Annotated in this window: 41 protein-coding genes, 4 pseudogenes and 1 other annotated feature; of the genes and pseudogenes, 29 read left to right on the top strand and 16 right to left on the bottom strand. The window is 55.0% G+C overall.

Going from position 1 to position 42,935, the window contains the following annotated elements; translation table 11 throughout:
* Positions 1–57 precede the first annotated feature (57 nt).
* The 4 genes from VGP75_RS16965 to VGP75_RS16950 form a co-directional block, all read right to left on the bottom strand.
* Positions 58–477 (bottom strand): hypothetical protein, encoded by a 420-nt coding sequence (locus VGP75_RS16965; protein WP_327544779.1) that lies wholly within the window; start codon positions 475–477, stop codon positions 58–60.
* 50 nt (positions 478–527) lie between these two features.
* Positions 528–1,838, bottom strand: coding sequence for a type II toxin-antitoxin system HipA family toxin (locus VGP75_RS16960; protein ID WP_327544778.1), 1,311 nt, complete (start codon positions 1,836–1,838; stop codon positions 528–530).
* Positions 1,838–2,089, bottom strand: coding sequence for a type II toxin-antitoxin system RelB family anti-toxin (gene relB, locus VGP75_RS16955; RefSeq protein ID WP_009813557.1), 252 nt, complete (start codon positions 2,087–2,089; stop codon positions 1,838–1,840). The genes VGP75_RS16960 and relB overlap by 1 nt, the downstream gene beginning before the upstream one ends.
* A 141-nt stretch (positions 2,090–2,230) precedes the next feature.
* A complete protein-coding gene (locus VGP75_RS16950; RefSeq protein ID WP_327544777.1) occupies positions 2,231–2,491 on the bottom strand; it encodes a glycine cleavage system protein H in 261 nt (86 codons plus the stop codon).
* Positions 2,492–3,194: 703 nt separating this feature from the next.
* Between VGP75_RS16950 and tnpA the strand changes: the two genes are divergently transcribed.
* From tnpA to istB, 5 genes are all read left to right on the top strand, one after another.
* Entirely contained in the window at positions 3,195–3,620 is a 426-nt protein-coding gene (tnpA, locus tag VGP75_RS16945; protein ID WP_327544776.1) for an IS66-like element accessory protein TnpA, read from the top strand.
* The gene (gene tnpB, locus VGP75_RS16940; RefSeq protein WP_327544775.1) at positions 3,617–3,967 is read left to right on the top strand and encodes an IS66 family insertion sequence element accessory protein TnpB; all 351 of its coding nucleotides are present in this window, start codon (positions 3,617–3,619) and stop codon (positions 3,965–3,967) included. Before tnpA ends, tnpB begins: the two co-directional genes overlap by 4 nt.
* A gap of 59 nt (positions 3,968–4,026) precedes the next feature.
* Positions 4,027–5,673, top strand: coding sequence for an IS66 family transposase (gene tnpC / locus VGP75_RS16935; RefSeq protein WP_327544774.1), 1,647 nt, complete (start codon positions 4,027–4,029; stop codon positions 5,671–5,673).
* On the top strand, positions 5,628–6,272 hold the full coding sequence (locus VGP75_RS16930) for a plasmid pRiA4b ORF-3 family protein (RefSeq protein WP_327544773.1): 645 nt from the start codon (positions 5,628–5,630) through the stop codon (positions 6,270–6,272). Before tnpC ends, VGP75_RS16930 begins: the two co-directional genes overlap by 46 nt.
* A gap of 121 nt (positions 6,273–6,393) precedes the next feature.
* Positions 6,394–7,137, top strand: coding sequence for an IS21-like element helper ATPase IstB (gene istB / locus VGP75_RS16925; RefSeq protein WP_414727819.1), 744 nt, complete (start codon positions 6,394–6,396; stop codon positions 7,135–7,137).
* Between the two features lie 422 nt (positions 7,138–7,559).
* On the opposite strand, the gene VGP75_RS16920 is transcribed toward istB, so the two are convergent.
* The 8 genes from VGP75_RS16920 to VGP75_RS16885 all read right to left on the bottom strand — a co-directional run bounded on the left by VGP75_RS16920 (position 7,560) and on the right by VGP75_RS16885 (position 16,872).
* Positions 7,560–8,456, bottom strand: a complete 897-nt coding sequence (locus VGP75_RS16920; protein ID WP_327544772.1) for a LysR substrate-binding domain-containing protein — start codon at positions 8,454–8,456, stop codon at positions 7,560–7,562.
* A 29-nt stretch (positions 8,457–8,485) separates the two neighbouring features.
* The gene (locus VGP75_RS16915; protein WP_327544771.1) at positions 8,486–9,298 is read right to left on the bottom strand and encodes an alpha/beta hydrolase; all 813 of its coding nucleotides are present in this window, start codon (positions 9,296–9,298) and stop codon (positions 8,486–8,488) included.
* A complete protein-coding gene (locus VGP75_RS16910) occupies positions 9,298–10,404 on the bottom strand; it encodes a zinc-binding dehydrogenase (protein ID WP_327544770.1) in 1,107 nt (368 codons plus the stop codon). Before VGP75_RS16910 ends, VGP75_RS16915 begins: the two co-directional genes overlap by 1 nt.
* 27 nt (positions 10,405–10,431) lie before the next feature.
* A complete protein-coding gene (locus tag VGP75_RS16905; RefSeq protein WP_327544769.1) occupies positions 10,432–11,919 on the bottom strand; it encodes a sugar ABC transporter ATP-binding protein in 1,488 nt (495 codons plus the stop codon).
* A gap of 2 nt (positions 11,920–11,921) precedes the next feature.
* Positions 11,922–13,472 (bottom strand): xylulokinase, encoded by a 1,551-nt coding sequence (locus VGP75_RS16900; RefSeq protein ID WP_327544768.1) that lies wholly within the window; start codon positions 13,470–13,472, stop codon positions 11,922–11,924.
* Positions 13,473–13,498: 26 nt separating this feature from the next.
* Positions 13,499–14,515, bottom strand: a complete 1,017-nt coding sequence (locus VGP75_RS16895) for an ABC transporter permease (RefSeq protein WP_327544767.1) — start codon at positions 14,513–14,515, stop codon at positions 13,499–13,501.
* Positions 14,512–15,471: an ABC transporter permease gene (locus VGP75_RS16890; protein WP_327544766.1), complete on the bottom strand. Its 960-nt coding sequence runs from the start codon at positions 15,469–15,471 to the stop codon at positions 14,512–14,514. Before VGP75_RS16890 ends, VGP75_RS16895 begins: the two co-directional genes overlap by 4 nt.
* A 99-nt stretch (positions 15,472–15,570) precedes the next feature.
* Positions 15,571–16,872: a sugar ABC transporter substrate-binding protein gene (locus tag VGP75_RS16885; protein WP_327544765.1), complete on the bottom strand. Its 1,302-nt coding sequence runs from the start codon at positions 16,870–16,872 to the stop codon at positions 15,571–15,573.
* 358 nt (positions 16,873–17,230) lie between these two features.
* On the opposite strand from VGP75_RS16885, the gene VGP75_RS16880 reads away from it, so the two are divergent.
* The 5 genes and pseudogenes from VGP75_RS16880 to VGP75_RS16860 form a co-directional block, all read left to right on the top strand.
* Positions 17,231–18,181, top strand: a complete 951-nt coding sequence (locus VGP75_RS16880; protein ID WP_327544764.1) for a fatty acid desaturase — start codon at positions 17,231–17,233, stop codon at positions 18,179–18,181.
* 33 nt (positions 18,182–18,214) lie between these two features.
* Positions 18,215–19,441: an NAD(P)/FAD-dependent oxidoreductase gene (locus VGP75_RS16875; RefSeq protein ID WP_327544763.1), complete on the top strand. Its 1,227-nt coding sequence runs from the start codon at positions 18,215–18,217 to the stop codon at positions 19,439–19,441.
* A gap of 42 nt (positions 19,442–19,483) precedes the next feature.
* Positions 19,484–19,798: a nitrite reductase small subunit NirD gene (gene nirD, locus VGP75_RS16870; RefSeq protein ID WP_327544762.1), complete on the top strand. Its 315-nt coding sequence runs from the start codon at positions 19,484–19,486 to the stop codon at positions 19,796–19,798.
* 116 nt (positions 19,799–19,914) lie between these two features.
* Positions 19,915–20,052 carry a hypothetical protein gene (locus tag VGP75_RS16865; RefSeq protein WP_327544782.1) on the top strand — a complete coding sequence of 46 codons (138 nt, stop codon included), beginning with the start codon at positions 19,915–19,917 and terminating at the stop codon, positions 20,050–20,052.
* A gap of 66 nt (positions 20,053–20,118) precedes the next feature.
* Positions 20,119–20,381 (top strand): annotated as a pseudogene (locus VGP75_RS16860) (IS110 family transposase); the annotation flags it as partial.
* A gap of 30 nt (positions 20,382–20,411) precedes the next feature.
* Here the strand turns inward: VGP75_RS16860 and VGP75_RS16855 are convergent.
* Positions 20,412–20,705, bottom strand: a pseudogene (locus tag VGP75_RS16855) (transposase domain-containing protein); the annotation flags it as partial.
* A gap of 207 nt (positions 20,706–20,912) precedes the next feature.
* Here VGP75_RS16855 and VGP75_RS16850 point away from each other — a divergent pair.
* The 12 genes and pseudogenes from VGP75_RS16850 (at position 20,913) to VGP75_RS16795 (ending at position 31,800) form a co-directional block, all read left to right on the top strand.
* Positions 20,913–21,140 carry a hypothetical protein gene (locus tag VGP75_RS16850; RefSeq protein ID WP_327544761.1) on the top strand — a complete coding sequence of 76 codons (228 nt, stop codon included), beginning with the start codon at positions 20,913–20,915 and terminating at the stop codon, positions 21,138–21,140.
* Positions 21,032–21,850, top strand: a complete 819-nt coding sequence (locus VGP75_RS16845; protein ID WP_327544781.1) for an IS110 family RNA-guided transposase — start codon at positions 21,032–21,034, stop codon at positions 21,848–21,850. Before VGP75_RS16850 ends, VGP75_RS16845 begins: the two co-directional genes overlap by 109 nt.
* Positions 21,840–21,957 (top strand) — a sequence feature (AL1L pseudoknot). (Overlaps the previous gene by 11 nt.)
* Positions 21,865–22,782, top strand: a pseudogene (locus tag VGP75_RS16840) (IS3 family transposase); the annotation flags it as partial. It overlaps the preceding feature by 93 nt.
* A gap of 71 nt (positions 22,783–22,853) precedes the next feature.
* Positions 22,854–23,228 (top strand): annotated as a pseudogene (locus VGP75_RS16835) (integrase core domain-containing protein); the annotation flags it as partial.
* Between the two features lie 81 nt (positions 23,229–23,309).
* Positions 23,310–24,011 carry a TetR/AcrR family transcriptional regulator gene (locus VGP75_RS16830; protein ID WP_327544760.1) on the top strand — a complete coding sequence of 234 codons (702 nt, stop codon included), beginning with the start codon at positions 23,310–23,312 and terminating at the stop codon, positions 24,009–24,011.
* 94 nt (positions 24,012–24,105) lie between these two features.
* The gene (locus VGP75_RS16825) at positions 24,106–24,855 is read left to right on the top strand and encodes a maleate cis-trans isomerase family protein (RefSeq protein ID WP_526025525.1); all 750 of its coding nucleotides are present in this window, start codon (positions 24,106–24,108) and stop codon (positions 24,853–24,855) included.
* Positions 24,856–24,866: 11 nt separating this feature from the next.
* Positions 24,867–25,655: an alpha/beta fold hydrolase gene (locus VGP75_RS16820; protein WP_087210621.1), complete on the top strand. Its 789-nt coding sequence runs from the start codon at positions 24,867–24,869 to the stop codon at positions 25,653–25,655.
* Positions 25,656–25,672: 17 nt separating this feature from the next.
* Positions 25,673–26,704, top strand: a complete 1,032-nt coding sequence (locus VGP75_RS16815) for a 2,5-dihydroxypyridine 5,6-dioxygenase NicX family protein (RefSeq protein WP_327544759.1) — start codon at positions 25,673–25,675, stop codon at positions 26,702–26,704.
* A gap of 16 nt (positions 26,705–26,720) precedes the next feature.
* On the top strand, positions 26,721–27,341 hold the full coding sequence (locus VGP75_RS16810; protein ID WP_327544758.1) for an isochorismatase family protein: 621 nt from the start codon (positions 26,721–26,723) through the stop codon (positions 27,339–27,341).
* Between the two features lie 118 nt (positions 27,342–27,459).
* A complete protein-coding gene (locus tag VGP75_RS16805; protein ID WP_327544757.1) occupies positions 27,460–28,440 on the top strand; it encodes an amidohydrolase family protein in 981 nt (326 codons plus the stop codon).
* 1 nt (position 28,441) lies between these two features.
* Positions 28,442–31,246: an FAD-dependent oxidoreductase gene (locus VGP75_RS16800; RefSeq protein ID WP_327544756.1), complete on the top strand. Its 2,805-nt coding sequence runs from the start codon at positions 28,442–28,444 to the stop codon at positions 31,244–31,246.
* Positions 31,243–31,800 carry an aromatic-ring-hydroxylating dioxygenase subunit beta gene (locus VGP75_RS16795; RefSeq protein WP_327544755.1) on the top strand — a complete coding sequence of 186 codons (558 nt, stop codon included), beginning with the start codon at positions 31,243–31,245 and terminating at the stop codon, positions 31,798–31,800. Before VGP75_RS16800 ends, VGP75_RS16795 begins: the two co-directional genes overlap by 4 nt.
* A 98-nt stretch (positions 31,801–31,898) precedes the next feature.
* On the opposite strand, the gene VGP75_RS16790 is transcribed toward VGP75_RS16795, so the two are convergent.
* From VGP75_RS16790 to VGP75_RS16780, 3 genes are read right to left on the bottom strand one after another with little or no spacing between them, the layout of a single operon-like run.
* On the bottom strand, positions 31,899–33,074 hold the full coding sequence (locus VGP75_RS16790) for a 2Fe-2S iron-sulfur cluster-binding protein (protein ID WP_327544754.1): 1,176 nt from the start codon (positions 33,072–33,074) through the stop codon (positions 31,899–31,901).
* Positions 33,071–33,895 carry an FAD binding domain-containing protein gene (locus tag VGP75_RS16785; protein ID WP_327544753.1) on the bottom strand — a complete coding sequence of 275 codons (825 nt, stop codon included), beginning with the start codon at positions 33,893–33,895 and terminating at the stop codon, positions 33,071–33,073. The genes VGP75_RS16790 and VGP75_RS16785 overlap by 4 nt, the downstream gene beginning before the upstream one ends.
* Positions 33,892–36,246 carry a xanthine dehydrogenase family protein molybdopterin-binding subunit gene (locus VGP75_RS16780; RefSeq protein WP_087210596.1) on the bottom strand — a complete coding sequence of 785 codons (2,355 nt, stop codon included), beginning with the start codon at positions 36,244–36,246 and terminating at the stop codon, positions 33,892–33,894. The genes VGP75_RS16785 and VGP75_RS16780 overlap by 4 nt, the downstream gene beginning before the upstream one ends.
* Before the next feature lie 125 nt (positions 36,247–36,371).
* Here VGP75_RS16780 and VGP75_RS16775 point away from each other — a divergent pair, with 125 nt between their 5' ends.
* The 7 genes from VGP75_RS16775 (at position 36,372) to VGP75_RS16745 (ending at position 42,548) form a co-directional block, all read left to right on the top strand.
* Positions 36,372–36,890, top strand: coding sequence for a MarR family winged helix-turn-helix transcriptional regulator (locus VGP75_RS16775; protein WP_327544752.1), 519 nt, complete (start codon positions 36,372–36,374; stop codon positions 36,888–36,890).
* Between the two features lie 305 nt (positions 36,891–37,195).
* Entirely contained in the window at positions 37,196–38,059 is an 864-nt protein-coding gene (locus VGP75_RS16770) for a branched-chain amino acid ABC transporter permease (protein WP_327544751.1), read from the top strand.
* Positions 38,056–38,979, top strand: a complete 924-nt coding sequence (locus tag VGP75_RS16765; protein WP_110280941.1) for a branched-chain amino acid ABC transporter permease — start codon at positions 38,056–38,058, stop codon at positions 38,977–38,979. Before VGP75_RS16770 ends, VGP75_RS16765 begins: the two co-directional genes overlap by 4 nt.
* Entirely contained in the window at positions 38,976–39,749 is a 774-nt protein-coding gene (locus tag VGP75_RS16760; protein ID WP_087213424.1) for an ABC transporter ATP-binding protein, read from the top strand. The genes VGP75_RS16765 and VGP75_RS16760 overlap by 4 nt, the downstream gene beginning before the upstream one ends.
* The gene (locus VGP75_RS16755) at positions 39,739–40,443 is read left to right on the top strand and encodes an ABC transporter ATP-binding protein (protein WP_327544750.1); all 705 of its coding nucleotides are present in this window, start codon (positions 39,739–39,741) and stop codon (positions 40,441–40,443) included. Before VGP75_RS16760 ends, VGP75_RS16755 begins: the two co-directional genes overlap by 11 nt.
* Positions 40,444–40,483: 40 nt before the next feature.
* Positions 40,484–41,695, top strand: coding sequence for an ABC transporter substrate-binding protein (locus VGP75_RS16750; RefSeq protein ID WP_327544749.1), 1,212 nt, complete (start codon positions 40,484–40,486; stop codon positions 41,693–41,695).
* A gap of 253 nt (positions 41,696–41,948) precedes the next feature.
* On the top strand, positions 41,949–42,548 hold the full coding sequence (locus VGP75_RS16745; protein WP_087210573.1) for a short chain dehydrogenase: 600 nt from the start codon (positions 41,949–41,951) through the stop codon (positions 42,546–42,548).
* Positions 42,549–42,935 lie beyond the last annotated feature (387 nt).

The raw sequence follows: 42,935 nt of genomic DNA, 5'->3' as shown, positions 1-42,935 counted from the left end.
AGCGCGACAATCTGGATGAGATTTCGTATTGCCTCATCCGAGGATGTTCCCGAAGCATCATGCTGTTGCCTCACTCATTTGTTCCCGAGAACTCTTGCCCGTGGTGGTGTCAGGTTCGGTGGGTTCCAGATGACCTCTGACGCGCGCAGCCTCCAAATTGCGCAGCGCGTCAGAGGTCATCGGCGGTTGCACATCGTCATTGGTGCCAAACACCAATGTTCTGGCCATGTCTGCCCGCCAGATTTTAAGGCGGCGCTGCACCGTGCGGATTAACGCGTCAGGATAGTCATTCGGATGAGCTGCCTGAAGCCTGACCAAGAGCTCGCGCCCGGTTTGTATCAGCGGGCGGAGCACTTCGGATTCAAAATAGCTCAGACTGAGCACATATGTTGTGAATAGCGCATGCTTCCATTGTCCTGCCTCAAGGATACTTCGAATGCTTGGTGAACTATCTTCTGCTTTTCCGCTTTTACTCAAGTCCACCTCACCCTGTGTACAGAGATGATGCGCATTCTAGGTATCTTCATTTATTCGCTGACCGCCAGCCGCGTTACACGCTGGTCAAATCCGCGCTTGACGGATTCGAACAAGCCCATCGGGAAACCGGCGGGCATTTCTGCCAAGGCCTTCGCAAAGGCTTCTTCAGTTACTGTTTCAATGTCCTTGAAAATCCGCGCAATTTGTTCGCGCGAAAAACCTGCTGCCAAGCCTGTTTCCACAAAGTGGCGACCGAGAATGTCAGAGACCTTATAGTGGCGACTTTTGCCAAGGCGCATTGCGAGCTTCATGTCCTTGATCTGAAGCTGACCAGCATCAAGCGTCGGCTGCACCGTCAGGACATCATACAGCGGGGTCATGGTAAAACGCCCAGCTGGTGTTAGAGCGATACTGAAGTTCTTTGCATGACCATCCGTCGCCCCAATCAACCAGAACAAGATGTTGGCTTTGAAGAAATTGGCGCGGTCGCGAAGCGGCTCATCGCTTCCTTGGAGCAGATCGCAGATTTCAACGATACCAGGACCGCCTTCATTCTGATACTTGCGTGTCGGCGAAATGGACAATGCCTGACAGCAATCCTCCTGGGGCAGGCGGATCAGCCTTCCGTCGCGGGCGCGCAGGCGATCAAAGCGCTCGATGACCAGCACCTTCGTATCTGCAAAAGTCGTAATCTCGGTTTGAGCGACTGGAATACCGAACGCGGCCATCAGGCGAAGACAGAAATGCTCGTTCTCAATGCTATCGGTCAGGTCCATGCCGTTGGGCAATTTTCCAATCGCAGGCTTGAAGATATGCGTCGTCGGAGTCGTGCCTGTTGGCTCAATCCATTTGCCCTCGTGATAGAGTAGCGCAGTCTTTTCCTGCGCACCGGCAACCGAAATTCGGAAGTCGGTCTCACGGCGGATACCAAGCGGGGTGCGCTTGAGGTCTTTGAGCATTGCCGCGATCTGCTCGTCACTCAAAGGCTCGCCGATCAGTTCGTCGGACGCTTCTGGCTCTTCACCTTCTGGCAAGAATTGCAAAGCGCCTACGCAGTCCCGGCCAATCTTTGCAAGTAGACTGTAAGCATCCAGACCATCTGCGCCTATGCGCTCAGCCACGCGTCTGCGAATATCATCATTGTCGGGTAGCAGATTGTCGAAGACGGCGATGACGGGCGGTCCCACATAGCGCTCTGACCTTAGTGGTAGCGAGCGTGAAACGGGCAGGGTGTTTTCCCAAGCCAACCATTCCGGGGCATAGGTGAAGGCAAACGCCCCGTCTGGTTCACGGAAGAACTGTCCGACCTTTCGGCGGTTCATGAAGACATCAAGCGGCGCGTATGTTCGCTTGCGCCCCATCAGAAAATATCCTCAAGGTCGCCGGGTTTCATCTTGCTGCGCGGGACAATCTGAATTTCCAAGTCAAGCGCCGCGAGCAGGTCGAATATTGTATCCAGCTTAGCACCGCTTGCGCTGGTCTCGATGGTCGAGATGGTCCGCTGCCAGATGCCTGAGCGGCTGGCGAGTTCGGCCTGCGTAAGTTTCTTGGCCTTGCGAGCGTTGCGTAGTGCGTTGCCAACGTCCTTTGGGCTTCGGGCGATTTGATCCATATTGATGATCCTTTCATCATCATTATGATCTAGGGATCATTAAATGTCAATATGTCGTAAGGATCATATTTCCTATTTATGATGTGGAGAACATAAATATTGATTATGATCTATGCATCATAAGTCGCTGGATCACATCTCTCATGGCTTCAGGACCACGAGCCAATCTGAAATCTTCGGATTGCCCGTGACACTGTCAATGTATCCATCTACCGGCGAATAAAACTCGGCAGCGGTCAGGTTGCCTTCCACCACGAACAAGCGATCCCCTTCCTTAACCCGGTCTCCGATCTTCAGTGACTGGAAATGCAGAAGGTCAGGGGATGAGGTCGATCCGCGGCGGAAGCCGCGCCCTGTCTCTGTTTCAGTACCGCCGAAATCTAGGAAGAAGCCGGAACTCATAAGCGCGGAATGAATTCCGGAAACTGGGCTGCTGGGCCAGCGGGGGCGCTACAGACGCCTTATTCGGGCAGTGCGCGGCATGGATTTCGAAGAGTTTGCCCCCAGATTCGGCTAGCCGCACGACGGCGATGCTGCATGCATGGGACTTGGGGGTAAACGGACCGTTCCGTCGTTGCGAGGGCCGGTCCATGGGGCTGTCAGAGGGCGATCTTGTGATTATAATCGCGCTGGTTTACGTCAACACCACGTCAACCACTCAACGTCTTTTTGCCTACATCTCAAACCGTCTCAACGCACCCAATGTCGGTGGAAGTCGGTCAACAGATTGAATGAAAACAAAGGCTTATCGGATAAGTGGCTGATTTTAAATAATAAAGAAAAATCATAGGGTTACGACTCATAACCTGAAGGTCGTAGGTTCAAATCCTACTCCCGTAACCAAATTATACAAATAAAACAAAATCTTAAGTCTGTGGTAGCTTAATACCATCGGCCTTCTGCTCGTTTACGTCAACGCCACGTCAACACCACAACAGAAAAACAGCATTCGCAGGCAGTCGCGTGTATTGGCGGTTAGTCGCAGGCAAAGGCCAAGTCATTGCGTTATCGATGGCATGAGCTGCTGATGGTGCTTAATTGTAAGCGTAAACCTACGGGGAAGGCCGTCTTTCTGGTTTGAGGTTCGGGGCGTAGACCCGACGTTATGACCGACCATAGATTCAGACCCGCCGTAGAGATCCTATCTGTAACCGATACCGGGCGCCGCCGGCGCTGGACGGAAGCGGAGAAAGTTCGCATTGTTGAAGAAAGCTTTGGGGCACCTGGCCGGGTGGCCGAAACTGCCCGACGGCATGATCTGGGGCGGTCATTGTTGGTGCGCTGGCGCCGGCAATATCGTGATGGTGAATTTGCCGTTGGTTCCGAGCCGCCCCGGTTTGCAGCGTTGACCATTCCGGAACAGGAAGTCTGTGGAATAGCATCGGAACGGGCCACGCCAGAAGTTGCTGTCGCGCCTGCATCATCTGGCTTGGTTGAAATTACTCTTGTGAACGGCTGGCGCCTGTCTGTTGCCGCCACTCTTGAACCGGGGCTGCTGATGCGCCTCGTGCAAGCGCTGGACCCGTCATGATCGCGTTTCCGGCTGGCACGAAGGTGTGGATTGCAGGTGGAGTGACTGACATGCGGCGTGGGATAAACACCTTGGCATTGTCGGTGCAGCAAGGTCTCGGGCGTGACCCGCATGCGGGTGAAATCTTCTGCTTCCGGGGGCGTAAAGGCGACTTGGTCAAGCTTTTGTGGCATGATGGGGTCGGTATGTCTCTGTATTTGAAACGCCTCGAGGCGGGCAAGTTCATCTGGCCTGTGAGCCAGGACGGGACGGCTGTGGCGATATCAGTTGCACAGCTCGGCTATCTTCTGGAAGGGATCGACTGGAGAAATCCACGCTGGACACAGAGGCCTAAGACGGCTGGATAATTTGTAGAGAAACGCCTGTTTTTATTGGTCTTTCGTTGTGTTCATGGTAGACATTTGCCATGTCCAATGCAGCCCTGCAAATCGCCGAATTGAGCACCGCACTTGCCGCGCAGACCGCCCGTGCGCAAGCTGCAGAGGCCGAATTGGCGCAAGCCCGCGCCTTGGCATCCTGCACGGAAGCGATGATCCAGGAGTTGAAGCTGGAGATCGCCAAGCCGCGCCGTGACAAATACGGCATCTCTTCCGAACGTCGCGCGCGACTGATTGATCAGCTGGAATTGCAGCTTGAGGAATTGGAAGCCGCCGCCACCGAGGATGCGCTGGCGGCTGAACAAGTAGCAGCACAAGACAAAACCAGTACCGTCCGCGCCTTCACGCGGCGCAAGCCAGTGCGCAAGCCCTTTCCCGACCACCTGCCGCGCGAACGTGTGGTGATTGAGGCGCCAACCAACTGCACCTGCTGTGGTTCAGACCGCATCGTCAAAATGGGTGAGGATGTTACCGACACGCTGGAAGTCATCCCGCGTCAGTGGAAGGTGATCCAAACGGTCCGCGAGAAGTTCACTTGCAGGGACTGCGAGAAGATCAGTCAGCCACCCGCTCCATTCCACGCGATCCCGCGTGGATGGGCAGGGCCGCAGCTGATCGCGATGATTGCTTTCGACAAATACGGGCAGCACCAGCCGCTGAACAGACAATCCGAGCGAATTGCACGAGAAGGTATCGACCTCAGCCTTTCCACTCTGGCTGATCTGATTGGTCACGCCTGTGTGGCGCTGGCCCCGATCCATGCGCTGATCGAGCGCCACGTGCTGGAAGGTGCGCGCCTGCATGGCGATGATACGACGGTGCCGCTTCTGGCACGTGGCGGCACCAAGACTGCGCGGCTGTGGACTTATGTGCGCGATGACCGACCGTGGGATGGCGGCACGCCGCCTGCGGCTTTCTTCAAATTCTCGCCTGATCGTCAGATGATCCACCCCAACAAGCATCTCACTGGATGGCAGGGTGTGCTGCAATCGGATGTCTATGGCGGTTACAATGATCTCTATCTGGCCGACCGCAGCCCGGGTCCGGTGCGCGCAGCACTTTGTTGGAGCCATGCTAGACGCAAGTTCTTCGAACTTGCAGATATCAAGGCCACAGCCCGCAAGGGTAAGAAGGTGGCAGAAGAGCTCTCACCCATTGCGTTCGACGCCGTGACGCGGATTGATGCCATCTTTGCCATCGAGCGCGAGATCACTGGCCTGTCAGCGGCAGCGCGTCATGAAGTCCGCCGGCAACGGGTCGTGCCGCTGGTCAATGATCTGCATGACTGGATGCTCGCGGAGAAGACCCGGATGTCAAAGCACAACCCTGTCGCCAAGGCGATGAATTACATGCTCGTCGGCGAGGGCCGCTGGGAAGCCTTTACTGCATTCCTTGACGATGGGCGCCTATGCATGACGAACAATGCCGCCGAGCGGGCCCTCAGAGGCATCGCATTGGGCAGAAAGTCGTGGCTTTTTGCAGGATCCGAACGCGGTGGCGACAGGGCTGCCTTCATGTATACCCTCATCGTCTCGGCAAAGATGAGTGACATCGACCCACAGGCTTGGCTGGCCGATGTGCTCGCCAGCCTGCCGGATACCCCGATCTCGCGCGTGCATGAATTGCTGCCATGGCACTGGAAGACCGCAACGGAATTGAAGAGGATTGCCGCATGACGCTGGTCGCGCGCCTCAAGGTGACATTATCTGACGTCGAGCCTCAGGTATTGCGGCGCTTCGATGTGCCACTGAAGATCAAACTCAACCGTCTGCACGACGTGATCCAAGCCGCCATGGGCTGGACCGACAGCCACCTCTATGAGTTCCGGGCCGGCGGCGTTGGCTGGGGTGTCCCATATCCTGAATATGATTACGACGGCCCGCTGCCGGCCAGCAAATCCAGCCTGCTTGATGTGCTCGAGGATGTCGGCACCAAGACCATCCATTACATCTACGACTTCGGCGACAACTGGCACCATGTGATCAAGGTCGAGAAAATCGACGATGCCATCCCGGGTGCCAATTACCCGCGCCTTATAAGAGCTATCGGTGCTTGTCCCCCTGAAGATGTGGGTGGGTTCCCCGGCTACGCCGACTTCGTTGACGCCATGGCAGACCCCAAGCACGAAGAGCACGACCGGATGCTGGAATGGTATGGGGGGAAGTTCGATCCCGATGAGGCTGAATTCGGTCGCATCCTCGACAACTTCGAACGCCTCGCCAAAAAGTGGGCTCCAAAGCCGCGCAAACCAAAAGCAGTTCCAAAACCTACCTGATCAATAAGGCACGCCAGCGGCCTTCGGCGGATGCTTACTTGTAAGCGGCGGCCCCGCCCCATTGATTTGGCCTGTTCCTGACGCGTGAGGTGCCTGCGAGAAGGTCTGCGTTAGCAGATGGATGTTGCGCATGGCGGACGGTGGCGATGGATTTATGGGGGTGCAGGATCTGCATGAGCAAGGATCGCCCGCATTTGAAGCTGCCATGCCGATCCCGTCGCAACTGCTCAAGGCCGAAATGGCCGAGCGCGAGGTGCGCTCTATCGCCTATTACATGAAAGCGGCCCGCTTTCCGGCTTACAACGACCTCTCTGGCTTCGACTTTGTCGCCAGCGAGATCCGCGAAGCCTTGGTCCGACAACCCCATGGTTGCGAGTTCATGGACGTGGCCGACAATGTTGTACTGATCGGAGGCCCCGGGACAGGCAAATCGCATGTTGCAACTGCCCTCGGCATTCAGGCCAATGAGCATCACCGTAAACGCATGCGCTTCTTCTCGAACGTCGAACTGGTCAACGCACTGGAACAGGAAAAAGCCCAAGGCAAAGCAGGGAAGATCGCCGAGACGCTGGTCAAGACCGATTTGGTGATCCTAGATGAACTGGGATATCTGCCGTTCAGCGCCTCTGGCGGTGCGTTGCTCTTCCATCTTCTGAGCAAGCTGTATGAACGCACAAGTGTCATCAGCACCACCAACCTTAGCTTCAGTGAATGGGCCAGCGTCAAAATGACCACAGCACTGCTCGATCGACTTACCCATCGCTGCCACATCCTCGAGACCGGCAATGACAGCTACTGCTTCAAGGCCAGCTCCGAAACAACGAAGAAAAAGCGGAAGGAGGCAACAGCATTAACGCCATCATAATCAGCAGATCATAACGATTGTGTGGGTCAGATCTCGATGACAATACCGGGTCAGTTCTCATTGACAATCAACAGGCGATCAAGGCCGGAACCGAGATCGAAAAGGTTTTCCCCCGCTTAATCACCGTGTTGACCGAGACCTCGGGTGAGGGCGTGACGTTGAAGGTCCACTTCTCAAAGCAGGAGGGCGCCCCTGTCCCATTGTCCTCCGGCCAATAGCGAACAAGACCTCGCTCCTTTACCTCAGACGACGGCGACTGTCGCGCCGTGTCCCAAGATAGACGCCGTTTTTCGGCCCGCAGAAATTTCTTTGACCAGCAGTTATACAAGCTCTCGGCGATCCATTCACGGCGCCACAGCACCGATAATCTTTTCATGCCGCACAGACCTGACAATCTGATGATTGCACAAATTAGCGCTATTTCACTCTACCACGGCATTCTTTACGAGATCCATGAACAGTTTGACACCGCGCACCGACTTTCTTTCTTTCAAACAAATGGCGTAGCTTTCTGTCACGGGAGGATTATCGGCAATCCTGACATAGTGAAGATCTCTATCCGGCACCATTTCGTCAATACTGGTGATCCCTACGCCAAAACCGGCGCGCACCGCTTCGCGCAGGGCATCGCGGGACAGTTCCATCACGACATTTGGCCGGATCGCCGCCGCCTGAAGGGTCTCTTCGAATTTGCGCCGTGTCATCGACCCGGTCTCGCGCATGATAATGCGCTGACCATCACATTCGTTTATATTTATACTGACGCGCTGCGCCCAGGCGTGATCGGAATTGATCAAAAGCACGACCTCATGGCTGCCCAGTTTGATTTGCTCCAGCCGCGGGTCTGAAATACGCGAGCCGGTGATGGCGACATCGACTTCGTAATTCAGCAGTTTTTCATAGATCTGTTCCGAATTGCCGCTTTCGAGGAAAATCTGGATCAGAGGGTAGTCCTTGTACAATTGTCCCAGAATATCCATGACGAAAAATGGCCCCACAGTCCCGATGCGCAGCTTGCCCGCAACCGAGGTGCTATGTGACAAAAGCAATTCAACGGCTTGTTCTTCAAGGGAAAAAATTTGCCGTGCAAGTTCATACAAACGCTCGCCCTCGGAGGTCATGGTGATGCTGCGCGGCGTCCGGTTGAATAGCTGGATCCCGAAGGTTTCTTCCAATCCCTTCACCTGCGTTGTGACAGTGGGCTGGCCAATATTAAGAAGATTTGCCGCTTTGGTGACACTTTTTTCCCGTGCGACCGCGTAAAATGACCTCAACTGGCTAAAATTCACAAAGTTGATTTTCTTGCCGACGGTCGACATGCCAGGCTCCCTCAGGTTGGTGGATGGTGTCAGCTGGACTGCAGCAGCGCAGTTAGAATGGAATTGTCTTCGGTGAATTCACTCAGAATAGTGTAGTGGTTTTTGCTGGAAATTCTTGCCCTTTCGACGCGCCCGCCTGTTTCAGTTATTTTCGAAAAATAGGTGTTGGTCTGTTGATGAAACGCTGGCGTTTCATCGGACCCGAACGCAAGGATCATTCGCGGCCCATCCGCCGAGACAGCCGGAACGCTGAGCTTTGAAGCGTCGTCTGCAGAAAGTTCCAAAGAAGCATTAAGGGTCGTTTTACGCAACGGCGCAAGATCAAACAGACCGGAAATGGCAAGGCATGCGGCCGGCGCCGTGACACCGGTTTGCGGATGCGTCGCCTGCCATGCTGCAATATGACCCCCCGCCGAATGGCCGGCGCAACTCCAGTGACGCGGTCTGCGCCCCAAGGCCTCCAGATGATCGAAAACCCGGGGCAGCGCCCTCGACGTTGCGTCAAGCACCTGATCGAGGGATACCTGTGGGCACAGCGGATAGGACGGCACGGCGACGGTGAAACCCGCCTTCACCAACTGTGCGCCGATGAAACTGAACCGGTCGCGGTCAAGGCTTTGAAAATATCCACCGTGAAAAAACACGACAAGCGGCGCGGCGCGTTCGGGTGCGATGAACAGATCGAAACGTTCGCGCGGATGGGGCCCATAAGGAACACCGCCGTGGAAACAATCCAGCCTGCGCGCCGCCGCGCTTTCGTAATCATAAAACGCATAAACCTCATCGCGTTCCGGGTGCCTGTCGCGAAAAACATACCCCGTCTGTTCGGTCAGGTCCGCCACTATTCGAAGTGCACGACAGAGCGCACGGACTCGCCTGCTTTCATCAGATCGAACCCCGTGTTGATCTCCTCCAAAGTGAGCTTGTGCGTGATCTGACCGGACAGCGAAATCTCGCCGGTCATGTAAAGGTCGATCAATCGGCCCAGCCCCGAACGCCCCTTTATGCCCCCGAAATAGCTGCCTTCAATGATTTTTCCATAGCGCACATCGACGGGCGGGAACGACAGTTCGGATCCGGGCGCCTCAACACCCAGCAACACAGCCTTGCCCCAGGCAGGGCGCGCCGCATCAATGCTCTGGCGCATGACGCGCAGCACCCCTGTGCATTCGATCGCCACATCCGCACCACCGTCGGTCAGGTCGCGGATGGCCGTGACGACATCGTCGGTGTCGGTGGCGTTTATAAAATCCGTCATGCCAAGACTGTTGGACAGGGCGGTTTTATTCGAGCTTATGTCAACGCCGATAATCTGGCGCGCCCCGGCGATCCGCGCGCCCTGAATAGCATTCACACCAATCCCGCCGAGCCCGAATACCACGACCCGGTCGCCGTGTTGCACATTGACCAGCGCGGCACCGACGCCGGTGGTCACCCCACAACCGAACAGGCATACCTCTTGTAGGGGTGCATCCTTGCGGATCTTGGCTAGTGCGATTTCAGGTACCACAGTCAGGCGCGAAAACGTCGATGTGCCCATGAAATGGTGGATCGGTCCCGACCCGTCACTGAACCGCGCGGTCCCGTTGGGCATGACACCGGCGTCGCGGGTTTTCTTGATGCTCCAACACAGGTTGGTACGCGCGCTACGGCACATGGAGCAGATTCCGCATTCGGGCCCGTAGAGCGGAATGACATGATCGCCAACCTCAAGGCCCGTCACGTCGGGCCCTATTTCAACGACCCGCCCCGCTCCTTCGTGGCCCGCAATCAAGGGGTAGACAACACTTGGATTCAGACCATCCAGTGCGGTCAAATCGGTATGGCACAGTCCGGTTGCCGCCAGTTCGACAAGAACCTCGCCGGCCTGCGGCGGCGCGACAAGGATTTCGGCAATACGCAGGGGTGTGTTTGGTGCGTCACAGATTGCGGCCATGCTGCGGTACATGTGATGGCTCCTCTCAGGTTGTGGGGCTCAGTTGACGAAACGATGCGCGATCGCTTCGGCGTCAAAGTCGGGGCGGTCGAATGCGCCGGAGATACGCCCCCGGTTCATCACGACAATCCGATCACACGCTCCCAGCATTTCCTCAAGTTCGGTGGTGATCAGGATGATCGCACGCCCAGAGGCCGCGAGGTCCTGCAAAGCGGTCCAGATTTCGGCCTTAGCGCCTATATCAACCCCGCGTGTCGGATCCTCGGCGATGATGATGTCGCCTTCCCGGGCGACCCATTTGCCAATAACGACCTTTTGCTGATTGCCACCCGAGAGGTTTTTGACTGGCTGGCGCGGGCTGCTGACCTTTGTCGATAGTTGTCGGATCAAGCGGTCCGCCCAAGTGCGGCGCATACGCGGATGCACAAAGCCAAGGCGGCGGATGCGGTCAAGCACTGTCAGGGTCAGATTGTCTTCGACGGACATTTCAAGGACCAACCCCTCTTCTTTGCGATCCGCCGGCATAAATGAAATGCCCTGCGCGATGGCGCCCCTTGGAGTTGTCAGGCGCACCTGTTTGCCGTGAACCTTGATCGTGCCGCATGTCGCGGGCAAGGCCCCGAAGATCGAGCGCACGACAGCTTCGCGCTGACAGCCCAGCAAACCAGCCAGCCCGAGGATTTCACCCTTTCTGACGCTGAAAGTTACCGCGTCAAAAACTCCGTGCACGCCCAGTCCCGCCACCTCCAGGGCCACCTCACCGAAGTCACGCGGTTTGTAGGACGACACGGCAGGGTCGTAGTTGCGGCCCACCATCAGTGACACAAGTCCGCGTTCGTCGATATCGGGCGTGGCGACCGTGCCGACAGTGCGCCCGTCGCGCAACACCGTAACCCGGTCCGCAACGGCAAAAATCTCGTTCAGGCGATGGGACACATAAACGATACCAAGTCCAGCATCGCGCAGTTTGATGATGATCTCCAACAGATGCGCAACCTGATTGTCATCCAGCGACGCTGTCGGTTCATCAAAGACCAGCACCTTTGGGCGGCTGGACAAGGCACGGCAGATCTCGACGATCTGCTGTTCGTTCAGGCTCAATTCCCCCACGGGTGTCGCTGGGTCAAGATCGACTTTGATCTCGTCCAAAATCACTTGGGCCATTTTCATCAGATCACTGCGGCGGCCGGATCTGCCTGTCGCTTCGCGTTCGCGCCCCAGGAAGATATTCTCGGCCACACTCAGATTAGGGCACAGCACAAGTTCCTGATGCACCATGGCCAATCTGTGCGCAATGGCCTCTGCCGGTCCATTCAGGCTGACGGTCTGACCCGATAGCTTGATTTCGCCGGAATCGGGAGGCAACAGGCCGTTGATGATCGACAGTAAGGTTGATTTACCGGCGCCGTTTTCCCCCACCAGGGCGTGCACCTCACCGGCGAGCACGTCAAAATCGACATGCGACAGGGCGATCACACCGGGGAAAGTGCGTGTGATATTGCGAACTTCAAGAAGGGGCGCCTCCATTTTCAGTACTGCCTCAGACGGCGCTGCAGCGCGCGATGTTCCGACATTGTATCACGCAGACTGTCATAGACCCTGCACCAGATTTCAAAGCTTTCGGCGTAGCGGGCGTGCATTTGCGGATCAGGTTCGATTGTTTCTTTTATTGAAATAATGTCTTTGAGGGGTGAAACTGGATCATCATAAATCCCCGCCGCGACAGCGGCAAGAATCGCATCCCCCAGCGGCGCGGCCTCGCCGATATCTGGCACTTTAAGCGGGATATTCGTGACATTTGCGGTGATCTGGTTCCAGAACCTGCTCTGGGTTGGGCCACCATTCAAAACAAGCTCGTTGATCTGGGCCCCGGCGGACCGGGCGATCTGAATGTTGGAATACAGATCAAAGGCGACCCCTTCGATCAGCGAGCGGATGAAATGCCCGCGCCCCATGGTCGGCAGCATTCCGAAGAAAACGCCGGAGGCTTCGCTGTTCCAATTGGGCGCAAGCGAGTTGCCCAGATAGGGCAGATACATCAGCCCATCCGCACCTGCGGTGATGTGTTTGGCCTGTTCGGTGAAGAAATCAAAAACATTGGTGTTCATACGCTCTGCCAGACGGTTTTCGCTGCCGCCAAAAGTATCGCGATACCACTTGAGAGAGGCGCCCGTGAACGCCATCGGCGCATCAAACATCGTCAGACCGGGTAGCACGTGGGGCCATTTAAGGATGCGGTATTCATCGATGGTCTGTTCGGTCGGGATCATGATCCCGATATTTGATCCGGTGCCCATTGAATAGAAGGCCTGACCTGCTTGGGTCACACCCACACCAAGGGCCGCGCAGCTGATGTCGGTGCCACCCGCTGCCACGATGGTGCCGGCCCGTAACCCTGTTTCGGCAGCGGCTTTGCGGGTTACTTCGCCCACAGGCTCATGGCTTCGATACAATTTGGGCAGCGTCGACGGCGGGATACCAATGGCCGTGGCGAGGGGTTCATTCCACGCTTCTTTTTGGTACTCATAGGGGTAAAAAAGGCCCGCATCACCGGTGTTCATCGAAAATGTGCCGGACAGGCGAAATGTGCAATAGCCCGACGGCGACAGAAACTTATGCGTGGCATCAAAGATGTGGGGTTCGTGTTTCTTGATCCACAGTGCCTTTGGATCAATGAACCATGGGGCCAGCCGGTTGCCGTTGTTGCTGTTAATCGTATCTTCGCCGACGACATCACGGATATCCTGGCATTCTTGCTCGGATCGTGAATCCATCCAAATCATGGCGCGGCGCAACGGTTCGCCCTTGTCATTGACCGGCAGGGTTACGCCAACCAGCCCCGACAGCGCCACAGCCGCGATATCATCGGCAAAATTCCCGCCCTCAAGGCATTGGCGGATCGCGGAAACGACAGCCTTCCAGTAATTGTCAGCCTCTTGCTCCGCCCAGCCGGGATGGGGGTGAAACAGCGGGTGTTCTTCGGACCCAAAGGCGACGACCTTGCCGGTCTGCGTGTTCAGAATGGTTGCCTTGACGTTGGTGGTGCCGATATCGACGCCAAGTGTAAGATGTTTGCTCATCTGAATTCCTCCCCAGAAATGATTGGCTACAGTCGTATTTTTTGTCTGCTGGCTGGGGACAAGCCCACGGCGACCAGCAGGGCCAGACCGACTGCCAGATTTTGATACCACGTCCCGATACCCCAGATGGACAGCAGGTTCAGACCGCCCGCAAACGCCATCGCGCCCAGCAACGTGCGCCAAGGCGAACCGATCCCCCCCGACAGGGCCGTGCCGCCGATCACCGCGATCGCGATGGCCGTCAATTCATAGCCGGACGCGAGCGGCGCATCGACAGATCTGAGTCGCGCGGTGAAGATCACGCCTGCGATGGCCGAACACAGGCCGCTGATGACAAAGGCGATCAGCACGTATCTGTCGGTCTTGAGGCCCGCATAAGCGGCCGCTTTTTCGTTGCCACCGACGGCATAGATACGCCGCCCGAAGGTTGTGGCCCCGATCAGCCAGGCCAGAAACACCAGCACCGCAAGAAACACCCAAAAGCTGAAGGGAACGCCGAAGATCGTGGCGGTCCCGATCCAGTCGATCGCCGGGGTTTGCAGATAATAGGGGCGGCCGCTGCTCAAGATAAAATTGCCGCCGCGCAAGGCAGTCAGCATGACCAGCGTCATGATAAAGGACGACACCTTGAGCCAGGCGACACCGATCCCGTTGACCAGCCCGGCAAGCCCGCCGATCAGGATCGTGAGCGCAACAAATATCCACGACGACCCCACAAAGGTGCTGCCCTTGACCAGCCAGCGCAACCCCAAAGCCTCGCCGACGGCGTTGGTCAGAACGACCGCCAGGATCACCGAAAAAATCATGATGGCGGCGACAGACAGGTCGATGCGCCCGGTCAACAAGACCACCGTCACCCCAAGCGCCAGCAGCCCGATGACCGCCATCGAGCGCATCAGTGTATCGAAGTTTTGGAGCGTCAGATAATAGGGCGAGGTGAGGCTGCCCAAGATCACGATGCCCAATATCAGCCAGATCAAAGGATCCCATGCCAGTTTGCGCATGAAACTGGTCCGCGGTGCGTTGATTGTTGTGGCGTTCATTTGGCAAAAATCCTGCTTCTGAGACCGGGCAATACCACGGCCAAAATGACCAGGGCCGTGACGACCTGTTGAACATAAATACTGACCCCAAGCTGGTTGAGAAGGTTGTTGACGACGCCGATGATCAACGCCGCCACCAAGGTGCCCAAGATCGACCCGGACCCACCGGCCAATGCGGCCCCGCCCAGCACGGTCACGGCCAGTACCTCAAGCTCAACCCCGGCGAAGGCGGCCGGATTTATGTAGGACAAACGGGCACTTTCCAGCATGCCCATCATCGCGGCCAGAAACCCCGAAATCATAAAGACGGTTATTTTCACCGCCTTGACCGGAATCCCCGAAAGCACCGCCGCGCGGCTGTTGCCGCCGGTCGCATAAAGTGCGCGTCCGAAGGCCGAATACTGTGTCAGGACGATCGTGCAGAGGCCAATGATCAACAACAGCGCGATTGGTGTTGCCAACCCAAAAAGTGTGCCGCTGCCAAACCAAAGATATTCGGGCATCGCGTCAGGGTAGGCTGCCTGTCCGCCCGACAGGATGTTGGCCAGTGAACGGGCGATACCCAGCATCGCCAGCGTCGTGATCAATGATGGAATACCGATAACCGAAGTCAGGATGCCGTTGATAAACCCGACACAAATCCCGGTGGCCAGGGTGGCAGAAATCACCAGCACCGCCGATCCGCTGGGCAGAAGCGCAGCCCCGACCATGCCAGACAAAACGGCGATCCCCGCGACCGAAAGGTCAATTTCGCCAGAGATGACGACCAAGGTCATGCCATAGGCAACAATGCCAATCCCCGCGACCGACAGCAGAATGATCCGCATGTTGCCAACCGAAAGATATCCGGGGGACAGCACCGCCCCCAAAAGCAGAAGCGCTATCAACACCCCAACTCGCGCCAGATCGGTTTTCGGCAAATCAAGAACTTTCTGCGTCAATTTTTGGCGTATCATTATTACCGCCGATGGCTGTGCTACGCTCATGCTATCCGCTTTCAATCAAGAAAAGTGTGCCCGCCGGACGCGCATTGTCCGGCGGGCAATCTAGTCTGCTCAGGCTTCAGACACGACGGGACCGTAGGCATAGGGCCACTCATCCGGCGTCAGCGTTTCAATGCCCTCGATGGTCATCTTTTCGCGTGTGACCATCGGCAGGTTGGGGGTCAGGATCAACTTTGGCGGTGCCTCGTTCATCCCCTCTACAGCGCCGATATGGCCAACCAGCGCGCGCAGGCCGATATCACCGATCAGCGGCGTGTAGGGCGCGACCATGTCGATCTCGCCGGCCTTGATCTTTGCCAGGATTTCCTTGGCGTCGTCGTTTGCCAGGATGATGATCTTGCCACTGTCACCGCTCTCCATGCGGTCCGCTTCTTGGATGGCACCCAGGGCGCCCAAGGCTTCTTCGCCCCCCGTGTTGAAGCTGATGTCGAACGAATCCGACGCCTGAAGCGCGTCAGCGGTGGCATCGAACGCCATGCTGCGCTGGCTATTGGTGTGGTAGTTTCCAGCGACCTCGAATCCGGCTTCATGTCCGATCACCTCAAGGAATGCGCCGGTGCGAATCGAATCCGCCGTGCTGCCAAGATCCTTGCGGTTCAGGACCATGTTACCGCCTGTCGCCACCTCTTTGAGGTAAAGACCTTGCTGCAAGCCGTTGGCATAGAAGTTGCCTAGAACCTCGGAGCTGATCGAGGATGAGGATGTGCGCCGATCAAGACTGACGACCGGAATACCCGCCTGAATTGCACGGTCCACAGGTGGCCCCATCGGTGCTTCGCGCGATGGCCACAGCAAGATACCGTCGAATTGTTTCGTGATCCAGGTGTCGATCACCTGCCCCATACGGTTGTCATCGAATTCAGCGTCGATGACCTCCAACTCGATATTGGGATGGCGGGCTGCCTCCCAAGCGACGGTGTCGGCCAAACTTACCAGCCAGGGATGGTTGAAGCCATGGAACACGAACCCGATCCGATAGGTCTTGTCCGGATTGAGGACTTCGCCCTCGGCAAGGGGGATGTAGTCGGTAAACGGGGCCTTAATGGCCAGCTTGCTGTAGGGACCTTCAAATTCCGCTCCCATTCCCGGCTCCCAGACAAACCCATCGACAAGTTCACCCGTTGGATAAATCTCGAGGTAATCGCGAAACCCGTCCCGGTCATAAAGGGCCTTCACACTGGCGTTGGGCATATCACCCGCAGTGCCCGCATATTGGGCGATGAGCGTGTTGATGTGGGTATGGATAGACGCCATTCCACCGTGGCTGTCCGCCCAGGCAAAATTTGGTGCCGTCAGCGTCGCCAGTGCAGATGCCGCCGTCCCACCAAGCATTGTTCTTCTTGTCAGTTTCATTAATTTTCTTCCTCCCTAAAGTTGAAAAGCCTGAGGCCGTTCGACAGACTACCCTGGATAGAGAATCTGATGCGGCATGCGGACGCGCAAGCCGAGTGCCGGCGCAACGCAGTTTACCCGCTGACTTCAGTTTATCTCCTCCAAAGATGGCTGAACGTAGGGTCGATATGTCACACCACTCAAATTCAAAAAATCAATGCCGCTATCATCTGATCACCGCGGGTCGACCAAGGCGATTATGATCAATCTATTGAAATCATGAATTTGAAAAAATCCCGCTCCCATTTCATCCTAATTGATAACGCCCTCGTCTGGCTCGGCCAAGGGGGATTGTATATTACATGGGGGACCTGAAAAAATGGACAGAAATGATTGGGCGCCAATCGGTACCGATGTCGTGAGCCGCAAAGACTTGAAACAGTATATGACGCGCAACAACAAGACCGGCCTTGTGCATTTTATGTTGCACATCGCCTCTATCGTGGGGGTTGGCACGCTTTTGTGGCTGACGGCGTTCAGCTGGTGGACCGTGCCGGTCATGTTTGCCCAAGGCGCCATGATCGCGTTCCTGTTCGCGCCGATGCACGAATGCGTTCACAGTTCAGCATTCAAAACCCGTCGTCTGAATATAATTGTCGGCCGCATTTCGGCAGTCATCATCATGCGCCCGTTCTTGTATCTGAAGTACCGCCACATGGCCCACCACACCTTCACGCAACACCCTGAAGGCGATCCCGACCGCGTAGATTTTCCGCGCGACATGTCCGAATATCTGTTCCATGTCTCAAGCGCCAATATCTGGCTGCGCATGATCAAGAACCTCACCAACCTGTCCCTTGGCCGCTTTACCAAAGAGGAGCGTGAGTTCATTCCCGAAGGCGAACTCAGCGCAGTCGCAAACGAAGCGCGGTTGATGGTCGGTCTTTATTTGCTGATCGCCGTCGCATCCCTTTGGTTCCAAAGCTGGCTGGCGATTTACGTCTGGGTTTTGCCGCGTATTCTGGGCGAACCCGCCCTGCGCGCCATTCGGATGATCGAACACACTGGCATGGAGGAATCCCCCAACATGCTTGAAAACACGCGCACGACGCACACCAATTTCCTTGTGCGGTTCTTCTACTGGAACATGCCCTATCACGCAGAACACCACCTTTACCCTTCCGTACCTTTCCATGCGCTGCCGCGCCTGCATGAGGAAAAAGTAGGCGCTCATCTTTCAGAAATCGCGCCGAGTGTGCTTTCGGTCCACTACAAGATCCTCAAGCGGCTGCTCGGTCGCGCCACTCCTCCGCACAAATCAGCTGTGTAGATCGTCAGCGGCACTCGAACGGGGCGGGCTAACATGCAGAAGACGCAGTATCTTATTATCGGGGCCGGTCACGCGGGTGTCGTGGCGGCAATGGCAGCGCGCGCCCGGGATCCCGACGGCACTATCTTGATGATCGGGGAAGAAGACACCTTACCCTATGAGCGTCCGGGCCTTTCAAAGTCGGTCCTTGCCGGAGATAAATCGCCCGACGCGTTGCAGATCTGCGACCACGAAAAACTCGCCCAGTTGGGAATCAAGACGATCCTGGGGATAACAGTTGACGACGTCAGTGCAAAATCTTGTCGCGTCAGGTTGAACGATGGGACGGTGTGGCAGTATCAAAAACTATTATTTGCCACAGGGTCACGGGTCAGACCATTGCCAGTGCCCGGCGCTGATCTGAAAGGGGTACACTATCTGCGAACCAAATCCGATGCGATCGCCTTGCGCGACACCCTGATGCATACCACGAACCTGATCGTTGTCGGCGCGGGGTTTGTCGGGCTTGAGGTCGCAGCCACCGCGCGAGAGGCGTTTGGCTGTAACGTCACAGTGGTCGAAGCCGGTCCCGAGGTCCTGCAACGCGCCGCCCCTGAACGATTGCGCGGCGCTCTTCGTGAAATGCACGAAGCGAGGGGCGTGACCTTTGTCCTTAAAACCGGGGTCGCGGGATTCGTGAATGACGAAGATCACGTTGCGGGCGTTTCTCTCGACGATGGGCAGACAATCAAAGCCGATGCGGTGGTGATCGGCATTGGCGCATTGCCCAACGTGGAAATTGCACGACAGGCAGGGCTTGATACCGCCGACGGCATCCTCACAGACGCGTTCGGGAAAACCTCCGATGAAAATATTTGGGCTGCAGGCGAAGTCGCGCGACATGTTTTTGGTGCCTGTGGCGCATTGGTCAGGCACGAATCCTGGCAGATGGCACAAATGCAAGCTGCTCTTGTCGGAGCCAATATGGCGGGTGCCGCCGATGAGATTTCCTATGTTCCCTGGTTCTGGACCGATCAATACGGGGTGAATTACCAGCTGCTTGGACGCACCGGACCGGACCTGAACGTCGCGGTGCGCACCTACGAAGCTCCAACAAGTTCAACCGTGATATATTTGGACGGCGATGCTGTCGTGGGTGCGCTGTGCATAAATGCCGGCAAAGACATCGCCCCGATCCGCAAGGCTATCACCGCTGGCCTTAGCGGCAAAATTGCGCGGCTTTCGGATGCCAGCATCAATCTAAAATCGGCATTTCACTAAACCACATAAAAAATGAAGATACAAATCCAGCAGGAGAATACAATGACAAGTCCACAATGGATAAAGGTCGCAAACGAAGGCGATATCGACGACGAGGACGCAATTTGCGTGACGCAAGAGGGCAGGAAACTGGCCATTTTCTTTGTCGAGGGCACTTATTACGCAACCGACAATCTGTGCACCCACGATGTGGCGAACCTGTCCGAGGGCTTCGTCGACGGTGCGACGATTGAATGCCCGCTTCATCAGGCCGTTTTTTGCCTCAAGACCGGGCGGGCCCTTGCGGCCCCTGCAGAAAAGTCAGTGCGCACCTATCCCGTCAAGGTCGAGGGTGGGGATATTCTGGTTCAGATGTGAGGTGCCAGCGGTTGCGACCCTCTCTTTTCCTTGGCGGAAAGGCACGGTCGAGAACGCTAATCGAGGGTCAAGACACTGATTGCCGCGCAAGTGCGACTGAGCCCGACTGGCCGAAGATGGCTGCTGAGATGAAGCGCAAGGGCGCGACGCTGCTGCTGCTCTGGGAGGAGTATCGGGCAGCTCATCCTTACGGCTATGGCTACACCTGGTTAGAGATATGGGCAAAAGTTGATGGTGTGGATGCCGCCACCTGAAGGCATCACAATGTGCCAAGTGCCGTCGAAAGAGGCCACGGAAGCATAGAAACTGGAGGCATCCACATGACACACGCTACCATCATCGGCATTGATCTTGCAAAGAACGTTTTCCATCTGCACGGGACACTTGACGACGGGACAGTGGTTTTCCGCAAAAAGCTGTCGAGGGGTCAGGTTTTGCCCTTCCTGTCCGAACAACCGAACAACCGAACTGCTTGGTTGCGATGGAGGCCTGCGCAACGGCGCATGACTGGGCACGAGAGATCGGCAAGCTGGGCCATGGTACGCGACTTATTCCCCCACGATACGTAAAACCCTATGTTAAATAATGCGTAAGCATTCGCTGGAGGCCGCGGTCAAGCGACCTTGACCAGGGGCGTGGCCCCGTCCCATTCCCACGGCAGCAACTCGTGCAGGCGCGAGACCGGCATATCGGAGATGCGGGCGATGACGTCGGCGAGCCAGGCCTGCGGGTCGATGTCGTTCAGCTTTGCGGTGCCGATCAGGGAATACATGAAGGCGGCGCGCTGCCCGCCGCGCTCGGACCCCGCGAAGAGCCAGGACTTCCTTCCGAGGGCCACGCCGCGGAGAGATCTTTCGGCGGCATTGTTGGTCAGGCAGACACGGCCATCCTCAAGGAACCGGGCGAAGCTTGTCTTATGACAAAACCTGGCTCCTGATGCAAAAAGGAGCCGCTGCCCAGCACCGCAAACTGCTGGGCAGCGGCGGGGGTGGCGTCGTGCGGAGCTTGGTCTTTTAGGACCGTGGTCGAGTTTGACGAACCCCCGTCTTTTCTCAAGGCCTGAACGGATACGTGGGCTACGGGCCCGAACGACAAGCAAAGGTAAATAGAAAAGATGGCAAAAGATACCATGGGAGTCGACGTGTCGAAAGACCGTCTTGACGCATTTTGGCACTCACAAGAAGAAGCGTGCAGTGTCGCCAACACCGCAGAAGGTTTTGAGCAGCTCTGCGCCTGGATTGGTCAAAAAGACGATGTATTGATCGTTTTGAAGCAACTGGAGCCTATCATCGTGGACTTGAGCGACACCTCAGTCTGGCTGGCCATCCTTATATTAAGGTAAATCCCAAGCAGGCACGCAGGTTTGCACAAGCGATCGGACGGCTGGCCAAAACAGATAGTGTCGATGCAAAGATGTTGGCGCGTATGGGTGTTGTTCTGGATCTGACCCCACAGCAAATCGAAAGCGAAGATGTTCATGATCTCAGAGAGTTACTGACAGCACGGCGCGCGCTGGTTAAGGATCAGATCACGGCAAAAACGCGCCTTTCCACAGCAGTGAACCCACTTATCCGTGAGCAACTAAGTCGCAGGATTGGCGATATTTCCGCTGACGTTAAAGCGTTGGATGAGGCGATTGCACAAATCGCAAAGCAGCGTGGAACCCTTGAGGAACGGATCCGCCGGCTGACGACAATTCCAGGCATAGGCAGATTGACCGCGACAACACTCTTAATCGACATGCCGGAATTGGGGCAACTTGATAGCAAAAAGATCGCTGCGCTCGCCGGACTGGCACCGATGACACAGCAGTCTGGTAAATGGCAGGGCAAGGAGAGGATTACTGGTGGAAGGGCATCCCTGCGGCGCGCCATCTACATGCCAGCGCTGGTCGCAATTCGCTTCAATCGCGACCTACATGATAAGTATCAGCAGATGGTGAAAGCCGGTAAGGCCAAAAAGGTAGCTATCACTGCCATCATGCGCCGCATTATCGTTCTGGCAAACACATTGCTACGCGAAGGACGAGATTGGCAGCCACAACGCCCTTGACCAAGACGGATACTCGACCGCCCGTTTCGGAAATGATTGCGTTCATCAAGGAACACCGGGAGGTGTGTGGGGTCGAGCCAATTTGCCGTGTTTTACAGATTGCCCCGTCGACGTTCTATGCGCATCTGGCCGTGGAGAGCGATCCAGGCAAAGCATCGGATCGTGCCAAGCGTGACGCTGAATTACGGCCCGAGATGAAGCGTGTCTGGGAAGATAACCTATCGGTCTATGGGGCACGCAAACTGTGGCACGCGATGAAACGAGAGAAGTTTGACATCGCCCGCTGCACCGTTGAACGACTGATGCGAGACATCGGCATTGAAGGCGTTCGGCGTGGCAAGAAGGTCAAGACGACCTGGCCGGACAAGGTCCTGCCATGCCCAATGGACCGAGTGAACAGGCAGTTCCGTGCGACCATGCCCAACCAACTCTGGGTGTCGGACTTTACCTATGTCTCGACGTGGCAGGGGTTTGTGTACGTCGCCTTTGTGATCGACACCTTTGCCAACAAGATCGTCGGTTGGCGGGCTTCCAGATCGCAGCAAACGCAGCTTGTTTTGGACGCACTTGAACAGGCGCTCTATGAAAGAAGGCCGGCAGATAGCTTGATCCACCACAGCGACCGGGGCAGCCAATATCTGTCGATCAAATACACAGAACGGCTGGCTGATGCAGGCTTGGAACCCAGCGTGGGGACCGTCAGCGACAGTTATGATAACGCTCTGGCTGAGACCATGATCGGCCTGTTCAAAGCCGAAGTCATCCACAGATTGGGACCGTGGAAATCCGCTGACGCCGTTGAATGGGAAACCCTCAAATGGGTCGACTGGTTCAACAATCGGCGTCTGCTTGAACCAATCGGATACATTACACCAACTGAGGCAGAGGAGGCCTTCTATGCAAACATGAACACACTCGATAAAGTCGCTTGAGAAGAACTAAACAGTCTCCGGTAAAACCGGGGTGGTTCAAGTGGCGCGGTATGCCCGGCGCTATTCGGGTGGGGACGGAGTTCACCAGCTCGTCGATCCTGAAATAAGTCAACGAAAACAATGTCGACTAGCACTACATCGACCCGGGCAAGCCCCAACAGAACGCCTTCATCGAAAGCTTCAATGGCAGCCTGCGCGATGAACTCCTGATCGAGGAGATGTTTGGCAGTCTGGACGATCGAAGGGGCAAGCTGGCCCTATGGCGATACGACTATAACTACGTCAGGCCGCACTCGTCGCTCGGCAACAAAACACCCGCAGAAGTGCGCCAGGCGCTTGAGCAATTTGGGGACTCCGCTCCCGGCGCCCTTGCCCAAACTGAAACCGAAGAATATGAAAACCACATGATCTACCCACCCTCATCGTTTCCCGAGCTGGCCGATTAGACCGGAAGCAAGAGTCGCTTTCATCGAAGCAATGATCCGGAGTTGGAACTCGACAAAGTCTTTATCGCGGGGCATCAATAGATGATGAACAGAAATATTGATTCCAGCAAACCGAAGTCCAAGCAGCGGCGTCCGGGACGCCCTGCGGGTGATAAGGATCTACGGGTCGCCATTCTGGATAGTGCGGAACAGGTTTTCTCCGAACACGGCTATAACGGAAGCCGTATGCGTGACATCGCAAGCAAGTCAAATGTCAATCAGGCCTTGATTAACTATTATTTTCAATCCAAGCAACATCTTTTTGATCAGGTGTTTCTGCGTCGTGGAAAACATATCGGGCGGCGCCGTGAAGAGCTGCTTGACGCATTGCTTGCACAGCCGGCCGCTCCATCGGTCGAAGAGCTTGTGCGTGCCTACCTTACGCCCCAATGGGATATGAAATATAGCAGCGAGTCCGGCGCGGCATTTGTCAAGCTGCAAGCCCGTTTACATGCTGAACCGGAAGAGCATGCGTTGCGATTGCGCCGCGAGGTTTACGACCAATCTGCCAAACGTTACATCAGTGCCATTTCTGACGCCCTTCCTGAGCTTTCCAAACCTACCGTTGGATTGCGTATGGCGTTTTTGATTGGTGCATATTTGTTCATGCTGAATGACGTGGACCGGCTGAATGACCTGACGGACAACCAGCTTGGTAAAGTGGACAAGACCGAAGTACTCGATAATCTTGTGATTTTCCTGAGCGCGGGAATGACCGCGCCTGAGAACACCCCATTGCTTTGAACCACGAAAGGCAAACTGCTGTAGGAAAATGTTGGCTTGTTATTAATCGAAGTTTGAATTAATACATGATTAACGTCCATATTGGAGAATGATCATGAGAAGTTATCGCGTAGGACAGATTGTCCCTAGTTCCAACGTAACGATGGAAACCGAAATTCCGGCGCTTTTGCGTGCGCGTGGACAGGTCCACCCCGAAACATTCACATTCCATTCCAGTCGTATGCGTATGAAAAAAGTCACAGAAGAAGAATTGAAGGCTATGGACGGTGACAGTGACCGTTGTGCGCTCGAACTGAGCGACGCGCGCGTCGATGTATTGGGTTACGCCTGTCTGGTTGCGATCATGTCGATGGGCCACGGATATCACCGTAAATCTGCAGAGCGTCTGGGTCAGGTAACAAAGGACAATGCGGCCGAGGCGCCTGTCATCACGTCTGCGGGCGCTCTCGTCGATGGGCTGCACGCAATGGGGGCCAAAAAGGTCGCTGTGGTCGCACCCTATATGAAGCCGCTGACCGAAATGGTTGTTGAATATATCCGCGCTGAAGGCATCGAAGTCACAACGTGGAAGGCGCTGGAAATTCAGGACAATCTTGCAGTTGCCGCGCATGATCCGATGAACTTGCCAGGTATTGTTGCTGGCATGGACACTAGTGATGTTGATGCCATTGTGTTGTCGGCTTGCGTGCAAATGCCATCGCTGCGTGCGGTTCCCGAGGCTGAAGCGGCGACCGGTAAGCCCGTTGTAACGGCGGCGATTGCGACGACATGGGCGATGCTGAAGGCGCTTGATCTGGATACGTTGGTACCCGGTGGTGGTGCGCTGCTTTCGGGCAAATATTAAAGGATCGTAACATGGCACGCGGATATAATCTTCACGCAAACGGTATCCGCCAACACCTGTTGCATTATGCAGGTGAAGGCCCCCAGATGCTGCTTATTCCCGGAATTACATCGCCTGCGATTACATGGGGTTTTGTCGCAGAGCGGCTGGCCGAAAAGTTTGATGTTCATGTGCTTGATGTGCGGGGTCGTGGTCTAAGTCAGGCTGGTGATCTTAATTATTCACTTGATGCAATGGCAGAGGATGCGCTTGGCGTTATTGATGCTGGCGATATGGACAGGCCGGTCATCCTTGGGCACTCAATGGGGGCACGAAATGCAATTCGTGCTGCGCGCAAGAATAGCGACGCGATGTCAGGTCTAATCCTTGTAGATCCTCCGGTCAGCGGACCTAGTAGGCGCGCATATCCTGCTAAATGGCAGTGGTATGAAGATTCGATTATTGCCGCGACTAAAGGCTGTTCTGCCGAAGAAATGCGGGCTTTCTGTCCGACGTGGACTAATGATCAGGTCGGGTTGCGGGCGGAATGGCTTCACACTTGCCAGCTTGATGCAATCAAGACAGCGTATGACGGTTTTCACACCGACGATATTCATGCCGACCTGCCGCATATCAAATTGCCGATGCGTCTGCTGAAGGCTGGTAATGCGCCGGTGATTGGCGAAGACGACATTACCGAAATACAAAGCCTTGCCCCGCACATCGAGGTGAAAGTTGTGCAAGACGCGGGCCATATGATCCCTTGGGACAACCTTGAGGGATTTTTGGACGCCGTTATGAATTTCAGCGAAGACGCGTAGAAAAGAGGATTTTCGATATGGATCAAGAGAGTTTTACACAGATTTGCCTGCATCAGTTGAAGATGTCTGGCGTACATGAAGGCGAAAAACTTATTGTGCTGACCCAGGGCAACGAACGGCTGGATTATGCCAATGCGTTTATGGCTGCGGGCGCACAAATTGGGGCGTCGATGTATCATATGCGCCTTCCGGCGCCATCTGCGATCGGCGGCTGGAATGTCGGCGTAACCGGCCTTGCCGCCATGCCTGACGCGGTGGACGCGCTAAAGGCATGTGATATGTTGATTGATTGCGTGTTCCTTCTGTTTTCGCCGGAACAGTTCGCCATTCAGGACGCAGGCACACGGATACTTACGGCGGTTGAGCCGCCCGAGCTTCTGGCGCGGATGTTGCCATCCAAGGAACTGCGCGAGAAGGTTGAAATCGGTGCTGAATATCTGACGAAAGCCAAGGTGATGCGCATTACATCGCCGCATGGCACTGATGTGACCTACAAGCTGAATACCTATCCGACTGTTGCGGAATACGCCTGTACCGACGAGGCGGGCCGTTGGGATCACTGGCCTTCGGGTTTTGTGTTTACGGGCGGAGATGATGACGGTGTTGACGGCCAGATTGTTGTCGCACCGGGTGATGTGTTGTTGCCGCAAAACATGTATGTCCGCGACCCGATCACCTATACCATCGAAAAAGGGTTCATCACTGACATGAGGGGTGGGCTGGATTGCCAGCTTGTACAATCTTACATGGGCGGGTTTAACGACGAGCGTGGCAAGGGCATGAGCCATGTAGGATGGGGCATGAACCCCGATGCGAAATGGCATCGCATGACGCCAGGTGAATTTCCCGGTGGCATGGGAATGGAGCCGCGCAGTTTCTACGGCAACGTGATGTTTTCGACCGGTCCGAATAATGAGTTGGGCGGGTCTAACGACACGGCATGTCACCTCGACATTCCGATGCGCAATTGTTCTCTGTTTCTTGATGACGAGCCGATCGTAATTGACGGTGATCTTGTGGTGAAGGAAATGCAGATGGAGCGGTGCTAGGGTCGGGCAGGGTAACATGAGCCAGAAAAAAGTTTATGAAGACGCAGGTTTCGGGGTGCGTGTTCCACGTGGTTCTAAGCCAGCGTTGGTCGTTATTGATTTCAGCTATGGTTTTACCGATCCGCGCTATCCCACGGCGTCTGATGCCGACGCGCAGATTGTCGTCACAAACAGCCTGATTGCGGTTGCGCGCGAAAAGTCGGTTCCGGTGATTTTCTCCGTTATTGCATTTAACACTGCCGAGGTGGATACCCTTGCTTGGCTTCGGAAAGCGCAGGGCATGAAAGCGCTGGTCGAAGGTAGCCACCTTGTCGAGATTGACGCGCGGTTACACCGGTTGCCTGATGATGCGGTGGTGGTCAAAAAAGGGGCTTCGGCGTTTTTTGGCACCAACCTAGCAGCGCATTTGGCGGGCGTCGGTATTGATACCACGATCCTAACAGGTGCGACGACTTCGGGATGTGTCCGGGCGTCGGCTGTGGATGCTGTTCAAAGCGGGTTCAATGTCCTTGTCGTGGCAGATGCTTGTGCAGACCGTGCCGCACCGCCACATGAAGCTGCATTGTATGACATCGATCAGAAATACGGAGACGTTATCCAATCAGCTGACGTGCTGTCCTATCTTAACGGGCTTTGATCCGTAGGGCGCCAGTATTTAGAAAATGACCGGTATGCGACCTTTGATTAGAACACGGTGCAGTTGCTTCGACTTATAAAGGAAGTATACTTCATATAGTCTTTAACAGGAGATTCCCATGACACCCAAGATAACGTTTGAAGAGCATTTTATGGCGCCGGGATTTGAGAAGCATTCAGAGGCTTTTCTGAAATTGATTCCGCAGGATCAGGCTGAAATCCTGATGCGCCGTCTTGGCGATTTTGATGGTGAACGTATCGAATTGATGGATCGCGGTGGAATTACTCGTTCGATTATGTCGCTGACGGGGCCCGGAACACAGGGTGAAGCCATAGAAAATGCAGTCAATGTGGCGATGGGTGCCAATGACTTTATTGCTGAAAAAATCTCAAAACGACCTGATCGTTTGGGTGGGCTTGCGACCTTGCCGATGCACGATCCCGAGGCTGCTGCAAAAGAACTTAACCGCGCTGTGAACGAACTTGGATTGCAAGGGTGCCTTGTTAATAGTCACACGCATGGCACCTATTACGAAGGGACAGACTACGACCCGTTTTGGGCCGAGGTTGAAAGACTTGGCGTGCCATTCTACCTCCACCCATCAAATGCTTACGTCACGCCGCATGTTCTTGGCGGTATGCCAGTGCTACAGGGCGCAACATGGGGGTGGGGCGTTGAGACAGGCTCGCACGCTTTACGTATACTCTTCGGAGGAGTTTTTGACCGCTTTCCGGACGTTAAACTTGTCCTTGGCCATATGGGTGAAGCGCTGCCGTTTTTGCGTTGGCGGTATGATAGCCGCTTTGGCGCCTATCCGATGGGTGTATCGCTTGACCGTGCGCCATCGGCATATTTCGGCTCCAATATATTGATCACCACATCGGGCGTTTGTTCACATCCGTCACTCCTCGGTGCGATTGGCGAAATGGGCGAGGATGCGGTCATGTTCTCTGTGGATTATCCATATGAGGACACCGGTCTTGCAGTGGATTTCATAGAAACCGCGCCGATCGAAGAGGCAACACGCAGAAAAATTTGCCATGATAATGCAGCACGCCTTTTTGGTATGCCGACTTTGGCCGAAATGAACGGGGTGTAATATGGACTGGTTCAAGACGCTTGAGACTAGGCAGGTTTTGGAGCAGGGCGCGATCGCCACAGAGGTTGACGGGCTACGAATCGCGTTATGGGCTGTTGACGGCGAAGTTTATGCAACAGGCAATATCTGTACGCATGCTTTTGCCTATCTAACAGATGGCCACGTTGAGGGTGGCTGCATCGAATGCCCCTTGCACCAAGGCCTGTTCGACATCCGGTCCGGCAAAGCACTTAGCGCGCCGGTTTCCAAGGACATCGCAACCTATGCAGTTAAACAAGAAGATGGATTTGTATGGGTGGATATCAACACGCCCGCGCAACAACTAGAGGAAGTGGTCACGACCGCGCATGTCATTGGATCGGATGATCGCACGCTTGTCGTGATCGGGGCCGGGCAGGCGGGTGCCGAGACGGTGATTGCGGTGCGTAAACACGGCTTTGGTGGTCGTATCGTTCTAATAGGGTCTGAGGCACATATGCCATATGAACGCCCGCCGCTGTCAAAGGAACTGCTGGCTGGTGTGACGACGATTGAAGATGCGTATGTCTTTCAGGCAGGTCAGGCCGCAGAGTTGCAGGTGAAAATGATGCTGGGTGTAAGTGTTTCCGCCATCTGTTCTAACGACAAAACGGTTCGTTTGTCGAATGGCGAAACTATTTCCTATGACATTCTGGTCCTTGCTACTGGTGCGCGCCCTCGTAAACTTGTCGTTAGCGGGTCTGATGACACGCGCATACATTATTTGCGCGATTTGCACGACGCCGAACATCTTGGCGCTGCGTTGAAAACTGCGCAAAGCGTTGCCGTCATCGGCGGCGGTTTCATCGGGCTCGAGCTGGCCTCTGCTGCGCGAAAGTTGGGCGCGAAAGCGACAGTGATTGAAGCACAATCACGCTTGATGACCCGTCTTTTGCCCGCGGCACCCGCCGATTATCTGGCCGGAATTGCCGAGCAGCACGGCGTTTCTATTGAACTGGGCGCGCGCATCACGAATGTCAGTGACAAGGGTGTGGGATTGGGCGACGGCCGTTTGATTGATGCGGATGTCATCATCGCCGGAATTGGGGCAATCCCCAACGACGATTTGGCGTCGGACGCTGACATCAAAACCCACGACAAAGGTGGGATACTAGTCGATGTGGCCAACCGTACAAACCTTGCGGGCGTTTACGCTGTGGGTGATGTTGCTGTCCGTCAGGAGCGCCCCGGCGGACCGTTCCAACGTATGGAAAGCTGGCAGAATGCGCGGTTAAGCGCAGAACGCGTTGCCCGGCATATCACCAGACACAGTCCCGTTGCCGAAGATGCGCCGTGGTTCTGGTCTGATCTGTTCGGTGCCACGATCCAGATTTACGGACAGACTGACCCCGACATGGCTGTTGTGCGCCGCGACGGTGACAAGGCGCCGGTCTTTTTGGGTCAGGACGCAATTGGCAGGGTCAAATGCGTCATAGATTTCGGTGATCCGTCTGCGTTGCGTGCAGCAAGGTCTTTGATGGCGAATGGACAGCCGCTTGCGACCGGTGGGTCCGAAGCGGGCGACAACGAGGAGGATGACATGAAGCAACAATCATTTGAGAGCCGGTTTGTCTGGCCAGCCGAAGGGCTGACCCGCGTGCCTGATTGGGTCTATACCAATCAGGATGTCTATGACCGTGAAGTCGAGCGTATTTTCCAGGGGCCAACTTGGAACTATGTGGCGCTCGAGTGTGAAGTGCCCAACACAGGTGATTTCGTGCGGTCATATGTCGGGCCGACCCCAGTTGTTGTGTCACGGGACGAAGATGGCGAAGTCCATGTTTTTGAAAACCGTTGTTCGCATCGTGCCGCTGAATTTTGCCGTGAGCTGCGTGGTAACAGTACCGAATTTGTCTGCCCTTACCACGAGTGGAGCTATGATCTGAAAGGCAATCTGGCGGGTGTTCCGTTCCGCCGTGGTGCCAACGGAGAGGGCGGAATGCCAGCCGATTTTAATGCGGCGGATCACGGGTTGCGTAAGTTGAATGTTACAAAACGCGGCGGTGTGATTTTTGCGTCTTTTGCCGACAACATGGAAAGTTTCGAGGATTACATGGGCGAGGCCATGCTGACAGACTTTGACGCCGTGTTTTCGGGTCGTAAGCTAAAGCTGTTCGGTCATTACCGTCATACTATTATGGGCAACTGGAAATTGTATCCGGAGAATCTGAAAGATCCGTATCACGCGACATTGCTGCATACGTTTCTGGTGACCTTTGGGCTTTTGGTGGCAGGTAACAAGTCTGCCATGATCTGCGACCCCAAAGGCCGCCATTCGACCATGGCGTCGGCCAAGAGCGACAAGAGCGTTTCGGACGAAAACAAGAAAGAGATGCGTGCGTATCGGGATGGTATGACGTTATCGGATCCGCGTTTGATGGATTATGTGCCAGAATTCGACAGCCCGTGGTCTGTCACCATGCAGGTTGTCTGGCCGAATCTAATTGTTCAACGCGAGATGAACACGCTTGGCGTGCGTCAGCTAGTACCCAACGGTCCAAACGAATTTACTATGATCTGGACCATGTTCGGGTACGAGGACGATGACGAAGAAATGATACGCCACCGATTGCGTCAGGGCAATTTGATGGGCCCTGCGGGTTTTCTTGGATTGGAAGACAACGAGGCGATAAAGTTTGTGCAGGACGGAATGCTGAATTCAGCCAAACCTGCAAATCACATGGTGCAGCTCGATCCCGACGTGCCCGCTGGCACATCTGAAACTCTGATATCAGAGGCTGCGATCCGCGCACTGTATCAGCACTGGCGCGAGGAGATGGGCGTATGAGCCGCGAAACAAAACCGTCACTTGATGTCGGACTGAAAGACGTGACAGGCGCGTTGCAGCGGGCCACGAGCCCCGCCGTGCGCGATGCCCTATACGCAGTCGAAGCGTTTAACGCGATCTATTGTGCCGTACTTGACGACGGTGATCTGGAAGACTGGCCAGAGTTTTTCACGGAAGACGGATTTTACAATATCGTCAGCCGTGAAAACTACGATCACGGGCTTCCTGTGGGGCTTGTCTACTGCGAAGGCAAGAACATGATGAAAGATCGTGCGATGGCGATCGCCAAGACCTCCATGTTCGGCCCGCGATATTTGCGCCACTTTATGACAAATACGCGTATCTTGAGCATAGACGACACTGGGACAATCAGGTCCGAAACCAATTTTATCCTGATCGAGGTGCTGGCTGAATTGCCTGAGGGGCGTCTGCATATGGCCGGACGGATGCAGGATGTTTTTGAGACACAGGGCAACGGTAGCCTTTTGTTGAAATCACGCATCGCGATTTATGATACGCTGCTTGTCCATAATGCGCTCGTCCTACCAGTCTGACATAACAGTCCGGTCTGACAAAAGACTGTTTTTTAAAAAAAGTGGGCGCGAACGTATTATCGTTCGCGCCCACTTTTTTGTTAGGGACCGTTGGGCAGTCAGCTTCGCTGAAACAAGGCCCGCAGTTTGCCAGCGATAACAACACGGATCATGGTAAACGCGCTGATGCCTTTGTTGTAGCGCAATTCGCCCCCCGATAAGACGGAGTCGCAGTTGGCGACAAACTCGCCCAGAATATAATCGACAAAACCGTTGACCAGTTCGGGCCGGTTAAACTGGCCAAGAATGCCTTGAATACGGAACCGGAACCCGACATCCACGACGGACGCATCCGGGTTGCCTTGCGCGCGCCGGACTGTATAGCTTAGTTCGCCTTCGACTGCGGATTGGCCGCCGCGATCCTTGCCGCGCCCCGATACGGTGCCGATGCGGGTACTATCGTCGGTTTTATAGGTGCCCTCGCCTTCGAATTTTGCAGCAATTGGGCCAAAGGCGACGCTGATATGACCTTCAAAAGTGCTGTCGTCATGTTGGGCGAGTTTCGCCCCAGGCAGACAGGCCGCGACCGCGTCCAGATCTGAAAAATGCGCCCAGACGGTATCCGATGAATGGTTGATCGCGACCTCGCGTTTGACGACAGACCATCCGTTTTCAACAGTCATCGTCCCGGATGACACGGCGGGGGCTGACGGTTGTTTGAAGATGTCAGCATCAAAGGGCGCGAATCCTGTCGGTGGGGCGCGGTCAAGGCGCGGCATACCGGTGGACGGAAGGCCGCATGCGCGCCTTTCTTCGATCACTTGCACGATGGAGTTTACAATCCCGACGTATCCGGTGCAACGGCACAAATTTCCTGACAATTCGTTGCGGATGCGCACTTCGTCGGCGGTATCGAGCCGTTCGACCAGATCGCGCGCAGTTGCGAGCATGCCGGGTGTGCAAAACCCGCATTGTAGCGCGTGATTGCGGTGAAACGCGGCCCGTAGTCGATCCATCAGATCGTCGCCTTTGAACCCTTCGACAGTTTCGACTGCGGCACCTTCGCAAGATACGGCAAAGGTCAGGCACGCGCGTTCCGGACGTCCGTCCACCATGACCGTGCAGGCGCCACAAACACCCTGTTCACAGCCCAGATGTGTTCCCGTCAGATCCAGATGGTCGCGCAGAATTTCCGCCAGTGTCGTGCGCGGAGTTACGTGAACAGTCTCGGGCATGTTGTTCACTATCAACGATACTGGCTGTTTGGCGACAGAAGGCGTAACGGTGGCATTCATGATGGTATAACCTTTGCAATGGCGCGCGACAGGGCGGTTTTCAACAGTTGTCTTTTCACGCGTGACGCGCCGGGCAGATATGTCGCGAGCGTGCTGTCGATGTCACCCAGTGAAGGAGCGGTTGCGGTGCGCGCAATTTCGCGGGCCATGTCCGGCAGCAGTAGCGGTGCATCTTCTGTCGCACCAACGACGACGCGGGCATATTTCAAATCTGGGTGTATCACGATCGCACCGATCGCATCTGCAAATTCTCCGACCTTGCGGCAGATTTTATCGTACCCCCATAAGGCCTGTCCCATGGCAACGGGCATTTCCACGGCGGTGATACATTCGTCCTGTTGCAATCCCGTCCGATAGGCACCGCGCATGAAACTGGCCATCGGTTCACGCCGCGATTTTCCGCGCGCGTCCCTGATCACGAGTTGCGCACCAAGTGCTGTCATTGTTGTGACCCAATCGGCCGCGGGATCCGCGTGGGCAAGTGACCCGCCCAATGTGCCTTTGTTCCGGACGGCGCGGTAGGCGATGCTGCGGGCCACATGGCGCATCATGGGCGGAAGATCGACACCATCGATGCCGTCTTCGATGCGTGCATGTGTGACGGCAGCACCGATGGACAGAGTGTCGCCTGTTATATGAATTTTTTGCAGCTCTTCCAGTCGGGTGACGCCAATCAGGGTTGTCGGGCGCACTAGGCGCAGGTTGAGCATAGGACCAATGGATTGACCGCCTGCAATAATCTTGCTGCCGTCAGTGTTGAGTGCCTTGCTGGCGAGCTGTAGTGTGTCAGCGATATTGTGTGAAAAAGGAACTGGTTTCATTCTGCCGCCTCCAACATTTCGCGGGCATCGCGGGCGTCGAATATCGCCTGAAGTATGCGGTGCGGCGTGGCTGGAATGCTGTTAATCTCGGCCCCAAACGGGGTGAGCGCATCGTTGATCGCGTTCACCAGTGCCCCGCTGGGAGCGATTGCGGCTCCTTCGCCGACGCCCTTGATCCCGTGACGCGAGTAGGGCGAAGGCGATTCAGAATGACCAAGGCGGAAACTGGGCAATTCCGCAGGGCCCGGAAGGATATAGTCCGCCAGTGTAGAGGTCAGCGGCTGGCCTGCGCTGTCATAAATCACCTCTTCAAAAAGTGCGGTACCGATCCCCTGCGCGGCACCCCCATAAGATTGACCATCAAGGATCAGCGGGTTCACCCGCGTTCCGCAATCTTCGAAAATCACATAATCGAGGATGTCGACCTTGCCGGTTTCGATGTCGACTTCGACAACGGCGGCATGGGTGGCATACGTAAAGACACCGGTATCAATGGTTGGCTTGTATCCTTCGGTGACTTCCATTCCGGTGGTTTCGATATTGTCGGGCAACAGATCTGGCCGCAAATACCAAGCCTGAGCGATCTGTTTCAGGCTGACCGACGCTGCGCCTCTGAAGACGGCGCCGTCTTTCAGTTCGGTTTCTTCCGCTTTGCATTGCAGGAGATGGGCACCCAGTACCCGAATACGGCGGGCCAGCTCTTCGGATGCTTTTGACACAGCACCACCTGCCATCACCATCCCGCGCGACGCATAAGCGCCCGTTGAATAGGGCGTCATGCCCGTATCGCCCATCGTTACCTTGATGCTGGAAATATCAAGTGACAGCCAGTCACTGGCCACTTGCGCGATTGTCGTCTCGAGGCCTTGCCCTGTCGTTTGGTTGCCTGACTTGACTTCGACCGATCCGGTCGGGGCCAGTTTCACCATCGCCTGTTCGTAGCCTGGCACGAGCGCAAGCCCCCAGGACGCGAATACCTTTGTGCCGTGTGCGGATTGTTCTGTGAACGACGAAAATCCGATCCCCAGATGCCGCCCCGTGCTGGCCGCTTCTGCTTTGCGTTTCGCAAAAGATTTTGCGTCGATCATTTCAGCAGCCTGACGCGCCGCTTCCGGATAATCACCGGTGTCATAGAATTTTCCGGTGATGTTCGTGTAAGGCATCTTGCTGCCGGGAACCAGATTCAGGCGGCGCACATCAAGCGGATCACGACCCACCGCGCGCGCAATGGCGTCAATCGTCAGCTCCATCGCGAAACAGACGCCAGGGCGCGCTACGCCGCGGTAGGGCGTGAATCCCGGCTTGTTTGTGGCGACCGAATAGGTCCGGCAAGCATAAGCGCCCAGATCATACGGTCCGGGCAGGTTGCCTCCTGCTTGTGCAGCCTCGAGGCAGGCGGTGAACGGCCATACGGAATAGGCGCCGACATCGACCCAGATATCGGCATCCACGCCGAGAAGGCGACCGGTATCATCAGCATAAGCCGTCATTTTGTATTTGTGTTCGCGCGTATTGGCACCGGCAGTCAGATGTTCGCGCCGGTCTTCGGTCCAGCGGATGGGCCGGCCAAGATGTTTGGCAGCCCACCCCACTGTCAGCTCTTCTGGCTGCAAGACGCATTTGTAACCAAAGCCTCCGCCGACATCGGGTGCAATGACTCGTACCTCGCCCTGATCAAGGCCCATACATTCAGCCAAGCCTGTGCGGATTAAATGAGGTACCTGTGTCGAGGTGTATATCACAAGCTGATCTGCTTTGCCGTCCCAATAGGCCAGCGCGCCTTTACCCTCCATTGGAGCCATGCATTGCCGTGCCGTTGAATACTCGCGCTCAACGACAACGGCGGCGGTTTTGCGGATTTCGGTAAGGTCGGTGTCGAACTGCGTTGTCAGAAACAGGTTGTTTTCCCATTCATCGTGGAGCTTTTCGGCGTTCGGGGCAAGGGCAGTATCGACCGTGACATGAACTGGCAGAGGCTCCAGATCCACAATGACGGCCTCCGCTAGATCCTCTGCCTCGGCGCGCGTGGGCGCCACGCACATGACAATACATTCGCCTACAAACCTGACCTTGTCTTTGGCCAATGGCCAGTGATTAGACTGATTGTATGTGGGGAGCGTTGATTGAGCCGCTATCGGCCCAAGCCCGACCATGTCGGCCATCGAAAACACCCGGTCCTCAAACCCTTCTGGTTTGGTGATTGATTTTATCTTTGCATGGGCAAGGGGGCTGCGGACATATGCGGCCTCCCACAGGTGCGACATCTTAATATCACCGACGAATTGGGCAGTCCCGTTCAGGTGGCGCGCGTCTTCTTTGCGGGGAACCTTTGCGCCAATACCTGTCTTCATGTCGCGACCTCCTCGTTGAAATTGAAGTTAAACCGTGATTATAAGGAGCATACTTCTCAATTAATTTGTTAGCAACTCGTAATTGGTTTAGTAACCTCCAAAAGCTGTACAGGAGGCAACTGTTAATGAATCAATACAAACCCAAGTATAGTCACGTTATGACATCAAGCGATCACATGCCTCAACTAGCTGGCCGTTATAAACAACTTTGGAGCAGGCCGGGTTATTTGATACGCCGGTTGCACCAGATTCATGTCGGTTTGTTTGCTGAGGCATGCGGAGCCGACGGTGTGACGGCTGTTCAATTTGCTATTTTGTCGGTCTTGCAGGAAAATGACGGCCTAGATCAACTAACTTTGTCCAAAGCTGTAGGCATCGACCGTACCAGTGGCGCAGATGTCATTAAAAGACTGGTGCGCAATGATCTGGTGACGCGAGAGCCGTCGAAAGACGACGCGCGCGCAAACGTTGTACGGATCACGCAGGCAGGGCGCATGCTTATTAAAAAAATGCAGCCCGCCATGGCGGCAGCGCAGGACAAACTGATGAGTCCGCTCAACGCTGAAGAGCAAGCAGTTTTCATCGATTTGCTGAGTCGCCTGATCGAGGCAAATAACGAATTCAGCCGCGCACCTATGGCTTGAATCACTCTGGGCAGTGCGCGACTGGCCAAGTTTTTCGGCTGTGGAGCGGTGATTTCCAGTGAAGCTAGCGTCGAAATCACTGCTTATAAGGTGTGTATTTTCTTATATTATAAAGCTTAAACAATAACTTAAACAAATTAATTAATCACATGAATAAATACTTTGCGGATTTCATTTAAGGGGGTATGCTTCTTAAAAAGCATGAGGGAAAACTGTGAGATGATTTATTTTCAAGCAACAGCAGATATGCTCTGCGGGCCGGATCTGGCGGTTGGCAAATCCGATCAGATCGAAGGGGCGGGGCGATGACAGTTTTCTTCCAGCTTGTGCTTACCGGTCTTGTTACGGGGTCTTTTCTTATTCTTGCAACGATCGGTTTTTCATTCACCCGCCGCGTTGAGGGATTTCTGAATATTGCGCACCCTGAATTGCTTGGCGTGTCGGCCTTTACCACATGGGGGCTAAACGTGATTTGGGGCTGGCACATCATTCCCTCGGCAATGGTTGGGATCGTTTTTACAGCTTTTGTCGGGTTGATTATTGGACGTGTTGTGTATGATCCAATCCGTGCGCTTGGTCCGGCAATCTTGCTCATTACGTCCGTCGGCGTGCACTATGTCCTTGGCGGGTCGGTTGATGCCATCGTCGGGACCGGAATTCGCAGCCTGGACATTCCGCTTGCTGAAAGTTACCGATTTTGGGGACTGCGGATCACGAATTACCAGATGATCGTCGTTGTTTTCGCGGCTTTGGCAACAGTCGGCCTCGCGTTGTTTCTTAACAAAACACCAATGGGCCTTGCGATCCGGGCCATGTCAGCCAACCCGGAGCTTGCAGCGTCTCGCGGCATTGATGTGAAATCGACCTCGCGCATTACGTGGCTTATTTCGTCGGGTCTCGCAGGTCTCGCAGGTGTCATGCTTGCTGTAATTGCGACACTGTCGACCGATATCGCATTTAACCAAATACTACAGATACTTGCTGTCGCAATCCTTGCGGGGCTCGGCTCACTTTATGCGGTCGTCGCAGCAGGGTTGATTATCGGCGTTGCTATGGATGTGTCGGTATTCTGGATACCCGCAGGCTATCGTCCACTTGTCGCCTTTAGCGTCGTCATTCTGGTGCTAATGTTCCGTCCAGAGGGTCTAGCAGGGAAGAAATCACGATGACTATTTACGCAATCATTATCGCGACACTCACCTTCGGGGCCATTTTCTCAGTGCTGACGTTGTCGCTAAATCTTCAATATGCCCGTGGTGGCATGATCAACTTCGGGACCGTAGCCTATTTTGCGGCAGGTGCATACGCCTACGCAATTTTCACACAAGAGCCTCCAAGCGGCCTTGACCAATACCGGTTTGGTTTCGACATGCCCTGGTACGTCGGCTTCCTTGCCGCTGGTGTTGCGTCGCTGCTTTTTGCGCTGGTCACCGGATGGCCGACACTCAGGTTGCGCGGCGAATACCTTGCGTTGACGACGTTTGCCTTTGCCGAAGTTTTCCATTCCCTCCTTCTTAATGAGCGCCGGATTGGTAACGGGAGTGTTGGGCTTGCCAATGTCGAACGTCCGGACCCGACAACGCTGGGTATGAGCGATACTGTCGGATACGCGCTTGCTGCCGTAGTGTTAATGTTGGTCACGGCTTTTGTGTTTAACCGTCTGTTGAAATCACCCTTCGGCCGGACAATTGACGCCGTACATGATGATGAAATCGCGGCGCAGGCCGTCGGCAAAGACGACGCCCGCATCCGGCTTCAGGTGTTCATTATCTCAGCAATTCCGATCGGGTTTGCCGGAGCTCTTTATGCGATGATTACCACCTTGGTCGCACCTGCAATGTTTACGGCAGAAGTTACATTTTTTGTTTGGATCGCCCTCGTGCTTGCTGGTGAAAAGACAATCGTTGGTGCGATTTTAGGAGCCATGGCTCTCGTATTGTTTCAGGAACTCGTCAAAGGGGTCCCGTTCGAGACTGTACGTGGTGCCCAGATTGCTGCTTCGGTCGAAGAAATAGTCACGGGAATCCTGTTCATACTCGTGTTGAGATTGCGGCCTTGGGAAAAATTGTCAAAAAGGAACGCGTCATGAGCGATATCATCCTTAGCGTCGAGAACGTCGCAATGGACTTTGATGGATTTCGGGCCGTTGGCGGTGAACACGGCCTCAGCTTTAATGTTAATCGTGGAGGTTTTCTCGGGTTGATTGGCCCCAACGGAGCTGGCAAATCCACAACGTTCAATCTGATTTCGGGTGTATTGAAGCCGACGCAAGGCCGTGTTGCCATGAATGGTGTGGAACTGTCTTCGCTCAAGGCTGCTGAAATCGCTGGTCACGGCCTTGGGCGGACGTTTCAGACGCCACGCGCTTTTCCGTCTTTGAGTGTGATTGACAATGTCATCGTCGGTTCAGAGCATTCCGAAGAAGGGCCCCTTGCTGCACTATTCGGACGATGGCGCCCTGCAGATGTGGAATTACATGAAAAGGCGGAACACGCGCTTGAACGTGTCGGGCTTGCGGACCGGTTGCATGACTCAGTTGCAAACCTGTCGGGTGGTGAACTTCGCATGCTCGAGGTTGCACGCCAACTGAACCGTGATCCCTCGATCCTTTTGTTAGACGAACCCACAGCAGGGGTCGATCCGAACTTGCAAGTGAAACTGTCGGAAATTCTGGTGCAGCTTCATGCGGACGGTACAACTTTGATCGTTGTGGAACACAATTTGGCCTTTCTGCTAAACATTGCGGATAGCGTCGTTGTTCTTCAGAACGGTGCGCTGCTTGCAGAGGGTGATCCGGATTCTATTCGTCACGACCCGGCGGTAATTTCAGCCTACCTTGGAGCAGACCATGAAACTTGAAGTCAAAGGGCTGCACAGCGGCTATGGGAAGGTCACGATTTTGCATGGGATGAATTTTGTCGCGGAGCCCGGCGAGATTACATGTATTTTGGGACCCAACGGTGCCGGCAAGAGCACATTGATGAAAACTATCGCTGGTCACTTACCTGTTGATCGTGGCGAGATCACGATTGACGGAAAATCTTTTACTAAATTGAGTGCTTTGGCAACAACACGATCTGGCGTCGGCTATGTTCCGCAAGAGAACAATACCTTTGCAGAGATGACGGTGCGCGACAACTTATTGGCTTCGGCGCTTAACTTTGCGGACACAGGTGCGCGTATCGACAATACCTATGAACGGTTCCCGATACTGAAAGAACGCTCGACACAGCTTGCTTCAACGTTGTCAGGGGGCGAACGGCAGACGCTTGCTGTTGCGAATGCGTTGATTGGTGCGCCGAAGGTCTTGATGCTTGATGAACCGACTGCGGGACTGGCGCCGATCTTTGTCGACCGGATCGTCGATTGGGTTTGTGAACTGGCCCAATCTGGCATGACCGTCATTTGGGTCGTCGAACAGAACCCAGAAAAAATCCTAAAAATATCGCGAACGACCTGGATGTTTGATGCTGGGCGCAATCGCGAAACCTTGCCAAGCGCGGACTTGCTGGAACCTGGCAGGCTGGAAGAAATGCTTTTACAGGCACACTAACCGGAAAACCGGATCATACGACCCAACAAGGAGAAAACAGATGAATACAATTTCAAGGAAGTTACGTAACATGACTGCCATTGCTGCAGTAGCGGCCATCGCGGCGCCGTCTTTTGCTGCCGCCGATGTGACCGTCGGCGTGCTGGTGCCGCTTACCGGCGAACTGGGCGAGTTCGGTGCTATTGTTGCAGGAGGTGTGGAAGTTGCTGTCAACGAAATCAACGCTGCCGGTGGTACCTCTTGCGGGATGTTGCGCACTGTTATTGCCGACACTGGGGGCAGCGCTGAAAAAGGCATCCGTGAAGCCACCAAGATGATCGAAACCGAAGGTGCTGTTGCAATTCTTGGGCCAACGTCCGGCGTTATGGTGGCGCTTGTTGATCTTGCCAAACGCAGACAGACGCCCATCATTTCACCCTATGCCGGTACAATCACTTTGGACGAGCTGGGTGGAGACTACGTTTATCGCACTGTTGGTTCGGATCTTGGTGACGGTGCCGCGGCGGGTCTCTGGCTGAACGAAAAGGGCTATAAATCTGTGGCCATGCTGGTTCAAAATGAAGAGTCTACAATCTCTCCTGCGCAGGTTGCTCGCGCGGCCCTTGAAGAGGCCAATGTCGAAATCACCGATTATGTGATCTACAACCCAGGCCAACCGTCTTATCAGGCTGAACTGGTCGCGGTCCTTGCGAACAATCCCGACGTTATCTATTTGGCTGGTGGTCAGGAATCAGGCGTAACCGTTATGAAAGAAGCCGCCGTTAGTGGGTTTGAAGGCGAGTGGTTGTTGACTGCAGATCTGGCCGTCCCGCAGATTTTTGAAGCCGTCGATCCGCGCATCTTGAACGGAAGGGCTTATGTTCAACTCGCAGAACCTGACAATTCATTGCCAGCCTACCAAACATTTGCCGCGAAAATGATGACGGAAACAGGTGCTGCACCTGGCCCGTTTGCAGCCAATTCCTATGATATGGCGATGTTGGTCGCCCTTGCTCTTGAGGGGTCGGAAGGCTGCAACGGCGAGTCAATCAATTCGGCAATTCGCGATGTTACTGTTGATGGGGAGATGGTATCCGATTTTGCAACGGCGCGTGATTTAATTGCTGCAGGCTCCAATATCGACTTTGAAGGTGCATCCGGCCCGTTGACGATGGATGAAAGCGGAACCCCGGCTGGTTCTTTCTTGATCATGCGTGCCGAAGATGGCGCGTGGGTGTCGGAAAAATTCTATCCGGCGACAGTATTCGAATAAAGCTAATATTTGAGGCCCGCTCGTTTTGGGTGGGCCTCAATCTCTCTGGCGTAGAATCCCAGAATTTCATATATCAGAACCTAACAAACCATGGTTTTTGGCGTAGGGATATCGGCAGGTTGGAGCCTTTCACGGAAGTATTTTCGAAAGCAGCTTAGACTACACCAACCTTTTAGTTGTTTGTCCAATGCTGACGATTTAGCTTTAACGCTAAGGCCATAATTTTACGGGAAGTACTCTGAGGAATATCGAAATGAAAGTTGTTATTGTTGGTGCAAACGGTGCAGTTGGAAACGCGGCAGTCGAGGCACTATCTGAAAGGCACCAGATAATCCGTGTCGGCAAAACAAGCGGTGATATCCAGGTTGACCTTGAAGATGTCGCCAGCATTAGAGCTATGTACGAAGCAATCGGCAAAATTGATGCAATGGTTTGCGCGGTCGGCCATGGGCATTTTGGACCCGTCGATGAGATGACAACTGACCAATTCATCGAAGGCATCAATGGCAAAGTGCTGCCGCAGATAAATTTGGTGCTTTCAGGGTTTGAGTATATGAACGATGGCGGCTCGTTCACTTTGACGAGTGGTGTCCTCAACCGTGATCCGATAAAAGGTGGATCTGGCGCAGCGGCTGCAAATGGAGCGATTGACGGGTTTGTCGGAGGCGCAGCAATTGAGATGCCAAGAGGCATCCGCATCAATGCAGTTAGCCCGGAAGTTCTTGAAGTGTCGCGCGCTAAATACGACGGCTTCTTCAGGGGCCACAATCATGTCTCGAACGAAGCAGTTGGGCGCGCATTCAGCAAAGCAGTTGAAGGGCTTGTAAACGGGCAAATACTCATCGTCGAGTAAGCGCGATTTGATCGCGCCCAAAAGCGGCTCGCAAATACTACCTGCGTAATTTGTTGATTGCTCTGAGTGGCAGGCCTAAAACCATCGCACACAAAGAACGCGTTTTCTGCTAACAATATCCGCTCAAAACCCAAACAGTTGGTGAATGTTTTTGCCTCCCCTGCTGTCGCTGTACCCTAATTAATCAGAATTGCATCTGAAATTTCCCAATAAAATCCATGGTGGTTTGCACCTGTCGCGTAGCCCTTAGAGCGGTTCCTGCTTATCTTGAATCGTTGTGGGATTGAACGAACCCGCTAACGCGGGATGGGCGCCGCTATTGGCAGGAATGGCCTCCTGATGAGAAGGTTTGGTTGCTGAGACCAATCTTTGAACAGGAGACCATCC

The organism is Yoonia sp. (assembly GCF_036007805.1).
In the GTDB taxonomy this organism is placed as follows: domain Bacteria; phylum Pseudomonadota; class Alphaproteobacteria; order Rhodobacterales; family Rhodobacteraceae; genus Yoonia.
This window is presented reverse-complemented; position numbering and strand designations above follow the sequence as displayed.

Excerpts from the sequence above, each read along its gene's own strand:
- VGP75_RS16960 (WP_327544778.1), bottom strand. The coding sequence starts at position 1,838 with ATGGGGCGCAAGCGAACATACGCGCCGCTTGATGTCTTCATGAACCGC.
- relB (WP_009813557.1), bottom strand. The coding sequence starts at position 2,089 with ATGGATCAAATCGCCCGAAGCCCAAAGGACGTTGGCAACGCACTACGC.
- VGP75_RS16950 (WP_327544777.1), bottom strand. The coding sequence starts at position 2,491 with ATGAGTTCCGGCTTCTTCCTAGATTTCGGCGGTACTGAAACAGAGACA.
- tnpA (WP_327544776.1), top strand. The coding sequence starts at position 3,195 with ATGACCGACCATAGATTCAGACCCGCCGTAGAGATCCTATCTGTAACC.
- tnpB (WP_327544775.1), top strand. The coding sequence starts at position 3,617 with ATGATCGCGTTTCCGGCTGGCACGAAGGTGTGGATTGCAGGTGGAGTG.
- tnpC (WP_327544774.1), top strand. The coding sequence starts at position 4,027 with ATGTCCAATGCAGCCCTGCAAATCGCCGAATTGAGCACCGCACTTGCC.
- VGP75_RS16930 (WP_327544773.1), top strand. The coding sequence starts at position 5,628 with ATGGCACTGGAAGACCGCAACGGAATTGAAGAGGATTGCCGCATGACG.
- istB (WP_414727819.1), top strand. The coding sequence starts at position 6,394 with ATGTTGCGCATGGCGGACGGTGGCGATGGATTTATGGGGGTGCAGGAT.
- VGP75_RS16920 (WP_327544772.1), bottom strand. The coding sequence starts at position 8,456 with ATGTCGACCGTCGGCAAGAAAATCAACTTTGTGAATTTTAGCCAGTTG.
- VGP75_RS16910 (WP_327544770.1), bottom strand. The coding sequence starts at position 10,404 with ATGTACCGCAGCATGGCCGCAATCTGTGACGCACCAAACACACCCCTG.
- VGP75_RS16905 (WP_327544769.1), bottom strand. The coding sequence starts at position 11,919 with ATGGAGGCGCCCCTTCTTGAAGTTCGCAATATCACACGCACTTTCCCC.
- VGP75_RS16900 (WP_327544768.1), bottom strand. The coding sequence starts at position 13,472 with ATGAGCAAACATCTTACACTTGGCGTCGATATCGGCACCACCAACGTC.
- VGP75_RS16895 (WP_327544767.1), bottom strand. The coding sequence starts at position 14,515 with ATGAACGCCACAACAATCAACGCACCGCGGACCAGTTTCATGCGCAAA.
- VGP75_RS16890 (WP_327544766.1), bottom strand. The coding sequence starts at position 15,471 with ATGATACGCCAAAAATTGACGCAGAAAGTTCTTGATTTGCCGAAAACC.
- VGP75_RS16885 (WP_327544765.1), bottom strand. The coding sequence starts at position 16,872 with ATGAAACTGACAAGAAGAACAATGCTTGGTGGGACGGCGGCATCTGCA.
- VGP75_RS16880 (WP_327544764.1), top strand. The coding sequence starts at position 17,231 with ATGGACAGAAATGATTGGGCGCCAATCGGTACCGATGTCGTGAGCCGC.
- VGP75_RS16875 (WP_327544763.1), top strand. The coding sequence starts at position 18,215 with ATGCAGAAGACGCAGTATCTTATTATCGGGGCCGGTCACGCGGGTGTC.
- nirD (WP_327544762.1), top strand. The coding sequence starts at position 19,484 with ATGACAAGTCCACAATGGATAAAGGTCGCAAACGAAGGCGATATCGAC.
- VGP75_RS16865 (WP_327544782.1), top strand. The coding sequence starts at position 19,915 with ATGGCTGCTGAGATGAAGCGCAAGGGCGCGACGCTGCTGCTGCTCTGG.
- VGP75_RS16850 (WP_327544761.1), top strand. The coding sequence starts at position 20,913 with ATGGCAAAAGATACCATGGGAGTCGACGTGTCGAAAGACCGTCTTGAC.
- VGP75_RS16830 (WP_327544760.1), top strand. The coding sequence starts at position 23,310 with ATGATGAACAGAAATATTGATTCCAGCAAACCGAAGTCCAAGCAGCGG.
- VGP75_RS16825 (WP_526025525.1), top strand. The coding sequence starts at position 24,106 with ATGAGAAGTTATCGCGTAGGACAGATTGTCCCTAGTTCCAACGTAACG.
- VGP75_RS16820 (WP_087210621.1), top strand. The coding sequence starts at position 24,867 with ATGGCACGCGGATATAATCTTCACGCAAACGGTATCCGCCAACACCTG.
- VGP75_RS16815 (WP_327544759.1), top strand. The coding sequence starts at position 25,673 with ATGGATCAAGAGAGTTTTACACAGATTTGCCTGCATCAGTTGAAGATG.
- VGP75_RS16810 (WP_327544758.1), top strand. The coding sequence starts at position 26,721 with ATGAGCCAGAAAAAAGTTTATGAAGACGCAGGTTTCGGGGTGCGTGTT.
- VGP75_RS16805 (WP_327544757.1), top strand. The coding sequence starts at position 27,460 with ATGACACCCAAGATAACGTTTGAAGAGCATTTTATGGCGCCGGGATTT.
- VGP75_RS16800 (WP_327544756.1), top strand. The coding sequence starts at position 28,442 with ATGGACTGGTTCAAGACGCTTGAGACTAGGCAGGTTTTGGAGCAGGGC.
- VGP75_RS16795 (WP_327544755.1), top strand. The coding sequence starts at position 31,243 with ATGAGCCGCGAAACAAAACCGTCACTTGATGTCGGACTGAAAGACGTG.
- VGP75_RS16790 (WP_327544754.1), bottom strand. The coding sequence starts at position 33,074 with ATGAATGCCACCGTTACGCCTTCTGTCGCCAAACAGCCAGTATCGTTG.
- VGP75_RS16785 (WP_327544753.1), bottom strand. The coding sequence starts at position 33,895 with ATGAAACCAGTTCCTTTTTCACACAATATCGCTGACACACTACAGCTC.
- VGP75_RS16780 (WP_087210596.1), bottom strand. The coding sequence starts at position 36,246 with ATGAAGACAGGTATTGGCGCAAAGGTTCCCCGCAAAGAAGACGCGCGC.
- VGP75_RS16775 (WP_327544752.1), top strand. The coding sequence starts at position 36,372 with ATGAATCAATACAAACCCAAGTATAGTCACGTTATGACATCAAGCGAT.
- VGP75_RS16770 (WP_327544751.1), top strand. The coding sequence starts at position 37,196 with ATGACAGTTTTCTTCCAGCTTGTGCTTACCGGTCTTGTTACGGGGTCT.
- VGP75_RS16765 (WP_110280941.1), top strand. The coding sequence starts at position 38,056 with ATGACTATTTACGCAATCATTATCGCGACACTCACCTTCGGGGCCATT.
- VGP75_RS16760 (WP_087213424.1), top strand. The coding sequence starts at position 38,976 with ATGAGCGATATCATCCTTAGCGTCGAGAACGTCGCAATGGACTTTGAT.
- VGP75_RS16755 (WP_327544750.1), top strand. The coding sequence starts at position 39,739 with ATGAAACTTGAAGTCAAAGGGCTGCACAGCGGCTATGGGAAGGTCACG.
- VGP75_RS16750 (WP_327544749.1), top strand. The coding sequence starts at position 40,484 with ATGAATACAATTTCAAGGAAGTTACGTAACATGACTGCCATTGCTGCA.
- VGP75_RS16745 (WP_087210573.1), top strand. The coding sequence starts at position 41,949 with ATGAAAGTTGTTATTGTTGGTGCAAACGGTGCAGTTGGAAACGCGGCA.